At 74.1% G+C, this 55,330-nt stretch carries 51 protein-coding genes and 1 tRNA gene (2 of these 52 only partly in view); 25 read left to right on the top strand and 27 right to left on the bottom strand.

All coding sequences use genetic code 11. The annotated features are described in order from the left end of the window. A protein-coding gene (locus ACFC0B_RS05680) for a VOC family protein (protein WP_376082702.1) crosses the window boundary here: on the bottom strand, positions 1-180 show its 5' end (the start). The gene continues 180 nt to the left of window position 1, outside the view; 180 of the gene's 360 nt are visible here — the first part of the coding sequence; its start codon is at positions 178-180; its stop codon lies beyond the left edge, outside the window. A 259-nt stretch (positions 181-439) separates the two neighbouring features. On the opposite strand from ACFC0B_RS05680, the gene ACFC0B_RS05685 reads away from it, so the two are divergent. Then, positions 440-1,390, top strand: coding sequence for a hypothetical protein (locus ACFC0B_RS05685; RefSeq protein ID WP_376082705.1), 951 nt, complete (start codon positions 440-442; stop codon positions 1,388-1,390). A gap of 149 nt (positions 1,391-1,539) precedes the next feature. Here ACFC0B_RS05685 and ACFC0B_RS05690 read toward each other — a convergent pair whose 3' ends face one another. Then, complete coding sequence (locus ACFC0B_RS05690; RefSeq protein WP_376082708.1) at positions 1,540-3,033, bottom strand: glucose/sorbosone family PQQ-dependent dehydrogenase; 1,494 nt, start codon at positions 3,031-3,033, stop codon at positions 1,540-1,542. 208 nt (positions 3,034-3,241) lie between these two features. On the opposite strand from ACFC0B_RS05690, the gene ACFC0B_RS05695 reads away from it, so the two are divergent. Next, positions 3,242-3,565, top strand: coding sequence for a hypothetical protein (locus ACFC0B_RS05695; RefSeq protein WP_376082711.1), 324 nt, complete (start codon positions 3,242-3,244; stop codon positions 3,563-3,565). A gap of 740 nt (positions 3,566-4,305) precedes the next feature. On the opposite strand, the gene ACFC0B_RS05700 is transcribed toward ACFC0B_RS05695, so the two are convergent. From ACFC0B_RS05700 to ACFC0B_RS05710, 3 genes are all read right to left on the bottom strand, one after another. Continuing rightward, entirely contained in the window at positions 4,306-5,136 is an 831-nt protein-coding gene (locus tag ACFC0B_RS05700) for a hypothetical protein (protein ID WP_376082713.1), read from the bottom strand. Next, positions 5,133-5,762: an RNA polymerase sigma factor gene (locus ACFC0B_RS05705; protein WP_376082716.1), complete on the bottom strand. Its 630-nt coding sequence runs from the start codon at positions 5,760-5,762 to the stop codon at positions 5,133-5,135. The genes ACFC0B_RS05700 and ACFC0B_RS05705 overlap by 4 nt, the downstream gene beginning before the upstream one ends. Before the next feature lie 79 nt (positions 5,763-5,841). Next, positions 5,842-6,168, bottom strand: a complete 327-nt coding sequence (locus ACFC0B_RS05710; RefSeq protein WP_376082719.1) for a hypothetical protein — start codon at positions 6,166-6,168, stop codon at positions 5,842-5,844. Between the two features lie 167 nt (positions 6,169-6,335). Between ACFC0B_RS05710 and ACFC0B_RS05715 the strand changes: the two genes are divergently transcribed. The 3 genes from ACFC0B_RS05715 to ACFC0B_RS05725 all read left to right on the top strand — a co-directional run bounded on the left by ACFC0B_RS05715 (position 6,336) and on the right by ACFC0B_RS05725 (position 7,928). After that, positions 6,336-7,187 carry a helix-turn-helix domain-containing protein gene (locus ACFC0B_RS05715; protein WP_376082721.1) on the top strand — a complete coding sequence of 284 codons (852 nt, stop codon included), beginning with the start codon at positions 6,336-6,338 and terminating at the stop codon, positions 7,185-7,187. 13 nt (positions 7,188-7,200) lie between these two features. After that, positions 7,201-7,398: a DUF397 domain-containing protein gene (locus ACFC0B_RS05720; RefSeq protein ID WP_376082724.1), complete on the top strand. Its 198-nt coding sequence runs from the start codon at positions 7,201-7,203 to the stop codon at positions 7,396-7,398. Between the two features lie 71 nt (positions 7,399-7,469). After that, the gene (locus tag ACFC0B_RS05725; protein WP_376082727.1) at positions 7,470-7,928 is read left to right on the top strand and encodes a carboxymuconolactone decarboxylase family protein; all 459 of its coding nucleotides are present in this window, start codon (positions 7,470-7,472) and stop codon (positions 7,926-7,928) included. Between the two features lie 200 nt (positions 7,929-8,128). Here ACFC0B_RS05725 and ACFC0B_RS05730 read toward each other — a convergent pair whose 3' ends face one another. Continuing rightward, positions 8,129-8,977 (bottom strand): alpha/beta hydrolase, encoded by an 849-nt coding sequence (locus ACFC0B_RS05730; RefSeq protein ID WP_376082729.1) that lies wholly within the window; start codon positions 8,975-8,977, stop codon positions 8,129-8,131. Positions 8,978-9,171: 194 nt separating this feature from the next. Here ACFC0B_RS05730 and ACFC0B_RS05735 point away from each other — a divergent pair, with 194 nt between their 5' ends. Continuing rightward, positions 9,172-9,924: a phosphotransferase family protein gene (locus ACFC0B_RS05735; protein ID WP_376082732.1), complete on the top strand. Its 753-nt coding sequence runs from the start codon at positions 9,172-9,174 to the stop codon at positions 9,922-9,924. Positions 9,925-10,050: 126 nt separating this feature from the next. On the opposite strand, the gene ACFC0B_RS05740 is transcribed toward ACFC0B_RS05735, so the two are convergent. Beyond that, on the bottom strand, positions 10,051-10,968 hold the full coding sequence (locus ACFC0B_RS05740; protein ID WP_376082734.1) for a TIGR03619 family F420-dependent LLM class oxidoreductase: 918 nt from the start codon (positions 10,966-10,968) through the stop codon (positions 10,051-10,053). Between the two features lie 221 nt (positions 10,969-11,189). Here ACFC0B_RS05740 and ACFC0B_RS05745 point away from each other — a divergent pair, with 221 nt between their 5' ends. Then, positions 11,190-12,641, top strand: coding sequence for an MFS transporter (locus tag ACFC0B_RS05745; RefSeq protein ID WP_376082738.1), 1,452 nt, complete (start codon positions 11,190-11,192; stop codon positions 12,639-12,641). A 255-nt stretch (positions 12,642-12,896) separates the two neighbouring features. Here the strand turns inward: ACFC0B_RS05745 and ACFC0B_RS05750 are convergent, their stop codons facing one another. Then, complete coding sequence (locus ACFC0B_RS05750; RefSeq protein ID WP_376082740.1) at positions 12,897-13,781, bottom strand: peptidase S1; 885 nt, start codon at positions 13,779-13,781, stop codon at positions 12,897-12,899. A 385-nt stretch (positions 13,782-14,166) separates the two neighbouring features. Here ACFC0B_RS05750 and ACFC0B_RS05755 point away from each other — a divergent pair, with 385 nt between their 5' ends. Then, entirely contained in the window at positions 14,167-16,686 is a 2,520-nt protein-coding gene (locus ACFC0B_RS05755; protein ID WP_376082743.1) for a collagenase, read from the top strand. 67 nt (positions 16,687-16,753) lie between these two features. Here the strand turns inward: ACFC0B_RS05755 and ACFC0B_RS05760 are convergent, their stop codons facing one another. Continuing rightward, on the bottom strand, positions 16,754-17,089 hold the full coding sequence (locus ACFC0B_RS05760) for an ArsR/SmtB family transcription factor (protein ID WP_376082746.1): 336 nt from the start codon (positions 17,087-17,089) through the stop codon (positions 16,754-16,756). A gap of 49 nt (positions 17,090-17,138) precedes the next feature. Beyond that, a complete protein-coding gene (locus ACFC0B_RS05765; protein WP_376082748.1) occupies positions 17,139-18,659 on the bottom strand; it encodes an alpha/beta fold hydrolase in 1,521 nt (506 codons plus the stop codon). A gap of 98 nt (positions 18,660-18,757) precedes the next feature. Here ACFC0B_RS05765 and ACFC0B_RS05770 point away from each other — a divergent pair, with 98 nt between their 5' ends. Next, the gene (locus ACFC0B_RS05770) at positions 18,758-19,177 is read left to right on the top strand and encodes a GNAT family N-acetyltransferase (RefSeq protein ID WP_376082751.1); all 420 of its coding nucleotides are present in this window, start codon (positions 18,758-18,760) and stop codon (positions 19,175-19,177) included. A gap of 95 nt (positions 19,178-19,272) precedes the next feature. Here the strand turns inward: ACFC0B_RS05770 and ACFC0B_RS05775 are convergent, their stop codons facing one another. Next, a complete protein-coding gene (locus ACFC0B_RS05775; protein ID WP_376082752.1) occupies positions 19,273-20,784 on the bottom strand; it encodes an FAD-binding protein in 1,512 nt (503 codons plus the stop codon). Positions 20,785-21,102: 318 nt separating this feature from the next. On the opposite strand from ACFC0B_RS05775, the gene ACFC0B_RS05780 reads away from it, so the two are divergent. From ACFC0B_RS05780 to pgm, 3 genes are all read left to right on the top strand, one after another. Further along, positions 21,103-21,182 (top strand) — tRNA-Tyr (locus tag ACFC0B_RS05780). 81 nt (positions 21,183-21,263) lie between these two features. Next, complete coding sequence (locus ACFC0B_RS05785; protein WP_376082755.1) at positions 21,264-21,563, top strand: YciI family protein; 300 nt, start codon at positions 21,264-21,266, stop codon at positions 21,561-21,563. 145 nt (positions 21,564-21,708) lie between these two features. After that, complete coding sequence (gene pgm, locus ACFC0B_RS05790; protein ID WP_376082758.1) at positions 21,709-23,355, top strand: phosphoglucomutase (alpha-D-glucose-1,6-bisphosphate-dependent); 1,647 nt, start codon at positions 21,709-21,711, stop codon at positions 23,353-23,355. A 96-nt stretch (positions 23,356-23,451) separates the two neighbouring features. Here pgm and ACFC0B_RS05795 read toward each other — a convergent pair whose 3' ends face one another. Further along, entirely contained in the window at positions 23,452-24,984 is a 1,533-nt protein-coding gene (locus ACFC0B_RS05795; RefSeq protein ID WP_376082761.1) for an oxidoreductase, read from the bottom strand. Positions 24,985-25,098: 114 nt separating this feature from the next. Beyond that, positions 25,099-25,833 (bottom strand): alpha/beta hydrolase, encoded by a 735-nt coding sequence (locus ACFC0B_RS05800; protein ID WP_376082764.1) that lies wholly within the window; start codon positions 25,831-25,833, stop codon positions 25,099-25,101. Between the two features lie 301 nt (positions 25,834-26,134). Between ACFC0B_RS05800 and ACFC0B_RS05805 the strand changes: the two genes are divergently transcribed. After that, entirely contained in the window at positions 26,135-26,692 is a 558-nt protein-coding gene (locus tag ACFC0B_RS05805; protein WP_376082766.1) for a hypothetical protein, read from the top strand. 52 nt (positions 26,693-26,744) lie between these two features. On the opposite strand, the gene ACFC0B_RS05810 is transcribed toward ACFC0B_RS05805, so the two are convergent. The 3 genes from ACFC0B_RS05810 to ACFC0B_RS05820 all read right to left on the bottom strand — a co-directional run bounded on the left by ACFC0B_RS05810 (position 26,745) and on the right by ACFC0B_RS05820 (position 31,364). Then, positions 26,745-29,441, bottom strand: coding sequence for a hypothetical protein (locus tag ACFC0B_RS05810; RefSeq protein ID WP_376082769.1), 2,697 nt, complete (start codon positions 29,439-29,441; stop codon positions 26,745-26,747). Positions 29,442-29,636: 195 nt separating this feature from the next. Then, positions 29,637-30,386 carry a hypothetical protein gene (locus ACFC0B_RS05815; RefSeq protein WP_376082772.1) on the bottom strand — a complete coding sequence of 250 codons (750 nt, stop codon included), beginning with the start codon at positions 30,384-30,386 and terminating at the stop codon, positions 29,637-29,639. Between the two features lie 126 nt (positions 30,387-30,512). Further along, entirely contained in the window at positions 30,513-31,364 is an 852-nt protein-coding gene (locus tag ACFC0B_RS05820; RefSeq protein ID WP_376082774.1) for a hypothetical protein, read from the bottom strand. Between the two features lie 274 nt (positions 31,365-31,638). On the opposite strand from ACFC0B_RS05820, the gene ACFC0B_RS05825 reads away from it, so the two are divergent. Continuing rightward, positions 31,639-32,751: a hypothetical protein gene (locus ACFC0B_RS05825; RefSeq protein WP_376082775.1), complete on the top strand. Its 1,113-nt coding sequence runs from the start codon at positions 31,639-31,641 to the stop codon at positions 32,749-32,751. On the opposite strand, the gene ACFC0B_RS05830 is transcribed toward ACFC0B_RS05825, so the two are convergent. The 9 genes from ACFC0B_RS05830 to ACFC0B_RS05870 form a co-directional block, all read right to left on the bottom strand. Continuing rightward, positions 32,732-33,295, bottom strand: a complete 564-nt coding sequence (locus tag ACFC0B_RS05830) for a DUF6245 family protein (protein WP_376082778.1) — start codon at positions 33,293-33,295, stop codon at positions 32,732-32,734. The genes ACFC0B_RS05825 and ACFC0B_RS05830 overlap by 20 nt on opposite strands. Positions 33,296-33,559: 264 nt before the next feature. Then, the gene (locus ACFC0B_RS05835) at positions 33,560-33,829 is read right to left on the bottom strand and encodes a hypothetical protein (RefSeq protein ID WP_376082780.1); all 270 of its coding nucleotides are present in this window, start codon (positions 33,827-33,829) and stop codon (positions 33,560-33,562) included. Between the two features lie 191 nt (positions 33,830-34,020). Further along, positions 34,021-35,277, bottom strand: a complete 1,257-nt coding sequence (locus ACFC0B_RS05840; protein ID WP_376082782.1) for an MFS transporter — start codon at positions 35,275-35,277, stop codon at positions 34,021-34,023. Then, entirely contained in the window at positions 35,270-36,469 is a 1,200-nt protein-coding gene (locus tag ACFC0B_RS05845) for a cytochrome P450 (protein ID WP_376082784.1), read from the bottom strand. The genes ACFC0B_RS05840 and ACFC0B_RS05845 overlap by 8 nt, the downstream gene beginning before the upstream one ends. 57 nt (positions 36,470-36,526) lie before the next feature. Continuing rightward, positions 36,527-37,255, bottom strand: a complete 729-nt coding sequence (locus tag ACFC0B_RS05850) for a DUF5825 family protein (protein ID WP_376082787.1) — start codon at positions 37,253-37,255, stop codon at positions 36,527-36,529. Then, on the bottom strand, positions 37,236-39,230 hold the full coding sequence (locus ACFC0B_RS05855) for a RiPP maturation radical SAM C-methyltransferase (RefSeq protein WP_376082790.1): 1,995 nt from the start codon (positions 39,228-39,230) through the stop codon (positions 37,236-37,238). The genes ACFC0B_RS05850 and ACFC0B_RS05855 overlap by 20 nt, the downstream gene beginning before the upstream one ends. A gap of 80 nt (positions 39,231-39,310) precedes the next feature. Continuing rightward, the gene (locus tag ACFC0B_RS05860) at positions 39,311-39,472 is read right to left on the bottom strand and encodes a hypothetical protein (protein ID WP_376082793.1); all 162 of its coding nucleotides are present in this window, start codon (positions 39,470-39,472) and stop codon (positions 39,311-39,313) included. Continuing rightward, complete coding sequence (locus ACFC0B_RS05865) at positions 39,469-41,304, bottom strand: alpha/beta hydrolase family protein (protein WP_376082796.1); 1,836 nt, start codon at positions 41,302-41,304, stop codon at positions 39,469-39,471. Before ACFC0B_RS05865 ends, ACFC0B_RS05860 begins: the two co-directional genes overlap by 4 nt. A 238-nt stretch (positions 41,305-41,542) precedes the next feature. Further along, positions 41,543-42,040, bottom strand: coding sequence for an NADAR family protein (locus ACFC0B_RS05870; protein ID WP_376082798.1), 498 nt, complete (start codon positions 42,038-42,040; stop codon positions 41,543-41,545). A 186-nt stretch (positions 42,041-42,226) separates the two neighbouring features. Here ACFC0B_RS05870 and ACFC0B_RS05875 point away from each other — a divergent pair, with 186 nt between their 5' ends. The 3 genes from ACFC0B_RS05875 (at position 42,227) to ACFC0B_RS05885 (ending at position 44,757) form a co-directional block, all read left to right on the top strand. Then, complete coding sequence (locus ACFC0B_RS05875; protein ID WP_376082801.1) at positions 42,227-43,126, top strand: trypsin-like serine peptidase; 900 nt, start codon at positions 42,227-42,229, stop codon at positions 43,124-43,126. 115 nt (positions 43,127-43,241) lie between these two features. After that, entirely contained in the window at positions 43,242-44,309 is a 1,068-nt protein-coding gene (locus ACFC0B_RS05880) for a polyprenyl synthetase family protein (protein ID WP_376083588.1), read from the top strand. 169 nt (positions 44,310-44,478) lie between these two features. After that, positions 44,479-44,757, top strand: coding sequence for a hypothetical protein (locus ACFC0B_RS05885; protein WP_376082804.1), 279 nt, complete (start codon positions 44,479-44,481; stop codon positions 44,755-44,757). On the opposite strand, the gene ACFC0B_RS05890 is transcribed toward ACFC0B_RS05885, so the two are convergent. Then, the gene (locus ACFC0B_RS05890; protein ID WP_376082805.1) at positions 44,727-45,326 is read right to left on the bottom strand and encodes a CGNR zinc finger domain-containing protein; all 600 of its coding nucleotides are present in this window, start codon (positions 45,324-45,326) and stop codon (positions 44,727-44,729) included. The genes ACFC0B_RS05885 and ACFC0B_RS05890 overlap by 31 nt on opposite strands. 121 nt (positions 45,327-45,447) lie before the next feature. On the opposite strand from ACFC0B_RS05890, the gene ACFC0B_RS05895 reads away from it, so the two are divergent. The 3 genes from ACFC0B_RS05895 to ACFC0B_RS05905 all read left to right on the top strand — a co-directional run bounded on the left by ACFC0B_RS05895 (position 45,448) and on the right by ACFC0B_RS05905 (position 47,897). Continuing rightward, entirely contained in the window at positions 45,448-46,515 is a 1,068-nt protein-coding gene (locus ACFC0B_RS05895; protein ID WP_376082808.1) for an alcohol dehydrogenase catalytic domain-containing protein, read from the top strand. Positions 46,516-46,574: 59 nt separating this feature from the next. Continuing rightward, on the top strand, positions 46,575-47,555 hold the full coding sequence (locus ACFC0B_RS05900) for an alpha/beta hydrolase (protein ID WP_376082810.1): 981 nt from the start codon (positions 46,575-46,577) through the stop codon (positions 47,553-47,555). Between the two features lie 129 nt (positions 47,556-47,684). Beyond that, on the top strand, positions 47,685-47,897 hold the full coding sequence (locus tag ACFC0B_RS05905; RefSeq protein WP_376082813.1) for a 4-oxalocrotonate tautomerase family protein: 213 nt from the start codon (positions 47,685-47,687) through the stop codon (positions 47,895-47,897). Positions 47,898-48,070: 173 nt separating this feature from the next. On the opposite strand, the gene ACFC0B_RS05910 is transcribed toward ACFC0B_RS05905, so the two are convergent. Then, positions 48,071-48,994, bottom strand: a complete 924-nt coding sequence (locus ACFC0B_RS05910) for an aminoglycoside phosphotransferase family protein (protein ID WP_376082815.1) — start codon at positions 48,992-48,994, stop codon at positions 48,071-48,073. Positions 48,995-49,353: 359 nt separating this feature from the next. Here ACFC0B_RS05910 and ACFC0B_RS05915 point away from each other — a divergent pair, with 359 nt between their 5' ends. The 5 genes from ACFC0B_RS05915 to ACFC0B_RS05935 form a co-directional block, all read left to right on the top strand. Further along, positions 49,354-50,559 carry an Hsp70 family protein gene (locus ACFC0B_RS05915; RefSeq protein WP_376082818.1) on the top strand — a complete coding sequence of 402 codons (1,206 nt, stop codon included), beginning with the start codon at positions 49,354-49,356 and terminating at the stop codon, positions 50,557-50,559. A 184-nt stretch (positions 50,560-50,743) separates the two neighbouring features. Continuing rightward, a complete protein-coding gene (locus tag ACFC0B_RS05920; protein WP_376082820.1) occupies positions 50,744-51,640 on the top strand; it encodes a hypothetical protein in 897 nt (298 codons plus the stop codon). Positions 51,641-51,727: 87 nt separating this feature from the next. Beyond that, positions 51,728-52,783: a hypothetical protein gene (locus ACFC0B_RS05925; protein WP_376082823.1), complete on the top strand. Its 1,056-nt coding sequence runs from the start codon at positions 51,728-51,730 to the stop codon at positions 52,781-52,783. Positions 52,784-52,865: 82 nt separating this feature from the next. Further along, on the top strand, positions 52,866-54,287 hold the full coding sequence (locus tag ACFC0B_RS05930; protein WP_376082826.1) for a hypothetical protein: 1,422 nt from the start codon (positions 52,866-52,868) through the stop codon (positions 54,285-54,287). After that, a protein-coding gene (locus tag ACFC0B_RS05935) for a dynamin family protein (RefSeq protein ID WP_376082829.1) crosses the window boundary here: on the top strand, positions 54,284-55,330 show its 5' portion. It continues 987 nt past the right edge of the window; only the first 1,047 of its 2,034 coding nucleotides appear in the window; the start codon lies at positions 54,284-54,286; its stop codon lies off the right edge, out of view. Before ACFC0B_RS05930 ends, ACFC0B_RS05935 begins: the two co-directional genes overlap by 4 nt.

Genomic DNA, 55,330 nt, shown 5'->3' on the forward strand with positions numbered 1-55,330 from the left:
TCGTGCGTAGTCGGCGGGGTGGAAGCCGAGCTCGACCCCGGCGATCTCGACCCAGGCGTAGATCGCCCCGGTGTCACCGACGTCCACCTTCACGGGCGCATCCAGGAGTTCGCCCCACCACCGGGCCGAGGCTTCGGGATCCACGGCGAAGGTCATCACGGTCCGCACGCCGGTGAACATGGGGCAGCTCCAGAGGTTTTGACGACGCAACGGGGAGGGGGCCATTGGCGATGAACGCGCGTACTTCGGATCTCATCCCAGAATGATCAACCGGGCGTCCGGCTTCGACGAACCGTGATGCCGCAGCCCCGTCGAAAATCCCTTGCTCCCCGGCGAGCCCGCTTGGTGGGATGCAGGGGCTTCGACGATGGGGGACGGTCTCTTGGCGGTGTTCGGGTGTGCGGGCTGTGGCGCGGCCTTGACGGTGGCGGTGTCGGAGGTGGCGCTGCCGATCCACCTGGCCGACACGCACTGGGAGAGGCTGCATCCGCCCCTTCTGGAGTCGGGGACCTACGCCGTCGACCCCGCTCCGTACGGGCCGCCGTGGCGGCAGTGGGATCGGGTCGGGGTCGGCGAGGCGGAGGATCGGGGGCTCTTCGCGCCGTTCGGTGCCGTGTCCGACGGACCGGCGGGCACCGTCCTCCTGGCGCCCGGCGACATGCGTGGCACCAGGCTGATCCTTGAGCGGGCCGATGGCTACTGCATGGGGATCGACGGCAGGGCCGGGCCGAACCTGGCCTGCTCGGGCTGCGATCTGCCGGTCGGCACGAGGATGGACGACTGCGGATGCTGGCAGGTCGTGCGGCTCGTGCCGCAGGCGGTGGTGCGGCTGCCCGGCCCGCCCGAGCGGCCGGTCACGGGCTGGGGGGAGCTCCTGGCCACCGGCGCGCTGTGGCACCGGCTGGGGGAGTACCGGGACATCCCGGCAGGGGTGGCCCTCGCCCACCTGGTGGTGGCCTCCGGGGGAGCGCCGGTCGAGGCGGCGCCCGGGCCGGTCGCGGAGCTCCTCGGTCGGGCACTCGGCGCGCTGCTCCCCTCCGGGGAAGGTGCGAAGCGGCTGGACCTGGCGGGACCGGGGTACGGCGAGTCGGCCGGTGACCTGGTGCTGGTGCCGGTCCATCCGCAGACCGGGGCGGTGTGGCAGCCGTGTACCGGGGCAGTGCCGGTGCCGGTGGACGCCGCGCTCTGGGCCGAACTCGCCTTCCCGCCGCACCGCACCCGGTTGCCGACAGTCGGCGGGTTGCCGGCGGGCGTGGAGCGGGACGACCCGCTGCCGCCGTACCCGCGCCTACCGTTCCAGCCGTCCACGGGGGCGTTCCGGTACACGCTCGCGCGGATGCCGGCCGTCAGGGAACCGTGGCTGCGGGCGATCTACGGCCGGGCCCGCTGACGCGCAGAGAGCGCGGGACGGCGGTCACGCCGCCCCGGCGCGCCCGCCACGGGCCCGGCTGCCCGGGTGAGGGATTCGGCTACTGTCGTGCAGGCTGGCCGGGCCGTCGTTCACGGTTGCCGGGGCGGTCGGCCCTCCGCGTGGGGGCTTCACTGCTTGGTGGCCTGCTCGTAGGGGACGGCGAGGATCGCGCCCGGGTTCGCGAGGTGGGTGGTGGGGGTGCCGCCCTCGCCGCGGACCATGTGCTGGCCTTCGCTGTCGGTGGCGATGTACAGCGTCTTGCCGTCCGCGCTGAGGGTGACGTCGCGGTAGCGGTTGACGGTGGGGTAGAGCTCCTGATAGCTCTTGCCGTCCTTGGAGAGCTTGAAGACGGTGCCGTTCTTCATCGAGGTCACGAGGATGTCGTCACCGAACACCTTGAGCGAGCCGGGGGCCATGGTCGGCCAGCACATGTAGGCGGACGCCGGGTCGGGGCAGACCTGCGTCGGGCCGAAGTTGTGCCCGCTGTCGACGGTCGTCCCGTACGTGCTGAGCGGGGGGACCATCTCCTGGGTGAAGGCGTTCTCCTGCGTCGTCGGCACCTGGGCCGGCGGCGAGGCCGGGTCGGGGTTGTAGGTGACGTTCTGGCAGCCGCCGGAGGCCTGCGCCCAGTCGGAGTAGACGTACGCCTTGTCGTCCTTCCACCCCGCGACGTCGGGCCAGCCGTAGTTGCCGCCCTGCTCGATGCGGTTGTACTCGTCGTCCGTCAGGGGACCGTTCTCGGCCGTGTAGAGGGTGTCGCCGGCGAAGTCCATCCCGTCCGGGTTGCGCATGCCGTAGGCGTAGACGTGGCTGCGGACCCCGTTCAGTTCGGGATTGTCCTCGGGGACGGAGCCGTCCGGGTCGATGCGCAGGACCTTGCCCTGGTAGAGCGACCAGTCCGAGGCCGAGACCTGGGCGGCGGTCGGCAGGTCCTGCGCGTGGTTCGGCAGGCAGTAGTCGGCCAGGTAGTTGTGGCCCTGGTCGCCGATCGAGTAGTAGAGCTTGCCGTCGTTCCCGTACCGGAGCCGCGCCGACTGGTGCTGGTTGTGGCCCGGCAGCCCCGTCAGGACGGGCTGCTCGTCGGACAGCCGGCCGTCCTGCGCCGTGTAGCGGACGATCTTCGTGGCGGACTCGTCGCCGTTCTTGTAGGTGTAGGCGAGGTAGAGGTAGTCGCTGCCCTGGTTCTTGCCGAAGTCGGGGTGCAGCGCGAAGCCGAGCACGCCGTCCTGCCCGTCCTGGCTGTGGTAGGCCTTCCCGGTGAGGTCGAGGGCCGTGGTCTTGGCGCCGCTCTGCGGGTCGACCCGGGTGACCTTGAGCCCGGACTTCTCGCTGACCCAGAGCTGCCCGTCGGGGCCGTAGGTGATCTCGTACGGGTCTCCCAGCCCGTCGGCCACCACCTTCACCGGTGTCTTCGGTGTCTGCGCGGACTGGGTCGGTGTCTGCGCGTAGCTGCTCTGCGTGGAGCCGGGCTGCGGCGAGCCCGGCTGCGTGGGGTCGGCGGTGACGAGAGCGGCCTGCTGTGCGGCGGTGCTGCCGCCGGACGCCGTTCCCCCGTTGCCGGAGCACGACGCGACCAGCGCGGCGGCGGGGATCAGGGCCAGTGCGGCCGGGAGCTTTCTCATGGTGCCTCCCACTCGTCGTGACGACGAGTGTCATGGGTTCCGAAGGATCGGAGCCGGCGATGCCGCGCATGGCCGGACGCATCCGGAGCAGATGCCCGGGCGGGTGGGCGGGCAGGCGGGTCGTCGCCGTCGATGGGGGAGTGGCGCCGCCGGCCAGAGGGCCGTTCGACGCGCCGCCCTCACCGTAGGTCGGCTCCATCGGATCCGCATGCCTCACTGGGCCGGGCGCGTGGTGGCGAAGAGTATCGAGACATGTGGTATCCCCGCGGTCTCGGTGCTGCTGTACGCGGTGCTGGCCGCCGGACCGGCCGGCCCCGGCGCCCTGGCCGCGAGCGGGACGCGGGCCCCGGTACTGGTCGGGCTCTTGGCGCTGAACTCGTCGGCGATCTGCACCGGCATCGGCGCGGGCACCTTGATCGGCGGCCTGGCGGCGCGGTCGGGGGCGACCACGATGTTCGCGACGGCCGCCGGGCCGGCGCTCGCGGCCCTTGCCCACCTGGCGCTGACGGCGGGCGAACGGGCCGCCGCGTAGGTCTGCGGCCACACAGCCACCGCGCGATGCCGAGGCGTGAGTCGGGGCCGCGGATCCGGACCCCGTACGCGAACGCCTCGTCAGAGGTCAGGGAAGGTCTTTGGTCCGGCGACGGGCGAAGTCCCACGGGGCGGGTGAGTTCGAGGCCTCGTACTCCGAGGCGATGCCGAAGATGCTTCCGCAGCCGGGGCATTCGGCCGCTCCGAACAGGTGCGTGAGGCCCCGGGCAAGCTTTGTCTGCCCGTCCCGCTCTGCCAACTCGTGCAGCATCCTCCCGATTCCGCTCAGCTCGTCCGCTGCGGCCGGTCGCAGCGGGATCCGGTGGACGTCCCCGAGGTTCCAGTCCCGGTCGCGGAGTAGCAGCCGTAGTCACCGATCGCGACCGTCACGGCGGCGCGGCAGTGCGGGCAGTCGACGGTGTAGAAGGAGTCGGTGAAGTCGTCCAGACTCTCGAACCAGAGGGGGTGGCCCGCGAAGGTAGGTTCGCCTGTCCGGGCCCGGTGCCAGGCGCGTGGCAGCCGCGTGCCGCAGGCGCGCCAGGGCCGGACCCTGACGGGCCACCTCTTCGTCGGCGCGGTCGACGTCTTGGAGAGCGGACCGGTCGATCATCCGGTGATCCAAGCAGGCTGCTCCCGGCCGCACCGCGACGGTGTCGACGCGGTGCGGCCGTTCGTTATGGTGTCGGGCGCGCGGGCAGGGCGGCTGCGGTCAGGGCGGTCCCGTGGCGCGGCCGAGCGGCCTCACTTGTTGTACAGCGAGCTTCCGTTGACGGTGCGGGTGGTGCCGTTGGCGAGGGTGATGGTCGCCGTGTCGATGCGGCCGCCGTACGGCGTGTTGCCGGGCCACCAGGCGGTCCAGCGGCCGTTCGCCACGGTGACCTGGAAGGTGTGTCCGGCGCCCTGCATGGTGATCGCCTTGACGTCGGCCCCGACCGAGCCCTGCGCGTAGTTGAACATGGCGTCCCCGTCGCCGTGGGAGCCGCCCGTGTCGTACGTGACCGCATCGGGCGCCACGGTCTTCGGCGGGTCGATCAGCTCCCAGAAGCCACTGGTGTTCGAGGCGACGTAGCAGAGCATGGCGTTGCCACCGCGGTTGACGACCATGGAGGCGACCTTGCCCCGCAGGTCCGCGTTGGTGACCGTGGTGGGCGACCCGGCGCCCGGGGCGTCGGTCATCCGGTCCAGGCACCACTTCTCGGCGGAGGCGCCCGGGCCCGTCGAAGGGGTCAGCGGTGTCGGGGCCTCGGTCCAGCTGGCGAGCTCCGCGGAGCTCAGCGGTCCGCGGCCACCGCCCGGCGACAACTGCGTCGCGACCAGCGCGACGGCCGCCGCCGTGCCCACGGCGACCGCACCGGCGAGGGTGACGGCCAGTCGCCGCCGAAGGCGCGGCCCGGCGGGTGCCGGGACGGGGGTTGGGGCGGTGGAGGTGGAGGTGTCGAGGTCGATCCGGCGCATCAGGCGCTCCCGGTGCAGTGCGTGGCGTCCCGGCGGGAGGTCGCGCTCGGCCGGCACGGGCACCTGCCCGAGCAGTTCCGCGCGCTCGGCCTGATCCGGCCGCTGTCCGGCGTTCACTGTGCCTCCTTCGGGGACGGGGCCGCGTTCGCGGACCCACCCTGGATCTGGTGCCGGCTGCGGCCGGGTTCCACCTTTTTCGGCTGCGCCCGGCGCTGGGCCGTCTCGGTGAGGGTGCGGAGCCGGACCCGGGCCCGGGACAGGCGTGAGCGTACGGTGCCCACCGGTACGCCCAGGGCCTCGGCGGCCTCCTGGTAGTCCAGGCCCGCCCACACGCACAGCGCCAGCACCTCGCGGTCCCGGCGGCGTAGGCGCGCCAGCGCCTGGTTCAGGACCGCGAGCTGCGCCGCGTCGTCGAGCCGGCCGGCCAGCTCCTGGGCGAAGTCGGGAACGTCCTCGCGTGGCGGCGGGAGCTGTTCCAGGACCTGGCGGTGTCGCCGGACGGCACGGCGCTGGTTGCTGACCAGTTTCGTGGCGATGCCCAGCAGCCAGGGCCGCAGCGAACCGCCCTCGGCGTCGACCCGGTCATGCCGGCGCCACGCCTCCAGGAAGGTCAGGGACATCACGTCCTCCGCCGTCGACCAGTTTCCGGTGAGGCGGAACACATGGTTGTACACCGCGCGCGCGTGCGTGTCGAAGAGCCGGCCGAACTCGTCCCGGTCCCCGGCCCGCACCCGCGTGCGCACTTCTTGATCTGAAGATTCCACGACCCCTATCTGGTGCACGGGCCGTGCAGGTTCCTATGACCTGCGTCACAGGAGGGTTTCAGGCGGCTTCGAGCTGGTTCAGGGTGGCGGCGCCGGGCTGCGCGAGCCACACGAGTCTGGTGGTGAGGCCCGGTCGCGCGGTGAAGTAGCGCAGCGCCCGCTCGGGTGCGGTGACGGTCATGCGCGTGTGCCCGTCGGTGCTGACGAGGTGGGTCGGCCCGGTGTTGCCGGCGAGCCCCCAGGCGACGACACACCCGTCGACGTCCTCGCCGCCGACGTGGTGGACCTGGACGACGGCGAACAGCCTGGGCGCCGTGTCGAGCACGAGCCCGCACAGCTCCTGGTCGAACAGCGAGTGAGGGTTTGGCGAGGGCGTAGCGGACATGGAAGTCTCCTGCCTGAGGGGGAGTCGGGGCGAATGGAAAGTCTTGACGCATCGTCAAAAGTAGCCATTCGGTAGTATGTAGTCCACCGTCATTGAGGTATTCATGGCGCCATCACTCCAACGGGTGAACGGCGCTCGTCATGGCGAGCGAAGGAAAGGAGCAGCGGATGCCGCCCAGCAAGGTCCCGCCGAGCATCCGGCAGCGGCGGCTCGGCACGGAGCTGCGCCGCCTGCGCGAGCAGGCGGGTCTGTCGGTGACCCGGGCCGGGGAACTGCACGGCACCCAGCAGTCCCGCATCAGCAACATCGAATCCGGGGGATACCCGGTGAGCGCGGACCGGGTTCGGACGCTGGCCCGGCTCTACGGTTGTGCGGACGACGCCCTGATCGAGGCGCTGACCGGCATGACCGGCGGTCGCACGCGGGGGTGGTGGGAGGAGTATCGCGAGATCCTCCCGGCCGGAGCGCTGGATCTGGCGGAACTCGAACACCATGCACAGTCGATCCGAATCGCATCGGTGGTTCACATTCCGGGCCTGCTGCAGACGGCCGAACACGGCCGCGCGCTGTTCCGGGATGTGGTGCCACCCCTGTCCCCGCCCGAAGTGGAGCACCTGGTCTCCCATCGCATCAAGCGACAGGCGGTCCTTTTCGGTGCGCGGCCGACTCCGCTGTCGGCCGTCGTGCACGAAACCGCTCTGCGTATGGGCTTCGGTGGTCCGGAGGTTACTCGTGACCAACTGGAGTACTTGCTGACCGCGAGCGAGCATCCCCACATCGACCTGCGGGTGATTCCGTTCGGTACCGGAAGCTACCCGAGTTCCGGTGCGGGGATCGTGTACCTCGCCGCAGAAGTGACGCGATTGGACAGCGTCCAGGTCGACGGGGACCGATTCGACTTCATTGACACCGAGCCGCAGCTGATCAAGTATCGAGCTGTGCTGGATCGGTTGGAGGCGACCGCGCTCAAGCCCGGTGCGTCCCGCGACCTCATCCGCCGTATCGCCCAGAGCATTTGAGACGGGAAGAGTCATGGCCGTGCACAGCTGGCAGAAGTCCTCCTTCAGTGGCGATACCGCCAACTGCATCTACCTCGCGGCCGCACCCGATGGTGCCATCAAGATCCGCGAGAGCGACGAGCCCGACACCGTCCTCACCACCACCCCGAACCGGCTCCGGGCGCTCCTGCTCGGCGTCAAGGCGGGGGAGTTCGACCACCTCGCGCGGTAGCTGTCACATCTTCCCGCCGGGTTCCGTCAGTGCAGTGACCGAACAGGAACCCGAACGGAAGAGGTCACCTCATGACGAACGACGCGCGTATGGCCAACCCGGCCGTGGTGATCCCGGAGGCGATGCCGGCGATCCTCGGCATGATCAAGGCGGCCAGGAAGGGCGGCGTGCCGGAGAGCGTGCTGGAGCTGGTGCACCTGCGGGCCAGTCAGATCAACGGGTGCAGTTTCTGCGTGGTCGCCGGGGTCGCGAGTGCCCGGAAGAACGGCGAGACCGACGACCGGCTGCACGCGGTGGCGGCGTGGCGGGAGGCGCCGTTCTTCACCGACGCCGAGCGGGCCGCGCTGGAGCTGGCCGAGCACGTGACCCGGCTCGCCGACCGGGGTGTCGTGCCGGACGACGTCTGGGACGCGGCGGCCGCGCACTTCGACGAGAAGCAGTTGGCCTCGCTGGTCCTGTGGATCGGCCTGACCAACTTCTTCAACCGCGTCAACGCCACCACCCGCCAGCCCGCCGGCGCCACCTGGTAGCCCTTCAGCCGGAGGTCTCGACCCGCTGCGGAGCGATGCCCGGGATGAGTAGCTCAAGGTCGCCGTAGGCGAACGGACCCGGCTATGACCGACGCTTCCCGACGGGCACTTCAAAGGGCTCGTCGAGCGCTTCGGTGACAGCGGCTCGGCGCAAGAAGAGCGACCGTAGCCGACGCCGGGTTGCATGACGCCGGTATCGATCAATCCTCGTTGGGTCGCCACAGCCAGCGCAGAGCGTCCGGAAGCAGGACGCCGCCGTGGTTGGGGCTGTGCCCACCGTCTCCCAGGACAAGGCGGAAGTCGTAGCCCGCTTCAGCGAGAGCGGCTGCCACCTGCAGGTTTTCGGCGAGCCAGTTCCACTGTGGCTCATTCCAGTGCAGGTCGCGGTGGCCGCCCTGCATGAAGATGCGCAGCGGCTTGCGGGGGACGCGGGAGATGAGGTCCGGGTAGGGATTGCCGTCCGGCATCTGCGCGAAGCTGGACAGGTAGCCGATGACGCGGCGGAACTTGTCCGGACGCAGCCACGCGGCGGTAAAGGCACAGTTGCCACCGCTGCTCCCGCCGCAGATGCCCCACCTTTCGGGCGACTGGGCGATGGCATAGCGCTCCGTGACCTGCGGGATGATCTCGGTGAGGAGGAAGGTGACGTACCGGTCGTCGAAGGCGTCGTACTCGTTGTTGCGGTTCTTCGGGTTCTCCGCATCGGGGAAGACGCCGGGATCGACGAACACGCCAATGGTGACGGGGATGTCGCCGCGGTGAACGAGATTGTCCAGGACGATCGCGCCGCGTACCTCCCCTGCGGGGTCCAAGTACCACCATCCGTCCTGGAACACCATCAAGGATGCCGGTTCCGCCGGGTCGTACGCTGCAGGAACGTGCACCCAGAACTTCCGGAAGGTTCCCGGGTAGACCTCACTCCCACTCCACTGGAACTCGACCGTCTCACCAGCGGGCACGCCCGGCTGTGGAGCGGAGTCGGGTCCGTGGACGTAGCGTACGTCCGACTGGTCGATCGGAAGTGGCCGGTAGGGCATCTCGATGGTCACGGGGAGCAATCGTAGGACTGTCAACACCCTTGACCGCAAGGGATTTTCGTCCGGACGCTCCACCTCGCTGCTTCAGCCCGCTCTCCGCCGACGTGATGCCGGTCCCCGGGACGGGGTTGCGGTCCCGGGGGCCGGCCACGTCGCCCCGGAAAACCGGGCGACGTCGCCGGTCGCCCCCGGGATACTGGTCGCCCATGGATGAGGTCGAAGTCGTCGTCGCCCATGCCGAGCGCGCGACGCTGCGCGTCGGCGACGTGTTCCTGAAGGTGGACGCCGACCAGGCGCGCATCGACGCCGAGGTCGAGGCGATGTCCCTCGTGCCGGTCGCCACCCCGCGGATCCTGTGGCGCAAGCCGTCCGTGCTCGCGCTCGCCGCCCTCCCGGGGGCGACGCTCGGGCGCCTCGGCGGGCCGTCGACCGGGTCGCCGGCGGCGTGGGCCGCGGCGGGCGCGGCCATCCGCACGCTGCACGACGCGCCGCTGCCGCCCCGTCCGGGACGGGCCGGGCGGAGCGTCGCCGCGCTGGCGGCGGAACTCGACGAGGAGTGCGAACTGCTCGTGGTGAACGGCGTCCTGCCCGCCGACCTGGTCGCCCGCAACCGCCGGGTCGCCGAGGCCGCGCTCCGGCCCTGGACCCCGGCGTTCACCCACGGCGACCTGCAGATCGCGCACCTCTTCCTCGACGGTGACGAGGTCACCGGCATCATCGACTGGTCCGAGGCGGGCCGGGGCGACGCCCTGTACGACCTCGCCACGTTCACGCTCGGGCACGAGGAGCACCTCGACGACCTCCTCGCCGGCTACGGCACCGACATCGACCTCGACCTCGACGTGATCCACGCGTGGTGGTCGCTGCGAAGCCTGCTGGCGGTGCGCTGGCTGGCCGAGCACGGCTTCGACCCCTTCGCACCCGGCTGCGAGGTCGACGTGCTGAGGTCCCGGATGTGAGCGGTCATCGGCAGGACGGCCCGGGCGGGACGGTGCTTCCTCCGTCCGGCCCGGGCCGTTCACCCGGCGTAGCGGGCGCCGCCCTTCACGCAGGCCTCGCCGTCGACAGAGGGCGGGCGGGGAGGGTCACGCGCCCAAGGCGTCGTGGAACTCCCGGGCGAGGGCCAGGTACTCGTCCGCCGAGCGCGCGGCGTGGTGCAGGTCGAGCAGTGGTTCGGCGCCCAACTGCCTTATGGTGGTGGTGAAGTACTCGGCGATCTGCCCGACCGTGCCGCGCTGGGGGACCTGCTCGGCGGGTGCGGGCGTGGCGGTGATCACCGGGTTGGCCCGCAGGATCAGGCGCAGCGCCAGCGGGTCCCGGCCGGCGGCGTGCGCGGCGCGGTGGAGCTGGTCCCGGATCCCGTGCAGGGCGGGCATCGGCAGGCCGATGCCGAGCCAGCCGTCGGAGCGGCGTCCGGCCCGCTCCAGCGCGGCCGGGCTGACCCCGCCGAGCAGGACGGGCGGGCGCGGACGCTGGACCGGGAGGGACAGCACCGTCGACGGCGGGACGGTCCACAGCGCGCCGGTGTGCCGGACGTCCTCGCCGCCCGCCCAGAACGCCTCCAGCACGTCCAGGGTCTCCTCCAGCCGGGCCGCCTTGCCCTCCCAGGGGACGCCGACCGCCTGGTACTCGTCCTTGGACCAGCCGAGCCCGATGCCGACGTCCAGCCGGCCGCCGCTCAGCCGGTCGATGGTGGTCAGGGTGCGGGCGAGCAGCGCGGGCGGCTGCCAGAGGGCGTTGAGCGTGCTGGTGCCCAGCCGCGCCCGGGTGGTGGCGCCGGCGGCCACCGTCAGCAGGGTCAGCGGGTCGAGGAAGGTGCGGAACTCGGCCGGGATCGTGCCGTCCCCGCCGGGGTAGCGGCTCCGCGGTTCGTTGGGGACCAGGATGCGGTCGGCCGTCCAGAGCCGGTCGTAGCCGATGGCCTCGGCCTCGGCGGCGACCCGGGCGGTCAGTGTCGGGTCGGCGAGGACGCCGTACTGGGGGAGGGCGAGTCCGATGGGCATGCGCGTTCGCACCTTTCGTTCCGTTGGCCGGGGGAACGCGGGCCGGGCGTACGGTGCGCTCCCCGGGTGACGATGACCATTGTGGCGGGGTGCGCTTAACCGCCGCTCAACGGGCGATCCGCGGTGGGGTGCGAACGGCGGTGTGTTGCTTCATAGTTCGATTGTACGTGAATATACGTACAGTCAGTCCCGGCCTCACCGAGATCGAGGAGCACCTCCGCATGCCCGTGACACCGCTCAGCCCTGCCCGCCCGGGGTGGACGCTGGTCCTGCTGGCCCTGGGCCAGGCCGTGTTCGCCCTGGACCTCAACATCGTCTTCGTCGCCTTACCCGAGATCGGCACCGACCTCGGCTTCCCGGGCCAGACCCAGCAACTCGTGGTCAGCGCCTACGTCGTCTTCGCCGGGGGCTTCCTGCTGCTCGGGGGCCGCGCCTGTGACCTGCTCGGGCGGCGGCGGGTGTTCCTCGGCGCGCTCGTGCTGTACGCGCTGTCCTCGCTGGCCGGCGGGCTGGCCCGGTCGCCCGAGGTCATCGTGGGCGCCCGGATCGTCCAGGGGATCGGCGGGGCGCTGCTGCTCCCGTCGATCCTCTCCCTCGTCAACACGCTGTTCGAGGAGGGGCCGAGGCGCAACCGCGCGCTCGCCGTGTGGGGCGGCGCGGGTGCCAGCGGGCTGACCCTGGGCGCGCTGCTCGGCGGGGTGCTCACGGAGGGCTTCGGGTGGCCGGCCGTGTTCTTCGTCAACGTGCCGCTGGCCGGGGCCATCGCGCTCGCGGCCGTGTTCGTCATCCCGCCGGACCCGGCCCGCACCGAGCGCCGCCGGTTCGACCTTCCCGGGGCGCTCACCGTGACGGCGGGCGCCACCCTGCTGGTCTTCGCGCTGGTCGAGGGCCCCGAGCTCGGCTGGGCCGACCCGTGGATCCTCGGCGCCCTCGCGGCCTCGCTCGTCCTGCTCGCCGCCTTCGCCGTGGTCGAGACCCGAAGCGCCGACCCGCTGATGCCGTTCCGGCTGTTCCGCAACCGCAGCCTGAGCGCCGGTGCGGCCATCACCTTCCTCTACATGGCCACCTTCGGCGTGCTGCCGTACTTCCTCACCGTGCTGATGCAAAGCGTGCACGGCTACAGTGCCCTGCAGACCGGGCTCGCCTTCCTCGCCCCCTCGCTGGCGATCGCCGCCGGCACCCAGCTCGGCGAGCGGCTCACCACCCGGGCCGGGCTGCGGCCCACCCTGCTCGGCGGGTTCGCGGTCGGCGCCGTCGGAACCGCCGTGCTGGCCGCGGGATTCGACGCGGACGCCGGCTATCTCGCGCTGCTGCCCGGGCTGGTGGTCTCCGGGCTCGGCCAGGGCGTGGTCTGGACGGCGATGTGGATCGCGGCCGCAACCGGCACCCCCGCCCATGAGCAGGGCATCGCGAGCGGAGCCGCCTCGACCACCATGAACCTCGGCAACGCGATCGGCCTCGCGCTGTTCACCGTCGTGGCCGACGCGGGCACCGACGGGCTGAGCGGCGAGGGGCTGGCCCGCGCCACGGCGGACGGCGGGTTCCTGGTGGTCCTGCTGACGGCGGCGGGGATGCTGCTGGGCCTGCTGCTCGCCCTGACGCTGCGCCGCCCGGCGCGCACGGCCGCGGCCGCGGCCGTTGCCCCCGACTGCCCGGCGGCCGTGTCGGGTTGACCGCCCCTCGGTGAACCGGCCGGGGGGGGGGGGGGGCCCCCCCCGCCCGCCCCCCCCCCCGCCGCCGGCCCCGCCCCCCCCCCCCCCCCCGCCCCCGCGGGCGGGGGCCGGGGCGGGTCCCCCCGCGGCCGGGGCGCCGGTGTGGGGTTCCCCCCCCCGGGGGGGCGGGGCGGGGGCGGCCCGGCCCCCCCCCCCCCCGCCCCCGGCCCGTCCGTCGTCCCCGGCCCCGGCCGGCCGCCGAGCCCGGGGGCCGGGTCAGGAGAGGGCGAGCTCCGTGACGTTGTAGCCCTCCACGGTCCACGCGGAGGTGAGGGTGCCTTCCTTGACGTAGGCGGCGCCGTCGTCCTTGACGACGCCGATGCGCTTGCCGGACAGGGAGAGCTGGGTGGCGTCGGCGGCCTCCAGGGTCCACGGGGCGTCCAGCGCGCCCTCCTTGACCAGGGCGTTGCCGTCGTCCTTCAGCACACCGATGCGGTCGCCGGAGAGCTCCAACTGGGAGGTGAAGTCGGCCTCCAGGGTCCACTGCGCGGTCAGCGAGCCCTCCTTGACCAGGGCGGTGCCGTTGCCCCTGAGGATGCCGATGCGGTTGCCGGACAGCGAGAGGTGGACGGTGTGGTCGGCCTGCGAATTCCACGCGGCGTAGAGGGACCCCTCCTTGACCAGGGCGTTGCCGTTGCCCTTGACGATGCCGACGCGGCTGCCGGAGAGCTGGAGTTCCTTGACGCCGTCGCCCTCCAGGACCCATGCGGAGGAGAGGGGGCCTTCCTTGACGTAGGCGGTCCCGTTGTCCTTGACGATGCCGACGCGGTCGCCGGACAGGGCGAGCTGCTTGACGTTGGCGGCCTCCAGGGTCCACGGGGCGGAGAGGTCGCCCTCCTTCACGAGGGCCGAACCGTTGTCCTTGAGGATGCCGATGCGGTTGCCCGCGACCACGATCTGCTTCACGCCGTCGCCCTCGACGGTCCACGGGGCGGAGAGCTCGCCCTCCTTCACGAGGGCGGTGCCGTCGCCCTTGAGGAGGGCGATGCGGTTGCCGCCGTTGCCGGAGACGGTGCCGGGAACGGCCGCGGCGGCCGTGGTGGCCGCGAGGGCGGTTGCGGTGAGCGCCGCGAGCGCGGCCGCAGTGAACGACTTCTTCATGGGTGCCTCCATACGGAAAGTGGGATGACCTGGGCATGTCATGCCATGGGCTGCCCGGTGCCGAGGAACAGGAGATCACCGGAACCCGGGGCGCGGTGAGGCGCACCGCAAGCGCACGGGAGCACTTCTTCACGCGGGGAACACAATCGTCGCCGTGCGCCGAACCGGCCGGGGGTGCTTGTGATCACCTGGTGCGATCAGGCGCATTCACCGGATGGTTCGACTGAATAACGATCCACATGTGACATGTCACAGGCTATTGATGCACGGACGGTCCTGTGAGACGGTTCGTCACGCGCTTCGACGGCCTCCCTCCCCCCCACGCCCGAGGCGCATTCACATGCCCTTCCCCCACGAAGGAATGACGATGCGTCCGCTCTCACGCATGCCCCGACTGCTGGCCGCAGTCGCCGCGGCAGCCACTCTGCTCGGCATAGCCGCCGGCCCGAGCCTGGCCGCTGCTCCCGCCCCCGCGCCCGCCACCGCCGGCCCGCACCAGGCGGCCGACGGCCCGCCGGGGGTGACCGGTAGTCCGTTCACCGATCCCGACAGCCCCGCCGCCCCGCAGGCCCGCCGGCTGACGGCCGGGCAGCTGCCGCTGCCCACCGCGCCGAGCCCGGCCGGGACCGGTTCGCCCCCGGCCTCGGCGCGCTCGCTCGCGGCGGCTCCGGCCGCCGCCACGTCGTGCAGCCCGGCCGACTTCGCGAGCCGGACCGGGGCCGCCCTCGTCTCGTACGTCAAGGCCGCGACCCCCGAGTGCATCGGCTCGCTGTTCCTGCTCGCCGGAAGCCCGTACGCCGCGTCCCTGTTCCGCCAGAGCCAGATGGCGACGATGGCCGACGCCTTCCAGAGCGCCGCCGCCTCCTACCCCGGTGACAACTCCGGCGGCACCTGGCAGATCGTCCTGTACCTGCGCGCGGGTTACTACGTGCACGAGAAGGACGCCGCGCACGTAGGCCCCTACGACGCCTCGCTCACCGCAGCCGTGGCACGCGGCCTCGACACGTTCGTCGCCGGCCCGCACTTCGCGGACGCCACCGACGCGCACGGCCAGGTCGCGAACGACGTCGTCATCCTCACCGACAGCGCCGAGCTGCAGGGCCGCTACCTGAACACCTACCGGCAGGTGCTGAACGGCTACAACCGCTCGTACGACAGCTCCAGGAACCTGCTCACGTTCGTCAACAGCGTCCTCAACGCGCTGGACCGGGGCCACCAGAACAAGGCCTACGCCGACGCCGTCGCGGCGGACCCGGGGATCATCGACACCCTCGACGCGTTCACCCGCGACCACCGCGACCTGCTCGGCACCGACTCCTACTTCCTCGAGTCCAACGCCGGCATCGAGCTCGCCCGCTTCCTCACGTACCCGGCCGTCCGGGACAAGGTCCGGCCGCTGGTCAAGGCCCTGCTCGACAGCTCCTCGATGACCGGCCCCACCGCCCCGCTGTGGGTCGGCACCGCCAACACGGCCGCCTACTTCGACCAGGGCCGGTGCGCCTCCTACGGCGTCTGCGACCTGGCGGAGCGGCTGACCGCGGCCGTGCTGCCGATCAGGCAGACCTGCAACGCCACCCTCACCGTCCTGGCCCAGGACCTCACCGCGGCCGAACTCGCCGCCGTCTGCGCCGACCTCAAGGGCGAGGACGCGTTCTTCCACACCCTGGTCCGCGACAACGGTCCCGTCCCCGGCCAGTACGAGTCGTCCGTGCAGGTCGTGGCCTTCGCGAGCCAGGCCGACTACCGGACGTACGCCGGCGCGATCTACGGCGCCAACACGAGCAACGGCGGCATCACCCTGACCGGAACCCCGAGCGACCCGGCCAACCAGCCCGTCTCGATCATGTACCGGCACCCCAACGAGAACGGCTTCACCGCCCGGATCTGGAACCTCAACCACGAGTACGCCCACGCCCTGGACGCCCGCTACGACTTCAAGGGCGACTTCTACGACCAGACCAGCGTGCCCAACCTGTGGTGGATCGAGGGCGTCGCCGAGTACGTCTCCTACACCTACCGCGGCGTGACCGACGCCAACGCGGTGGCCCAGGCCCCCAAGCACGCCTACCCGCTCAGCACCCTGCTCCAGAGCACCTACCTGAACAGCGACGTCGTCCGCACGTACCACTGGGGCTACCTGGCAGCCCGTTTCATGATCGAGCGGTACCCGAGCGTCGTCCAGACGATGCTCCACTACTTCCGCACCGGCAACTACGCGCAGGGCTACGGCTACTACAACTCCATCGGCACCCGCTACGACGCCGGCTTCAACACCTGGCTCGACTCCTGCGCCGCCGACCTCTGCCTGACCGCGGGGACCCCGAAGGCCGCCTTCGACACCACGGTCCGCGACCTCAACGTCCGGCTGACCGACCGGTCCGCCGAGACCGGCGGCAAGGGCAGCATCACCACCTGGTCCTGGACCTTCGGCGACGGGACCACCTCCACGGCGGCCTCCCCGTCCAAGTCGTACCGCGCGCCCGGAACCTACACGGTCACGCTCACCGTCACCGACAGCAACGGCAAGACGGCCACCGCGAGCAAGTCCGTCACCGTGACCGCGCCCGCCGCCCCCGGCCCGTGCGCCGGCACCGACACCCGGCGGATGGACTACAACTGCTACCGCGCCGACCGCTCCGCCGCCGCCGGCAGCCTCGACCAGCTCTACATCTACCTCCCGGCGGGCACCACCACCCTCACCGTCTCCACCAGCGGCGGCACCGGCACGGCTCACCTCTACTACAACGCCGACCGCTGGGCCTCCGAGACGGCCTACACCGCCGCCTCCACCAGCGGCGGCACCACCCAGACCCTGACCGTCACCAACGCCACCGAGGGCTACCGCTACATCACCCTCTACGGAAAGACCGCCTTCAGCGGCGTCACCGTCACCACCCAGTACTGACACAGGGGCAACGGGTCCGGGGCGGGCGGTGGGGACACCGTCCGCCCCGGGCCGTCTCCGTGCGCGGTCACTCGGCGGGGGCCTGTCGCTCGTCGTCGAGTGCGCCGGAGAGGACGGCGTCGAGGAGGCCGGGGTAGCGGGCGTCGAGGTCCTCGCGGCGCAGGCGGAGGAGGTTCTCCCGGCCGGAGGGGTGCTGGTGGATGACGCCGCTGTCGCGCAGCACCCGCCAGTGGTGGGTCATCGTCGACTTGGCGGTGATGCCGATCGCGGCGAGCACGCTCCCGCAGTTGTGCGCCCCTCCGCCGTCCAGGACGCGGACGGCGGAGAGGCGGACGGGGTTGCCGAGGGCGGTCAGGACGTGCTCGATCCGGATCTGCTCGCGGGCGGGGTGGCGGTAGTTCATGGCCCCACCGTAACGCGCGGGTTGACGGCGGCCGCCGGTCCGCCGCGGCTCAGCGCCGGGGCGCGAGCAGGTGGGCGTCGATCGCCGCCCGCGCCGCGGGGTCGTAGTAGACCCAGTGGGGCGTGTCCACGGTCAGCACGCGGGCGCCCGGGAAGGCGCGCGCCATCCGGCGGGCGCCGGGCAGCGGCGTCGCCGGGTCGTGGACGGCGTTGGCCACCAGCACGGGCGGCAGGTCGCCCCGCGCCTGAGCGGGCCGGGCCCTGGGCGGGAGGGTCCAGCCCTGGCAGCCGAGCACCGGGGCCAGGGCGTAGGTGCTGACGCGGACGTGCGGGGCGGCCCGCGCCACCCGCGCCCGGATGGCCCGGTACTCGGCGTAGTCGCGGATCCGGAAGTCGAAGTCCCGGCACATCACCAGCTGCATCGCGGTGTTGCGGCCGCCCGGGCCGGGCCAGGACACCTCGCCCCGCCCGCTGTCCACGGCCGCCAGCTGCTCCGCCGCCCAGTCCGGCCGCCGGGACAGCAGCAGGAAGGTGAGCAGGCCGGACAGCCGGTCGGCGTCGACCGCGACCGGGCCCGGCCCCTGCGGGCCCGGTTCGCGCAGCGTGCCCGCGTCGGCGCGGGCGAACAGCTCCGCCGTGACGGCCGCGAGGCCGCGGGGGCGGAGCGCGCAGTCCGGGGCCGTCGCGCACCAGGCCGCCAGCTGCTCGAACATGGCGTCGACGGTGGCGCTGCTGTCGGTGAGGTAGCGCTCCGCGTCCGGCCGGTCCGGGTCCACCGCGCTGTCCAGGGCCATCGCCCGCAGCCGCTCCGGGAACAGGCGGGCGTAGCGCTCGCCGAGGAGCGTGCCGTAGGAGTGGCCGAGGTAGCTGATCCGGCGCTCGCCGAGGGCGGCGCGGATCGCGTCCATGTCCCGGGCCACGCTCTCGGTGTCCAGGTGGGCGGCGAGCGGGCCCATCGCGCGCAGGCAGCCGGCGGCGGTCCGCCCGTTCGCGGCGCGCAGCCGCTCGAAGGCGGCGGCGTCCTGGGGGAACTCGGCGGCCTCCTCGGCGGTGCTCTCGTCGTCGGCGCTGCTCTCGTCGTCGGCGGTCTCCTCGCACGGGGCGGGCCGGCTGCGCCCGATGCCGCGCGGGTCGAAGCCGACCAGGTCGAACCGCTCCAGCATCTCCGGGCCGTAGACGCCGAGGTCGGGGATGCCCGCGTACAGGGCGTCCTCCGCGCCGGGGGCGCCGGGCCCGCCGGGGTTGGACAGCAGGACGCCGATCCGGCGCGACGGGTCGGTGGCCCGGTGGCGGGCGACGAAGATGCCGGTCTTCGGACCGTTCGGCCGCGCCCAGTCCACCGGCACCTGGACGGTGGCGCACTGCGCGGCCGGGGTCGGGTCCGGCATCGGCGGTTCGCTCTTCGGGCAGGGACCCCAGGCGATCGACGGGGCGGGCGCGGCGGCCCCGGAGGCCTCGCCCGCGGCCGCCGCGCCGGGGAGGGCGAGGGCCGTGGCGCAGGCGGACAGGGCGAGGGCGACGGCGAGGGCGCGCCGTCGCCGGAGCGGGTGGCTTCTTCTGCGGAGGTTCATGCCCGTGAACGACCGGACGGCGCCGGGGCCGGGTTGCGCCGCTCCCGAGGCCGTGCCCGATGGGGCACCCGGGGCGTCCGGCCGGTAGGCTGTAATGTATGCAGAGCGATAATGACCCTTACGAGATATGTGCGGCCGTGCCCGACGTCGCGACCTTCCGGCACCTGCGGACCGCCGCCGGGATGAGCGACCGCCCGGCCGCGGCGGTGGCCGCCGGGCTGCCGAACACCTGGTTCGGGGTGACCGTCCACCACGACGGCGAGCCCGTGGGGATGGGCCGGATCGTCGGGGACGGCGGTGCGGTGTTCCAGATCGCCGACGTGTGCGTGCTCCCCGCCCACCAGGGCCGCGGGCTGGGCGGGCGGATCATGGCGCGGCTGACCGCCGAGCTCGAGGAGCGCGCCCCCGCGGGCGCCTACATCTCGCTGATCGCCGACGGCGAGGCCCACCGGCTCTACGCCAAGTACGGCTTCGTCGGGACGGCCCCGGAGTCGGTCGGCATGCACCGGCTGGTGTGACGTCCGGTGTGACGTCCGGTGTGACGTCCGGTGTGACGTCCGCCTGTCGCACCCCCGGGACGCGGGGGTGCGACAGCGGTGTCAGGACCGGGTGATCAGGCGTGGATGCCCTGGCCCGGCGTCAGGATCCCGGCCGGGTCGAAGCGGTGCTTGGCGGCCACCGCGCGCCCCCACTGGGCGCCGTAGTGGCGGCGCCACTCGGCCGGCGTCACGTCCGGGATCGCGCCGATCAGGTAGCGCTTGCCGCCCAGCCGCACCGCCAGGTCGTACAGCCGGCGGTTGCGCCGCAGCGCGGCGGCGTGGTCGGCGCCCGGGAACGGGAAGGACAGCAGGTCGAAGTGGAAGCCGACCGCCTCCTTCGGCATCACGGTCATCGGGCGGGTGAACACGTCGGTGCGGAACGGGTAGAAGAGCAGCAGGCCGGCGCCCAGGTCCTCCGGCGTCAGCAGCGCGGTGGCCTCGCGCATGAACGCCTCGGTGGTCGAGGCGGGCAGGAACAGGCTCATCCACGGCTTGGGCTGCGACCAGAGGCCGGCCCCCTTCAGGAACCCGGCGAAGCCGTCCACCCGGAACGCGTACTCGCGCGCGGTCTGGTCCGTGAACGTCGTCTCGGCCGCCAGGCAGCGCAGGCCGCGCACCAGCCTCGCCCGGTCCGGCGCGGCGGCACCGTCGTAGTGGACGACGCCCTCCACCTTGTACTTCCAGCCGGTGTTGGCGGCGTTGCGCGAGACGTCGCCGACGTGCAGGTCGAAGCGCCGCTCCAGCATCAGCTTTTTCTGGTCCGCGAGGTAGTCGGCCAGGTCGTCGTAGAACAGGTTGAGCACCAGCGCCCGCTCACGGGCCCGCACCAGGCGCAGGGTGGCCCGGACGATGAGGCCGGCCTGCCCGCCGCCGCCCAGCACGGCCTCGAACAGCTCGCGGTTGGCGCTCGCCGAGGCGGTCACCAGCTCGCCGGTGCCGGTGACCACGTCCACCGACTCGACGGTGTCCACCTGGAAGCCGTGGCGCTGCACGCCGCCGCCGATGCCGCCGACGCTCAGCGTGCCGCCGATCGACAGGTGCAGGTAGTCCGTCAGGCTGGGCGGCATCCACCCCTGGGCGAGCGCGGCGTCGGTCAGCTGCGCCCAGGTGACGCCCGCCTCGACCACGGCGCGGCCGGGGGTGATCCGGATGATCCGGTCCAGTCCGCGGGAGTCGATCGCGACGCCGCCGCGCACGGCGGCCTGGCCGTAGCTGGAGTGCGACTCCAGCTCGGCCGGGCCGCCGGTGCCGCTCTGGCCGTTCATCGCGACCGGGATGCGGTGCCGGCGGGCGAAGCCGACCAGGGTGGCGACGTCGCGCACCGAACCCGGACGCAGGACGGCGCGCGGCGCGGCCGTCACCAGGTGGCCGAAGTCCCCGCCGAACCGGGCCAGCGTGTCGGCGTCGGCGACCAGGGTGCCGTCCAGCCGGGGAAGCGCGGCGAGCGCGGTGTCGGCCGGGGCCGCGTCGGCGGCGCCCCCGGTGGGGGCCTCCACGGCCCAGGAACGGCCGACGGTGTTCCACCCGATGACGGTGGCCGCGGCGCCGACGATCACGCTGCGGCGGGGCAGGGCTGACTTGCTCATTACAGATATCTCCGATCAATCGTCATATGAGCAGTGTTGTATCTCAGTCGGCACGTACACGCGCAATAGGCCGGACCTGAACACTTCGGTGACGGTCCGTCCGGGCTCCGGTGCGCCCGGGATGGGGAGCGGTCTATACCACTGGGTGGGTCGGGGGCGGGATCCGGACAGTCGTCGGCCTCCGGCGCAACGGTACTGACCAGGTGGAACGGGGGCCGGCCCGGGCGTCGGCGGGCGGGCGCGGTGGCCGGAAATCCGGTTGTCCGGCCGTGGTGATCGGGAGAGAGTGGAGCTGTCGGGATCAAGGAACGACACCGAGGGCGAGCTGGGCCTGGGAGAGCCCAAGGGCCTGTAAAGCCCCCGCTTCGGCTGTGGTGGTTCGAATCCATCCTCGCCCACCTCGGACCGCCCCGGACCGCACCGCGGCCCGGGGCGGTGTGCGTCGGACCCCCGGTTCGGCACCCGATAGGCTCGGTCGCATGTTCGTTCTGGAACTGGCCTACACCGCGCCGATCGACCGCATCGAAGCCGTGCTGCCCGCCCACATCGCGTGGCTCGGCCGCCACTACGCGGAGGGCACCTTCCTGGCCTCCGGCCGCAAGGTGCCCCGCGACGGCGGCGTCATCCTCGCCGTGGGGGAGGACCGGGCGGCGGTCGAGGCGATCGTGCGCACCGACCCGTTCGCCGTCGAGGGCCTGGTCGAGTACCGGGTGACGGAGTTCCTCGCCACCACCGTCGCGCCGGTCCTGGAAGCCCACCGGCAGCGGCTTCCGGCCTGATAAGCCGACTGGTCCCGCTCCTGCGCCCGGCCGGGGCGCCCCGGTTCGGCGACCGGTCGCGCACTGGCTACGATCGGTGAGCACGGGGCAAGGAAGCGCCGGTCCGCGGGCCGGCGCACGGCGAGAATTCCAGTGGGAGAAGACGATGGCACACGCACGGGCCGGACAGCCGGCGCAGCCGGGCGACCTGGTGGACGTGGCGCGGCTGGTGACGGCGTACTACACGCTGCACCCGGACCCGGAGGAGCCGGCCCAGCGGGTCGCGTTCGGCACCTCGGGCCACCGCGGCTCCTCGCTGGACGCCGCGTTCAACGAGGACCACATCGCCGCCACCACCCAGGCGATCTGCGAGTACCGGGCGGCCCAGGGCATCACCGGCCCGCTGTTCCTCGGTGCCGACACCCACGCGCTGTCCGAGCCCGCGCAGGCCACCGCCGTCGAGGTGCTGGCGGCGAACGGCGTGACCGTCCTGCTGGACAGCGCCGACGGCTACACCCCGACGCCCGCCGTCTCGCACGCGATCCTGACCCACAACCGGCGCAACCCGCAGTCGCTCGCGGACGGCATCGTCGTCACCCCGTCGCACAACCCGCCCCGCGACGGCGGCTTCAAGTACAACCCGCCGAGCGGCGGCCCGGCCGGCTCGGAGGCCACCGGCTGGATCCAGGACCGCGCCAACGCCCTGATCCGCGAGGGCCTGCGCGGCGTCAAGCGGGTCCCGTACGCGCGCGCCCTGGCCGCGGCCACCACCGGCCGCCACGACTACCTCACCGGCTACACCGAGGACCTGGTCTCCGTCCTGGACCTGGACGCCGTCCGCGCGGCCGGCCTGCGGATCGGCGCCGACCCGCTGGGCGGTGCGTCCGTCGCCTACTGGGGCCGGATCGCCGAGACCCACCGCCTGGACCTGACCGTGGTCAACCCGGTCACCGACCCGACCTGGCGCTTCATGACGCTGGACTGGGACGGCAAGATCCGGATGGACTGCTCCTCGCCCGCCGCGATGGCCTCGCTGATCGCCCGCCGCGACGAGTACGCCATCGCCACCGGCAACGACGCCGACGCCGACCGGCACGGCATCGTCACCCCGGACGGCGGCCTGATGAACCCCAACCACTACCTCGCGGTGGCCGTCGACTACCTCTACCGCCACCGCTCCGAGTGGCCGGTCGACGCGGCGGTCGGCAAGACGCTGGTCTCCTCCTCGATGCTGGACCGGGTCGCCGCCGACCTCAAGCGCCGACTGGTCGAGGTGCCGGTCGGCTTCAAGTGGTTCGTCGACGGGCTGCTGGAGGGCTCGATCGCGTTCGGCGGCGAGGAGTCGGCGGGCGCGTCGTTCCTGCGCCGCGACGGCGGGGTGTGGACCACGGACAAGGACGGCATCCTGCTCGCCCTGCTGGCCGCCGAGATCACCGCCGTGACCGGCCGCACCCCCAGCGAGTACTACGGCGACCTCACCGCCCGGTTCGGCGCCCCCGCCTACGCCCGGGTGGACGCCCCGGCGGACCGCGAGCAGAAGGCGCTGCTGTCCCGCCTGTCGGCCGAGCAGGTCACGGCCGGCGACCTGGCCGGCGAGCCGGTCACGGCCGTGCTCACCGAGGCCCCCGGCAACGGCGCGGCCATCGGCGGCATCAAGGTGTGCACCGAGAACGCCTGGTTCGCGGCCCGCCCGTCCGGCACCGAGGACGTCTACAAGATCTACGCCGAGTCCTTCCACGGCCCCGAGCACCTCGCCCGGGTCCAGGAGGAGGCCCGCAGCCTGGTCAACGGGGTGCTCGCCGGCCAGGGCTGACGCCTGAACCCCGCACGGCGGCCGCGGCCCCGGTGGACCACCCACCGGGGCCGCGGCCCGTCGCTCGGGCGGGAACGGCCCGAGTCCGCCGGCGGGTCAGTTGCGGTTCAGCGTCCGGCTGATGCCCGCCAGGACCGCCGTCGTGAGCAACCAGCCGATGGCGATGAGGGAGTAGCCGAACCACTGCTGGGCCCCGGTCCAGTACCAGGCGGTGCGCTGGCCGAGCCCGCCGATCGGGATGAGCAGGTCGAGGGTGTAGACGAGCGGGTTGAACGGCACGCTCTCGCCGGCCTTGACCTCGTGGGGCGCGCCGTGGCGGAAGACCAGGGTGCCGAGCAGCGCGAGGCCGCCCAGCCACAGCACGGCCTGCCAGGGGCGGTAGCCGTAGCCGACGGTGGCGTCCAGCAGCCGGCCCCAGAGCCGGCCGGGCGCGCCCAGGGTGCGCCGGCGCCGGCGCTGCTTCGCCAGGAGCACCCGCCGGGCGTCGTCGTCGTGGCCGATCCTCCGGTACCACGCGGCGAGTTGCTCGTAGGGCTGGGGGGAGTAGCCGGGGAGCGCGGCCAGCCAGGCCAGCCGGCGGGCGACGGGCTCGGGGGCCGCGGAGGAGGCCTGGAGGGAGGTGTAGGTGAAGCCGTCCAGGCGGGTGTCGGCCGGCCAGCTGTGCGCGTTGTCGTGCAGGACGACGGTCTGCGCGTCCTGGAGGTCGACGGTGCCGTTCGGGACGGCGGCCGGGGTGAGCCGGAGGTCGCCGGCGGTCATCCGGTTGCCGTCCAGGGCCACCGCGCCGCAGCCGTCCAGCACGGCGGCGTCGAGCGAGAGCCTGCTGCGGATCGCCGCGCCGGGGAGGCGGATCGAGCCGTTGGCGGTGAAGCCGCGGGCGAGGACGAGGGTGGAGGCGGTGAGGTCGTCGCCGGTGAGCGCGTCGCCGCCGGGGTTGTCTATCCGGGCCCGCTCCATGAACAGCCCGCCGTTGAACCGGGCGCCGACCAGCCGCAGGCCGCCGCGGGCGTGGAACCCCTTGCGGGCGAAGCAGCCGCCGTCCATCACCAGGCCGCCGGCCCACAGCGCCCAGACGTCCGGGGCGCGCGCCGGGTCCGGGACCGGGTCCGCACCGTCGGCGCCGAGCAGCTCGGTGGCGGTGAGCCGGGCTCCGCTGAGCCGCAGTTCGCCGGTGATCTGCGCGCGGGTGAGGGTGAGGCGCCCGTCGAAGACCGAGCCCTCGAAGAAGAGGTTGCCGTCGACCTTCAGCAGCCACCCGTCGAGCCCGGGGATGCGGCAGTTGCTCAGGCTGGTGGACCGCAGGGTGGCGTCCCGCAGTACCACCTGCTCCTCGAAGTGGCAGCCTTCGAGGCGCAGTTCACCGGCGGCGGTCAGCCCGCGCAGGTCGAGGCGGCCGGTGACGCGGGCGCCGATCAGGTACAGCACCCGGACCGGGCCGCCCGGCCCGTCGGCGCCGAGCAGCGCGGTGGCGAGCGCCTCGGCGCGCACCGTGCGCCCGTCGCCCCAGGCCGCCCCGCCGACCGGATCGTCCGCGGCCGGGTCGCCGCTGCGCAGGTCCACCGCCGCGCCCGTGGCGCAGGCGTCCCACACCCGCTGTTCCGGCCCGGTCAGGTCCTGGTACGTCAGCATCCCGCCCCCTCGGTGGTGATCGCCTGCGGACCGCAGCCTAGTGGGGCGGCCGACGGTACCCGTAGGCCGGGAGAGCCGGGGTCCCGTCCTCGGTGGACAGGACCCCGGTCGGGATCAGCCGGCGTCCGCCGGCCTCAGGTGCCGGTCGTAGAACCGGGCGCCGTCCTCCACCTCGAACCACGGGGTGCCGACGTGCCCGCCGAGGTTGGCGTGCAGCGTCTTCTCCTTGCTGCCGAAGGCGTCGAAGAGGTCGAGGGCCCGCTGCCGGGGGTTCCCACCGTCGTCCCACTGGAGCAGGAACAGCAGCGGAACGGTGAGCCGCCGGGCCTCCTCGCGCTGGGCACGGGGTACGTAGCCCCCGGCGAAGAAGCCGGCGGCCGCGATGCGCGGGTCGGCCGCGGCCAGCCGGATGCCGAGGGCGGTCCACCCCGAGTAGCCGACCGGGCCGCCGATACCGGGCAGCGCGAGGAGGGCGTCCAGGGTGGTCCGCCAGTCCGGGACCGCCGCTTCGACCATCGGTCCGACGAGGGACTCGAAGATCTCGTCGACCGGCTCGCCGGCCCGCATCGCCCGGCGGAGGTCGGCGCGGGCCTGCTCGGCGGCGGCGGAACGGGGCCGGTCACCGCACCCGGCGGCGTCGACGGTGGCCACCGCGTAGCCGCACGCCGCGTGGTACCGGGCCCGGGCCACCAGCCGGGGATCGCTCTTGGGCAGGCCGTTGTTGTGGGCCATCAGGATCAGCGGAGCCGGTGCGGAGCCGGGCGTCCACAGGGTGCCGGGGATCTCGCCGAGGGTGAACTCGCGCTCGATGACGCCGTCGGCGAGGCGCTGTTCGGAGGTGACGTGCATGGTCGTGCCTTTCGGGAGGGCTCTGGAACGGCGCTCCCGGACGACCTACCGTCCGACCGTGACCCCGGAGGAGAGCACCCATGTCGTGATGTTCACGGGTACCACCTCCTCGTTCGCTCGCACGGCCTCGGGAAACGTAGCAGTGGTCACCGCGGTCCGCCAAACGGATTTCCGTCCCGGGGACCGGCCGGGAACGGGGCGGGGAACCGCGGGTGGGAACCGGGGAGCTGACCCGCTGTCAACGCCGTTGATAGGTTGGCGCGCAGACCCGGTCCGTACCGTCCTCACCAGGGGGAACCCGTTGAGCCAGCAGCACCCCGACCAGCCGCCGCCGCTGGCCTACGGCGCTCCGCAGCCCTTCCCGGGACAGCCGTGTCCGGTGCGGCCGGCGCCGCGGCCGAGCCCCGGGAGTCCGGTGGGCGCGCTCGTCCTCGGGTTCATCGCCTCGGTGGTCGTCGCGGCGGTCTACACGGCGATCATCGTGTTCACGTACGAGGACTACTACCGGTCCACGAACACCGTGCACACGCTCTACCTGGGGCACGCCCTCGTCAACGGGACGGTCGTCGGCCTGCTGGTGGGCCTGGTCGGCCGCCGCAGCCAGGGGGCGTGGACCGCGGGTGCGGTGGTGGCCGCGCTGGGCGCGTTCTTCGGCTACGCCGACGCCGTCCCGTTCGTCGTGCTCCGGGCGGACGGGATCGACGCGCTGCGGCGGATGCTGGAGACCGAGCCCTACGCCCCGGTCGAGGTGTGGTGGGGCAGCTGGTCCGGAACCGAGGTGATCTCCGTGCTGGGCCTGGTGGTCGCCGCGGCGGCGGCCTGGACCGTCGCCTGCCTGACGGGCCGCGGCCGCCGCTGACCCGGGTACGGGCCGACGGGCGGCCGCACCCGGGACGGGCGGGCGGTGGCCGCTACGGCGCCCCTGCCGGCCCGGGGTCGGCGAGGGCCCGCAGCCTGCCGGCGTCGCACGGCAGGCCGTTGAGGTCCAGCACCTCGTGCAGGTTGACCCTGAAGTGCCAGGCCCTGGTGCTGCCGGCGATCGCGCGGATCACGGTGCGCTGCGGGTCGGTGAGCGGCTGCTCGCCGTCGTACGCCTCGGTGGGGAAGACGATGTCGAGCAGGGCCCCGGCGACGGTGACGGCGTCGATGGCGTTGACCTCGTCCAGGGCGGCGCACAGCTCCGCCAGCAGGGGTTCGGCCTGCTCGGGCGGCAGGAGCGCCAGGGTGGTGGCCGCGTCGGTGGTCGGGTCGCCCGCGCCGAGGTACAGGTCCTCGAAGCCGGGGACGTCCAGGTCGCCGCGGAGGACCTCGATCAGGGTCCGGGCGCCCGGGTGGGCGGGGGAGCGCCGGGTGCGCACCCAGGTGAGGGCGGCGCAGGAGCGGAGCAGCGGATCGTCGTCGGCGAGGTGCCGCTCCAGCGCGCCCAGGGTGTCGGCGCCGGCCTCGTGCAGGCCCAGGCCGAGCAGGATCTCCGCGCGGATCCGGGGTTCGGGTTCGAGGGCGAGGCGGTCGTGCAGGGCCCCGGCGGCCGCCTCTCCGGGCGCCGCGGCGAGCAGGGCGACGGCCCGGCGGCGGATCCCCGGGTGCTCGTGGGCGGCCTGCCCGGTCCAGGTCGGCACCGCGTCGGCGAGCACGGTGTAGACCTCGTGGTAGGCGGACTCGGCGCCGCTGTCGGCGAAGTCCTCGGCCGGGTCGGTGGAGTCGGCGGGGAGGTCGGCCAGGACGGCCTTGAGCTCCTGGCAGGCTTCGAGGCTGCCGTCGCGGGTCGCGATGTCGGCCAGGAACTCCAGCAGCGCGGCCCGGGCGTCGAGGTCCTCGACGCGGTCGACCAGCGCGGCCATGCACCGGAACGCCGGGCCGGTGGCCTCCGCGATGGTGTGCTGGTGCAGCAGCAGGTCCGACAGCTGTCCCAGGGCCAGGTGGAACGCCTCCGGGTCGCCGACGGCCAGTCCCTTGAGCAGGAACGGCACGTCCTCCGAGTCGCCGAAGAAGGTTTCCAGCTCGTCCCACGGCACCGCCCCGGCACCGTGCAGCTCGCTCGGCACGGGCGCGGCACGCCAGGCGTGCAGGGTGCGGGCCGCCGTGCCGAGCTCCTCGTCGCGGGCGAGGCCGAGGCCCTCGAAGGTCACGGTTCCCGGCTCCGCGCCGTCGGTGTCGTCGCCGGTGTCGCCGGCGCCGTACACGTGCCAGTCCCCGACCGGGCCGCCGCGGATGCCCGGCTCGACGTACCCCTCGGCGACGAGCGCCCCGGCGGCGTCCACGGCGCGCCACCGTTCGACCGCCAACCCGTCGACCGTGGCGTCGGTGGGCGTGACGTCCGCGGTGCGGGTGCCGTCGGCGTCGTACCAGTGCTCGGTGACGAGGACGCCGTCCCGCTCGGTGCGCTCGGCGCGGAGGGCGCCGTCGTCGTGGAACCGCCGCTGGACGGTGCTGCCGTCGCCGGGCCACTCGCGCTCCTGCCGGGGCACGCCGCCCTCGTACCTGCGCTCCAGCAGCGGTTCGCCGTCCGGCCGGAACCGCTTCAGCCGGTAGGGGGTGCGGGAGTTCAGGTACGTCCTGCGCTCCACCTGCCGGCCGTCGGTGAAGTCGGCCTCCTCGTAACCGTGGTAGACGCTGTCGGGGTTGTGGTAGCTCGGCCCCTCCGCGGCCGAGGTGCTCTCCCAGGCCTGCTTCCACAGCCGCCACGTCCCGACCGCCGCCCCGGTGGTCGCGTCGACGGCGCCGTCGACGAACGCGAGCAGGCCCGCCACCCACACCGCGTCGGCGGGTACGCCGGTGGAGGGCGTCGCGGGCGGGGTCCGCACCTCGGCCAACCCTCCGGCCCCGGCCGGTTCCCCGGCCCCGGCCGGCTCCGAGCGGAGCAGTCGCAGGGCCAGCTCGGGCAGGCCCTCGAAGGCGGCGTGCCGGGCCGCGCCCGGGGAGGCGCCGAGGCCGGCCGCCAGGCACAGCCGGACGGAGGCGGCGTCGCCGTCGCGGGCCGCCTCGATCAGCGGGGAGGCCTTGGCCTCGCCCTGGGGGAAGCGGGCGATCTCCCGGCCGTCGCGGTTGTAGACGAGCCGGTCCGGCGTGCCGTCCCCCGTCCAGTGCCGGGCCACGCCTTCGAGGACGCCGTCCTGCCGCCAGCGGGGAGCCGACCACTCGCCGTCCGGCCAGAAGGTGGCGGGCTCCGGCACACCGGCCGGACGCTCCGGCACGGGCCCGCCCTCGGCGGTCATCTCGGTGCCGTCGGCGGCGTAGCAGGCCTGACGGATCCGGGCGCCCTGCTCGTCGTACTCCAGGACCACGGTGCGCAGGACCGGCGGCAGCCCGTCGAAGGAGAACGGGTCGCGGCTCGGGTGGTCGCAGCGGTGGCCGGTGACGGTGACCGGTGTGCCGTCGCGGTGCTCGGCACGGACCGCCAGGGTGCCGTCGTCGTGGTAGCGCAGCAGCGTCCCGTGGCGGGCGCCGTCACGCCACTCGCTCTCCTCCAGCGGCGTCCCGTCGGGGCGCCACAGCACCCACCGGCCGGTGGGCGCACCGCCGTTGCGCGCTCCGACCGCCCAGACCGGCCACGCCGGGCCGCCCGCGGAGAGCTCCCACTCCGCGAGGTACTCCGCTTCCGCGGGCACGCCCGCGGGCCGGTCGGCAGGGGCGGTCCCGGTCCCCGGGCCCGGTATCCCCCCGGGGCGGGTCCCGGCGTCATCGACATGCAGATCGTCAGACATGACCCGTATGCAAGCACCTGCCGCCGACATGCCGCGTCCGGGGTGCCCGCTGTCGCTGACGATCCGTCAAGGTGGGGGCGGGCGGACAGCCTCGGCTTCCTAGCCCCCGACGAGGAGCAGGGCGAGCGCGAAGAGCACCGCGACCAGCGCCACCAGCACGGTGACCGCCAGGGGCCCGCAGCCGCCGGGCCGCCGGTCGGCGGGCCCCGGCACAGCCGCGGCCCGCCGGTCGGCGGGCCGCGGCTGTGCCGGGGACGCGGACCGCTCCTCCGTACCCGCGCCGGCCGTTCCCCCGCCGGCCGTTCCCCTGCCGCCCGCGGCGGCGCCGGGCCGCCCGGGCCGCTCCGGGACGTCCACCGCGAACGCCGCGCAGGCCGCGCCCCGGCGGGCCGGGACCGCGGCCACCCGCAGGGCCACCCCGACCCGCGCGTGCGGCGCGCCCTGCACCTGCCCCGCCGCCCCGGCGCCGGGGACGCCGAACCGGGAGGCGATGTCCGGGCCCAGCCCGACGAGGTCGGGCGGCACCGTGTACCGCAGCTCGATCCGGCGGGTCGCGCCGGAGGGCAGCGGTGCCTCGACGGCCCGCCGGTCGAAGTCCAGCCGCCCCTGGACGGGTTCGACGGGGTCGATCCGGAAGCCGGTCGGGTCCGGCCCGGCGTTGTGCACGAGCAGGTCCAGCAGGACCGTGCCGCCGGCCGTCCCGAACCGGCGCGGCGGCTCGCACCAGGCCCGCACGCCCGCCTCCGGACCGGCCCGCAGATCGGCGCCGCAGTACTCGCCCGGGCAGTAGCGGCCGAGCCGCTCGGCGCCGTCCGTGCGGCTGCCGCACAGTTCGCAGTGCAGCGCCATCGTCGTCCCCTCCGTCCCGGTGGGCCCCGCCCCGCCCCGGGGTTACCCGGCCGCCCGCCGGAGCAACCGCCGCCGCCGGGACCGGAACCGCTCCGTGACCGGCGCGGCCCCTCCGCCAGGGAGCCGTCAGGGCGCGGCTCCGGCGGTGGCGGGCTGCTCGGCGTCCCCGAAGCGGGCCAGCGTGAGGGCCCCGAACACCGCCGCCGCGAAACCGAGGACGGCGAGCGGTTCGAGGTCGTGGCGGGTGTGGTCGCCGAGCAGCAGCACGCCGACGACGGCCGGGCCGAGCGTCTCGCCGAGCACCATGGCCGCCGTCGCCGCCGTGACCGACCCGTTCTGCATCGCCCAGGTCAGCGCGGCGAACCCGCCCAGCCCGGCGAACGCGACGGCGTAGGCGGCCGGTTCGGTCAGCAGGTCAGGGAACCGGGCGTCCGGCAGCACCCGCACGGCGACGCCGACCACACCGAACTGCAGGCCGGCGACCAGCCCCAGCAGCGGCGCCCGCCGGCTCCCGCCGAACCGCACCGCCGCCCAGCCCGCGCCGATCAGCAGCACCGAGCAGACCAGCGTGCCGAGCCGCAGGACCGGGGTGCCGTGGCCGGGGCCGTCGCGCCCGGCGCTGACCGCGAGCACGCAGAGCCCCGCGCACACCGCCGCCACCCCGGCCCACTCGCTGCGCCGCAGCCGCACGTGCAGGACCCGGGCCGCGCCGACGGCCGTCACGGCGAGCGCCGAGGCGAGCACCGCCTCCACCTCGTACAACGGCAGCCGGTCCAGCGCGAGGAGTTCCGCGCCGAACCCGAGCATGTCCATCCCGACCCCCGCGAGGAACGGCCACTGCCGGAACGCCCCCGCCAGGGCCGCCGCCCCGCCGGGCCGCTGCCCGGCGGCGGCACGACGGGCCCCGACCGCCTGGAGCACGGTGGCGGACCCGGTGAGCAGAGCGGCGGCCAGCGCCGCCAGCAGGCCGAAGGACATGCGCCGACCGTACGGGCCCGGCCCGCTCCCGCCCCGCTCCGGCACGCCGGACGCGGTCGCGCCGACCGCCGCTCAGGGGCGCCGGCGCGGCGCCTCGTCGCCGGGGGAGTCCGGGGAGGCGAGGTAGAAGGGCAGCGCGAGGTGGGCGGCGAGGGCGCGGCCGGCCCGCTCGGCGGTCAGCCGGCTGTCGGTGGCGGCGTCTAGGGTGCGGGCGACGCACGGCGCGTCCGACCCTCCCCGGTGTCGAGAGCGGGAACTGGAGCACGGTGTGCGGTTGTTCGATGTGACGGACGTTCCGGAGACCGAGGACGCGGCCGCCTGGCTCGCGTACGCGGAGCGGTTGACGGCGGCGGGGGACCCCCGGGGCAAGGCGATCCGGCTGGAGTGCGGCGGCGGCGACCGCGACCGGTGGGCCGAGGCGTACGGGGAGGTGGAGCGGCACCTGGGGCTGGACGGGCTGCGGGCGGAAGGTTCGTGGCGGTTCAGCTGGTCGCGCGGCTTCCTCGACGAGGCGTCCTTCCGGTTGGCGCCGGACGGCCGGCCGGGGCGTCGGGAGCTGGTGGAAGGGATCCTGACGGCGCATCCGATGGACGTGGCGGCGGACGCGGCGGTGGACGACCCCGAGCAGTGGGAGGGCGTGCTGATCGCGGCCCTGCTCGCCCACGCCGTGAGTGCTCGGCTGCGCACCCTCGACCTGCGGCTGACCGACTACCACCACTCCGCCGAACGGGCCGCGGCCGCGCTCGCCGGGCAGCCGCGGCCCCGGCTGGAGCGGTTCTCCTTCGGCCACGGCTTCGAGTACCTCTTCGAGGACGGCCGGGGGTCGGCGGGCAGCCGGATCGAGCCGATGGAGTACCACGGCGAGGGGCTGGTGCGGACGGACCTCTGGGACGCGCTGCCCGCGCTGCGCACCCTGGAGCTGGAAGGCGCCTTCCTGTTCCCCTCGGTGGACCACGAGGGCCTGACCCGGCTGCGGACCCGGGGAGCCGTGGTGGCCGACGGCTCGGTCTTCCTCCCGGGGCGGCTCCCCGCCCTGGTGTCCCTGGAGCTGGAGCTGGAGAGCGACGTCTTCGGGGTCGCGTGCTCGGCGGACCAGCTGGACGACCTGGCGGACGCGGCGCAGTGGTACCCGGAGCTCAGGAACCTCGACCTCGGGAAGGTGGAGTTCGACGCCGCGCTGTCCGAGGTGCTCGCGGCCCTCGCCGACTCCCCGCTGCTGCCGCAGCTCGAAACCCTGACGCTCCGGGAGCCGGAGACGCCCGAGGAGGGCGGGACCGAGCCGCCGGCCGCCCTCGCACCGAAGTTCGCGCACCTCGCGCTGCGGGTGGCCACCGCGGCGTCCGGCGGGGGCGACCGGGGGCGGACGGCTACGGGAGGACCGGCTTGAACGTCTCCAGCGCGGTGTCGGTGTGCTCCAGGGCGGACACCAGGAGCTTCCGGCTCTCCAGCAGCATCGCACCCTGGTTGAGGATGGGGATGATGTCGACGGCCGGGTCCGCCTCTTCGAGGGTGCCGGCCACGCCCAGCAGGATGTGCAGCGCCTCGGCGGCGTTCGCGGACGCGTCCACGATGGGCCCGGTGTCCGGATCCTGGGCGAGGACGAAGAGGGGGACACCCACCCGCCGGACCTGCCAGCCCAGGAGGGACACCTGCTTGGCCGGATCCTCCCAGGTTCCGGCGCCCTTCAGCTGTTCCAGCCAGACGGTGAACAACTCCTCGCCGTCCACCCTGACGTCGTCGTCGAGCTTCGCTTGTGCCTGCACCGTGCCGAGCAGGGTGTTGAGCAGATGCAGCCGGTATATCTCGGGGCTGTCGAACCGCGCGGCCCTTTCGGCGTGCTCGGCCGGCGTGTTGGTTCCTTCGTAGGCACCCAACGCGGCCAGGGCGGCGCCGATCTGTTCCACCGTCACAGCAGTGTCATCGCTCGTCATGCCGGCACGCTACCCGTCCCGGGCCCGGATTCGGGAGGGCGGGCGGGACGGCCACCGGCAACGGTTCCCAATCCCGTGCCGGATCGGTACACGCGGATGACAGTGTGACCGGGAAGGTGACACGGGAATCGAGAACCCGCAACGGTGGGGCCGAATTCCGCACCGCGCCGGGATTCGCGCCTTCCGGGTGCCCTGTCACGGGCGCGGGAGAGATCCGTCCACGCACGGTCGGGCCGAACCCGACCGGAACGCCCACGAATGTCCTCACAGCCGGTCGTCGAGCGGTGAGGTGCCGGTGGTCGTCGACTGATCCCGGCCGCGCTCCCGGGCGGCCCGGCAGGGGAGGTGGCGGGTGAGGGCGTCGCTGCAGTTGGCGGCCGCCATCCGTTGCAGCAGGACGGCCAGGCGGGTGACCAGCGGGCGAAGCCGGGACCGCAGGGCGGCGTCGGCGCGGGCGTCGAGGCGCTCGACGGCGGAACAGATGCGGGTGACGAGGAGTGCGGTACCGCGAACGGCGCGGCGGAGGTGGCTCACGCTCGTGCAACCGGTCGGTCACCCGCCCGGTTCCGGCCCACGGCCGGGTGGCCGATGGCAGAGCTCCGGCCGCGCGCCCGGCGCGCTCGGCCCGCGCCCGCGCCCGCGCGGGCCGTTTCGGCGCGCGCGGCCGCCGGGTCGACCCGGAGCCCCTGGACCGGCGGGGACGTCCCCGAGTGACGCCACCGACCTCACAGTTCGCGGATCTCGCGTCTGGTGAGTGCGTAGCCGAACGCGGCGAGCAGGCAGAGGCCCGTGGTGGCGAACACGCCCCGGCTGCCGAAGGCGTCCACGGCCGCGCCGGCGGCGATCACCGAGAGCGGGAAGACGCCCAGTCCGCAGAAGGTGACGGCGGCCATGACGCGGGCCAGCAGGGCGGGTGGGGTGTTCTTCTGGATGCCGGTGACGACCAGGACGTTCGTGACCGTGCTGGCGCCGCCGGCCACGCAGAGCAGCAGCACGGCGCCGATGATGCCGGTGAACGGGACCAGGCCGATCGCCGCGCCCATCACCAGGCCGGAGAGCATCGCCGTGCGGCCCCGCGAGCGCAGGTCGGTGAGGCCGGCCGCGAAGAGGCCGCCGACCAGGGCGCCGCCGGTGAACGCGGCGAGCAGCAGGCCCAGGCCGACGGCGCCGGCGGCGAAGCCGTCGGTGGCCAGGGACGGCAGGGCGACGCGGGTGGCGCCGCCCACCGTGAGGTTGGCGATCACCGTCACCGTCAGGACGGCGCGCAGCAGTGGCGATTCCCGCAGCAGGCCGCGGAAGTTCCGCGGCACCGAGGCCCGTTCGGAGATCGGCCGCGGCGGTGCGACGGTGCTGCCGCGGCCGATCAGCAGCAGCGTCGCCGCCGATGCCGCGAAGGTCGCCGCGTCGACGCCCAGGGCGGCGGCCGGGTCCAGCCACGCGACCAGCGGGCCCGCCACCGCCGGTCCGAGCAGGCCGGCGCCGAAGGTGACGGTGCTGTTCAGCGCGTTGCCCGCGTGCAGGTCCTCGGCGGGCAGCAGGGTCGGGGTGATCGCCCAGGCGGCCGGCAGGAAGACCCCCGCCCCGAGGCCGACCAGGAGCGCGAGCAGGCCGATCAGCCAGAAGTGCGCCGCCCCGCCGGCGGCGACCGCGCACAGTCCGGCGGTGGCGAGCAGCCGGCCGAGGTCGGCGGTCAGCATCACCCGCCGGGCGCCGAACCGGTCGGCCAGGATCCCGCCGAGCGGGGTGGCGGCCAGCCGTCCCGCGCCGTAGGCGGCCACCACCAGGCTCAGCTGGCGGGCGCCTCCGCCGAGGGAGTAGACCAGCAGCGGCAGGGCGACCACCTGGAACGCGTTGCCGAACTCCGAGGTGGCCTGTCCGATCACCAGCAGCCGGTAGCCGCGCGAGCGCAGCGGCGCGACGCCGATCCGGGGGCGGAACCGCAGCAGCCCCGTCGCGCCGCCGGTCCCCGTGCCGCTAGCCATCGAGCGAGACCGGCAGCGACTCCAGCCCGCGCAGCATGATGGTGTTGCGCCAGGGCAGGTCCTCCTCCGCGGCGGCCAGCTCGATCCGGGTGAAGCGCTCCAGCAGGCCGGTCAGCGCGACCTCGCTCTCCAGCTTGCCGAGGAAGGAGCCGAGGCAGCGGTGCAGGCCCTGCCCGAAGGCCAGGTGGCCCGGATCGCCCCGGTCCAGGATCAGCCGGTCGGGGTCGGTGAAGCGGGCCGGGTCCCGGTTGGCCGCGCCGAGCGAGAGCAGCACCAGCTCGTCCGCCGGGATCTCCACGTCGTCGACCGTCACCTCGGCGTTCGTGAACCGCAGCGTGGCCATGCTCACCGGGGACTCGTAGCGCAGGAACTCGTCGATCGCGACCGGCATCGCCGCCGGGTTCTCGCGCAGCCAGGTGAGCTGGTCGGGGTGGTGGAGCAGGGCGAGGGTGGCGGTGCCGAGGAGGTTGACGGTGGTCTCGTGGCCGCCGATCAGCAGCAGGAAGACCATCGAGAACACCTCCTGCTCGGTGAGTTCACCGGCGTCGCTGGCCCGCACCAGGTCGGTCAGGATGTCCTCGCGCGGGGCTGCCCGCCGGGCCTTCATCAACTCCCGCAGGTAGTCGTTCAGTTCGGTGGTGGCCTGCTGGAAGGTCATGTCGCTGCCCTGCGTGAGGATCGCGGTCGACCAGGTGCGGAAGGCCTGCATGTCCTCCGGGGGGAAGCCCAGCAGCTCGCAGATGATCATGATCGGCAGCGGGAAGGCGAAGTCCGTGACCAGGTCCGCGCTGTCCCGCCCGCGCAGCCCGTCCAGCAGGCCGCCGGCGATCCGCTCGACCAGCGGCCGCATCCCGTCGACCCGCCGGCGGGTGAAGACGCCCTGGATCTGGCGGCGCAGCCGGGTGTGGTCCGGCGGGTCGCTGTTGAGCATGTGGACGACCTCCGAGCCGAGCGTCAGGCCGGAGCCCCGCCCGCTCGCGATGGCCTGGCTGCGGCGGACGTCCTGCCCGAACCGCGGGTCCATCAGCGCGGCCCGGACGTCCTGGTAGCGCGTCACCAGGTAGACCGGCAGGCCCTCGCCGAACTCCACGACCGAGACCGCGCCGGCCTCGCGGATCCGGGCGAGCGTGGGGTAGGGGTCGCGGATGAAGGCGGACATCCGCGAGGCGGCGTCGTCGACCGCGGTGGTCATGGATCTCTCCTGGGACTCGGGCTCGGACTCGGTGGTGGACTCGGCGCCGGACGCGCGCTACACGGTCAGCGACGGGAAGGGCCAGCGGCGCACCCGCATGGGCAGGAACCAGGCGCGCCCGGCCTGTTCGACGATCAGCCCGGCCTCGGTGAGGTCCCGGTGGACGGCGTCCGGCAGCTGGCCGACCTCGACGCCCTCGGCCAGCGCGTCCAGCTGGGCCAGGTGGCCGGGCTCGTCGATGGTGAACAGCTCCAGCGTCCCGAACCGGCGGTCGCGCACCTCGACGAAGCCGGGGCCGCGCCGGAAGACGCACTTGCTCGGGAAGTAGGTGGCGCGCCAGTCGGCGGCCACGTCCTCGGGGAGGCCGCGCGACTCCTCGGGCGGGAACAGGTGGTGGAAGCGGCGCCGCGCCGCGCAGCCGTCCGTGCAGACCGCCTGCCAGAGGACGGCGAGCCCCTGCCCGGTCGCCTCGCGCAGCAGCATCAGTGCCCGCGCGGAGGCCGCCGGAGCGTCCGCGCAGAGCCGCACCGGCGCGGTGAGCCGCAGGCAGCGGACCCCGGCGCGGTGCAGCTCGGTGATCTCCTCCTGCGCCGGGCCGGACAGGGTTCGGCGGCCGAGTGCGCAGCCCGGCAGCTCCCGTGCGGCGGGGTCGTAGTCGAGCCAGAGCTCGGCCTCCGGTGCGGCCGTGCGCCAGGCGTCGGCGTCGGAAGCGGCGTCGGAAGCGGCGTGGGAGGCGGCACCGGCGTGGGCGTCGGCCTCGGTCCGCTCAGCCGATCGTGACGGCATCGAGCACCTCCTCGGTACGGGGGCGGACGGCGGTCTCCTCGGCGCGGGGCCGGGCGGCGGCGGGGCCGTGCCGGTGCTGCATCCGCATCAGCACCTGGTTGTCGGACTCGACGGCGACCTGGAGGTAGCTGTCCCCGTCGTGGAACAGCAGGCCCAGCGCGGTGAACCGCTCCAGCACCGGTTCGACCGCCGCCGCGCCGCCGGGGACCTTGGCGGCCAGCGCCGCCGCCGAGCGCGGCTGGGCCAGCAGCCGGAAGGCCGCGACCTCCACCGGGTCGGTCAGCTCGACCACCCGCCAGTCGTACCCGGGCCGGGTGTTGACGAGCACGATCCGCGCGCCCGCGTCCCGGTAGCTCAGCCGGCTGTCGGGGAAGCGCGCGAGCCAGGTGTCCACCGCCGCGCCCAGCCGCTCCGCGAGAGGGCCGCCGATGCCGCGCGGCGGCGCGGTGAACACATAGGCCATCTCGGCCAGTTCGCTCTCCGGAAGGCGGTAGGTCGCGCGGTACTGGAAGGCCGGCCGGGTGATCGCGAAGCCCAGCTCGGGACGGTCGAAGTACGGGCTGAACCGCTCGATCGCGATCCGCCCCGCCCCGGTCGGCGGGTCCAGGTGGTGCAGCACGGGCAACTGGCGGATCACCGACTCGTAGTCCTCCGGCTGCTCGCCCGGGAAGCCGTAGAGGTAGTTCCAGGTCACCGAGACCCCGGCGCTCTGCGCGTCCCGCAGTGCGCGGACGTTCTGGCAGCCGGTGACCCCCTTGTCCATGATCCGCAGGACCCGGGTGCTCAGGCTCTCGATGCCGGGCTGCACCTGGGCCGCGCCCGAGTCGCCGAGCAGCTGGAACTGGTGGCGGCGCAGGTTGGCCTTGATCTCGAAGTGCAGCCGCAGGTCGACCGGGAGCTCGGCCAGCGACTTCAGGACGGTGTCGAAGTAGCCCATGTCCAGGATGTTGTCGACGACGTAGACGTCCAGCAGCTGGTGGCGCTCGGCGAGGGTGAGCACCTCGGCGAGGAAGTCCGCCGGCGGCTTGGAGCGGAACTCCATCGAGGAGCCGTTGAGCCCGCAGAAGGTGCAGTGGTGCTTCTCGCCCCACCAGCAGCCCCGGGAGCCTTCGAGGACCAGCTTGGGGTCGACCCAGGCGGCCGCGACGGAGGCGTCGAGCCGTTCGAAGAAGCCGTCGTAGCGGGGTGTCAGGATCGCCGAGGGCGGCAGCGGGCGGTTGGTCATCGGGTTGGCCGTCGACGTCCCGGAGGCGTCGCGCCAGCAGAGCCCGGGGACGGCGGAGAGGTCGCCGCTTTCCGGGGAGCCGTCCGGGGGGCCTTCCCGGAGGCCTTCCAGGAGTGCCGGGAAGGCGGCCTCGCCCTCGCCGCGCACCACGTAGTCCAGGAAGGGGAAGTTGCGGTGCAGCGCGGCGCCCTGCGGACCGTCGCAGTTCGCGCCGCCGAACACCGTGCGCACCTGCGGGCAGCGCTGCTTGAGCAGCTTCGCGGCGGCCAGGCTCGCCGTGTTCTGCTGGAAGGTGGTGGTGAAGCCGACCAGGTCCGGCGGGTCGGCGGCGAGCTCCTCGACCAGGCGGGCGATGAAGGCGGGGGCGAGCGCGCGGGTGGCCCGGGTCAGGGCGATCTCCTGCTCGCTCGCGCCGTTGGCGGCCAGGTACTCGAAGTAGCGCGCGACATCGGCGTCGTCGCCAGGACCGTCGCCGTCGCCAGGACCGTCGCGGTCGTCGCGGTCGTCGCCGTACAGCGCGCCGGCGAAGGCCCAGTCGCCCGCGCCCTGGAAGTAGGACTTCTCGGAGAAGTACTGGTAGTCGTCCACGCCGAAGCCCGCGGTCCCGGCCGCCCAGTCCACGAAGTCCAGGTTGGCGTACCGCACGTCGACCTGGTGGCCGGCGCGCGCGGCGGCGGTGTGCAGGATCCCGAGCGCCAGCGACGGCACGTCGATCGCGCCCCAGGGCATGTGCAGCAGGACGATACGCATGGTGGCCACTTCTGTCGGTCGCAGGCGGGTCGGGGGTGTCGCTCCGGGGCACACCGCAGGCGCCCCGGAGCGACGGAGCATCACTTGCCCTTGGGCTCCGGCTTCGGCTTGCGCTGCCCCTTGAGGGCGGGCGCGACCGGCGCGGCCTTGGTGATGTCGAGCGCGAAGTTCTGGACCACGACGGCGCCCCGGTCACGCTCCGGGGTGCTGATCGGGTCGTTCTGAATGCTGCGACGCTTCATGGCTGTTCACCTCCTTCAGCTGGATCGACGGGTCCCTCGGGGCGGCCGCCCCGAGGTGCTCGGGGGAGCGGTGGCGACCAGGCGTGCCCGGCGAACCGGACCATCGCGGCCAGCACCGATCGGTGGTCGGCGGTCCGGCGGCTGTAGTGGCCGCCGTCCACCCAGAGCAGCTCGTGCGGCACCGCCAGCCGGCGCAGGTCCGCGGCGTACCGGGCCACCTGCTCGGGCGGGCAGCGCTCGTCGGTCCGCGAGGCGACCAGCAGGACGGGCGAGCGGACCCGGTGCACGTACGAGCGCGGGTCGGCCGCGCGGTAGCGCTCGGGGACCTCGTCCGGGGTCCCGCCGAACAGCTGCCGGTCGAGCTCGCGCAGGGCGGGGGTGGTGGTGCGGTAGGCGGCCGGGTAGTCCGCGATCGGCTGGGCGGCCATGCCGAGCGACCACAGCTCCGGCTGCGCGCCCATCGCCAGCAGGGCGAGGTAGCCGCCCCACGAGAAGCCGCACAGGCCGGTGCGCTCCGCGAGCGCCGTGCCGTCGGCGACCAGCTCCGCGCGGACGGCGGCCAGGTCCTCGATCTGCGCCAGCCCGACCCGGTGGCCGTAGTCGTGCTGCCAGCGGGCGCCGTAGCCGGTGGAGCCGCGGTAGTTGGTGCGCACCACCGCGTAGCCCTGCTCCACCAGGACGTTCACGCGCGGGTCGTAGGAGTCCCGGTCGTGGGTGGCGGGGCCGCCGTGCACCAGGAAGAGGGTCGGCCACGGCCCGTCGCCGGCCGGGGTGCTGACGAAGCTGTGGATCCGCCCGTACGGCCGGGGCGTCCAGCGCCGGGTGCGGGAGGCGTCGCCGTCGTCGGGACCGGGGTCGTCGGCCGCGTCCGGCGTGCCGGGCCGCAGGACCAGGGGGCGGGGCGGCGTCGACTCGCGGCTCCAGACGCAGTGCAGGGTGCCGTCCGGGGCGCAGGACAGGTCGTGGATCGTGCCGCCGGGTGTGCTGATCTCCCGGGCGGGCGGGGCCTGGTCCGCCGGGCCCCGCGCGGTGGACGGCGGGTCGAGCTCGGCGCGGAGCAGCCGGCTCCGACCGGCCCGTTCGTGCTGGATCAGCACGCCGCGCGGCCCCTGGTACCAGCCGGCCGTGATCTGCGAGTCGAACGACAGCAGCGGGTGCCGGCGCAGCCCCGTGCCCGCCCGCCAGGTCGCGACGGTGTAGCGGTCGTCCTCCTCGACGACCAGCAGCAGTTCCGGTTCGAGCGGTGCCAGCGGGTTGAACTCGATCGGCCAGAGCCGGACCCGGTGGTTCCCGGGGAGCCGCAGCGGGCCGCCCGCCCGGGCGTCCGTCGACCGGAGGACCACGGCGTCGTCGCCGTCGGGCTGCCCGCTGAGGGCGAGCAGCCGACCGTCCGGCGACAGGTCGGCCAGGCTCAGGTACCCCGGCGCCGACCCGATCAGCCGGGCCTCGCCCGCGGGCGGTCCGACGTAGCAGTGCGAGGCGTCGTCGACGCCGACGGCCACCGCCGCGAGCGCGCCCGTCCGGTCGAAGGCGACGCCGTACGCCCGCCCGGCCGGCACGCCGTGCAGCGCCTCGCCGCCCGCCCCGCCGGCGAACGGCTCGCGCCGCCACCGGCCCTCCCCGGTGCTGTCGGCGTCGAACCACCAGATTGCGCCGCCGTCCGGCTCGATCTCGCTCAGGTGGACGCCCCCCGGGCGGTCGGTGACCACCCGGCGCCGACCCGTCCCGAGGTCCCAGGCCACCGCCTGCCAGCGCTCCTCGACGAGCCGCGTCTCGACCGCGCGGTCGGCCGCGAGCGCGGCGAAGCCGGGGGACTGGAACGCCTGCGACACGGACCCGGCCCTTCCGGCTCGATGGTGGGAACAGGCTGCGCTGAACGTCCGTTGAACCAGTGAACCGGTGTGAAGGAAATGCCACTTGTGGAGGGGCGCGGTCCACCCTAGGGGGGTGCCGTGGCCGCGTACAGACGTCTCGCACGGATGGCCGAAAGGTGGCCGAAGTGCATCCGGGTCGGCAGGAATGCGTCCGTGTCGGGACCGCGGGGCGGGGGAATCGCGCGTGCTTCGCGGCTCAGCGCACCGGGCCCCGGCCGTCGGCGTCGAGGGCGTCGGCGTCGAGGGTGTCGGCGGTTTCGGCGCGCAGCTGGTGGCGGGTGCGCACCAGGATCCGCCCGAGCATGTTCCTGCCGTTCCCGGTCCTGCCCCGGCCCCAGTAGTGGTCGGTGGTGGTGTCCTCGACGATCTCCTCGTCACCGGTGGACAGCAGGATGGCGCGGATGTCGGCGTGCGCGCGGAACTTGGCCGTCACCGCACGGCGCATCACGTCGTCCTTGACCCGTTCCCAGTCCCTCCGCAGGGGCCTGGACGCGTCACGGCCCAGCTCCGCCGCCCGCAGCGGCGTGCGGGCGCGCCGGACGAGCTCCGCGTGGCGGGTGCCCCTGAACTTCTGCGCCTGGAAGTAGTGCTCCGAGGTCGGCCACCGGACCCCGTCGAGGTCGAAGCCGTGGTCGGAGAAGTTCGAGAAGCATCCGTAGGGGACTTCATCGGCGCCGTAGAAGTGGATCGTCAATGGGAACCTCGCGGGTGTGGTGGAGATCCGCACCGTGTCAGGCGCGCTCCGGCCCCCGCAAGCGGTTTTCCCCGCCGTGCCGGATCCCCGGTGCGGGCCGTTGGCACGTTGTCGACGCGTTGTCGACGCGCCCCTTCCAGGCTGACGGGAGACAGCACACCCCCGCAGCGAAAGGAAGGGACACCCATGCGCATGCGTGGTCTCCTCGCAGTAGTCGTGGCCTCGGTGGCGGCCCTCGGCCTGGCCGCACCGGCCTCGTCCGCCGCACCGGCCAAGGGCGCCGAGCCGATCGAGAAGGTCAGCGGCAGGACCCACGTCCTGATCAACCCGGCGGACGCCGGCCGCACGAACTGGAACCCCGGGAAGCAGAGCACCCTCGACGGCGAGCCGCTGACGATCCCCGCGACCGTACCGACCGTCGCCCCGAAGGCCGGTGCGAAGGCCGCCGCCGGTCCGACGGCCGCCGCCAGCGTCTGGGGCACCACGGGCCGGCTGCGCACCGGGGGCGGCGTCTGCACCGCCAACGTCGTCTCCAGCGCCAACCGCGATGTCATCGCCACCGCCCGGCACTGCGTGGAGGGCGGGCACGACTTCGAGTTCGCCCCCAACTACGACGCGGGGAACGCCCCCTACGGCTGGTGGACCTGGCGGTCGGCCGGCTGGGTCGACGCTCCCGCTCCGCAGGGCGACATCGCGTTCATCGTGCTGAACACCCAGAACGGCCGACACATCGCCGATGTCGTCGGGGCCACCGGGATCGGCTTCAACCAGCCCGTCAACAACTACGCGCACATCATCGGCATCCCCGGGAGGAAGGACGCCAAGGACGAGCACATGCTCTGGTGCGGCGGGCAGCCGGTGGCCGGCCCCGAGCAGCCGTCCACCGCGCTGATCGACAACTGCATCGGGCTCGACGGAGGTTCCAGCGGCGGACCGTTCTTCGTGAACTACAACCAGAACGACGGGTCGGCCGTGCAGACCGGCGACTTCGTCACGGGCTACAGCTGGCAGGGCAAGTGGTGGGCGGTGAGCGCCTACTACCGTGACGACGCCTACAACGTCTTCAACGGGGCGCAGCACGCCTGAGCGCGCGCACGGCACCGAGCCCCCGCCGGCCTCGCCCGGCGGGGGCTCTCCCGTGGCCCCGGGGACGCGGATCCGCCGTGCGGATGCGAGGGTGGGCCCCGTGAACGAGACGATCATGGCAGCCGCCCGCGAACGGGCCGCCGGACACCGGCGACGCTTCGACCTCCGCTTCGAGGCCTACTTCGCCGCCCTGCCGGAACGCCTGGACACACCGCCGCTCAGCCGCTTCACCCCGCGCTGCCTGGAACTGCTGCGGGACCTCTCGCTGCGCGGCGGCAAGCGGCTGCGGGTCGCCCTGCTGTACGAGGCCGCCCGACTGGTGACCACCGACCCGGTGCCCGGCCTGGCGGAGGCCGCGCTGAGCATCGAACTGCTCCAGACGCACGGACTCGTCCACGACGACCTCATCGACGACGCGCCGGTGCGCCGCGGCGGCCCCTCCACCTACTACGCCTACCGCCGCGAGTTCCCTGAGGCGGACCGCACCGCCCTCGGCCTGGCCGTCCTGGCGGGGGACCTCGCCGCCTTCCTCTCGATGCGGGTCCTGCTGGACGCGGACGTCCCGGCCGAGCTGCGCCAGGCGATGCTGGAGGTGCAGCTGAACGCCGGGGCCGAGACGGTCGCCGGTCAGATCGTCGACCTCGAACGGGACTTCGTGCCGCTCCCGGACGAGGAGTTCCTGCACACCGTCTGCGAGTACAAGTCCACCCGGTACTCCGTGCTCGCCCCGCTGCGGCTGGGGCTGCTGGCGGCCGGCGAGGACGTGGCCCGGCACGACGCACGGCTGCGCCGGTACGCCACCCTGGTCGGCATCGGCGGCCAGCTGCGCGACGACTACCTCGACCTGTTCGGGGAGCAGGACGCCACCGGAAAGTCCACCGGCGCCGACCTCCGGGCGGGCCGCCGCAGCTACGCGCTGAGCGCGCTGCTGGCGAGCGCGGACGAGGCGGGGCGGGCGGTGGTGGAGTCCGCACTCGGCGATCCGCACGGCACCGCCGACACGGTCGACCGCATCCGCGAGCTGGCCCGACAGCTGGGCGTGGACGCGAAGCTCCGCGCCGACATGCGCCGCTGCGCCGACGCGGCCCGCGCCGAGGCGTCGGCCTGGCGCCCGCACTGGCGGGAGGAGGCGGTGGCCTTCTTCGAGGGCCTGCCGCTGCTGAACGTGGTCCCGGGCGACTGAGCGACCGGCCGGGGCCGAGCGCCTTTCGGCGGGCTCCGGCCTCGGGACCACCGCGGCGACGGCGTCACCGTCCCCTGCTCCGCGCGGCCGGCGCGGTCCTCGGCGTCGCCGAGGTCGTCGCGCTCACCGTCGGCCGGGCCAACCGGCTCCTCGGGCGGCACCGGCCCTGATGTTCGCCGATCTGCTCGGGACCCTCGCCATGATGGCGGCGCCCGCGCTGACCACCGATCTCCGGGCGGTCGCCGCCGCGGCCTTCGCGGGCGGCAGGGGCGGGGCGCTGCGGGCGGTCAGTGCGCGCACCGTCGGGCAGCGCCTCGTCCCCGACGCCGTGCTCGGCCCATGGGCCTGCCATGTGACCGGCGCGGACACGTGGCAGGCCGGGCCGCTGCGCGGTACGCCCTCATCCGCGTGCCGGGGTCAGGACCCGCTGTGCGACCTCGCCCGGTAGGTGCGCTTCTTGGCGAGGGCGCCGCAGGTCTTCATCGAGCACCAGCGGCGGGCGCCCGCGCGGGAGGTGTCGACGAAGGGCGTGCCGCACGCGGGGTTCCCGCAGATGCGGACGCGGTCGCGGTGGTCCGAGCGGCAGAGCTCGATCAGGTCCCGCGCGACCAGGGAGAGCGCCGCCGCGACCTGGTCCCCGTGCCGGCGCACCGAGGCCGCGTCGGCCGAGAGCTCGGGCACGGACGTGGGCTCGGCTGCCGCGCCGTTGATCAGCGCGATGTCCTCGCGGGCGGGCGCGGCTTCGTCCGCCAGGGCCTGGCCGGTCCGCTGGATCGCCTCGCGCAGTCGTCTGGCCCCGTCCAGGTCGGCTTCGGTGCAGGCCGGCGCCACGGTGGTGCAGCCGCTCTCCACGCTCCACCGGCCCAGATCCTCCGGTCGGGCCAGCCGTTCGAAGGGCGTGTCCGTGCCGCGATCGGCCAGGGTGCCGGCGAAGGCGAAGCAGAGCCGCGCGTCGTCGAAGCGGAAGTCGGCCTTGGCGCGCTGGCGCCCTTCGCGTCGACCGTCCTTGTCATCCATGTCCACCACTTTATGCGGTTGACATCGCGACGGGCAAGCGCCTAGCTTTCAGGTCCACCGCTTCAACAGGTGGACTTCGAAAGCCTTTCGCCGCATCACGAGCCACGAGGAGGCCGCGTCCATGCGCGCCGCAGTCATCGAGGAACTCAACAAGCCGCTCGTCGTCCGCGACGTGCCCGACCCCGTCTGCCCGCCGGACGGCGCGATCCTGCGCGTCGGCGCCAACGGGATCTGCCGCACCGACTGGGCCCTGTGGGCCGGGAACTTCTGGACCGGCGGGCCGAGCGTCAAGCCCCCGTTCGTCCTCGGCCACGAGTTCGCCGGCACCGTCGTGGAGGTCGGCCGCGAGGTCCGGGGGTGGAAGGAGGGCGACCGGGTCATCTTCCCGATGAACCCCGGCGAGGGCTCCTGCGAGATGTGCCGCAGCGGCAACCAGCAGGTGTGCGAGCACGTGGACTCGCTCGTGCCCGGGGTGTCGTACTGGGGCGCCTTCGCCGAGTACGTCATGGTCCGCTTCGCCGACGTCAACCTGGTCCGGATGCCGGAGTCCGTCGGCTTCACGGACGTCGCCGCGCTCGCCTGCCGCTACATGACCGCCTTCCACGGCGTCGTCGACCAGGCGAAGGTCCGCGGCGGCGAGTGGGTCGCGGTGTACGGGGCCGGCGGCGGCATGGGCCTGTCGACGGTGGAGATCGCCGCGGCGACGGGCGCCAACGTCATCGCGATCGACATCACGGACGAGAAGCTGGAGGCCGCGCGGGCCCTGGGCGCGGTCCACACCGTCAACGCCGCCACGGACGACCCGGCGGAGGCGGTCAAGACCCTCACCGGCGGGGGCGCGCACGTGTCGGTCGACTCCGTGGGCATTGCCGAGGCCTGCCGCAACTCCGTGCTGTCCCTGCGCACCCGCGGCCGCCACCTCCAGCTCGGGCACACCACCGCCGCGGAGAAGGGGGATGTCGCGCTGCCGATCGACGTCATGATGGTCAAGGAACTGGAGTTCCTGAGCGCCTTCGGCATGCAGGGCCAGCGCTTCGGCACCATGCTGAACATGATCGCCGCCGGCCGCCTCGACCCCGGCCGCATCGTGACCCGCACCGTCGGCCTCCACGAGGCGAGCGGGGTGCTGGAGTCCCTGGAGACGTACGGACCCACCGGCGTCGTCGTCATCGACGAGTTCCGGGCCTGAGCCGTCCCACCCGGCGCCGCCCCGAACGGCGCCGCCATGGAAAGAAAGTAGGCACGATCATGCCCGCTTCCCGTCTGCTGATGGACCGGGAACTGAGCCAGGCACTCGACGGCGTCCCCATGACGCCCAACGGCGCGTTCGACCTGACGAACCTCGCAGCGACCCGCGCGGCGTTCCGCGCCCAGGCCGAGGCGGCCGCCGAGCACGAGCCCGACGACCCGGCGGTCACCGTGGAGGAGCACCGCATCGGACGGGAGGACGGCCCCGACGTGCCGGTCCGCCTGCTGCGGCCCGCGACCGCCCGGGGACCGCTGCCGGTGATGCTCTGGTTCCACGGCGGTGGCCAGGTGCTCGGCTTCGCCGCCCAGGACGATCCCTGGCTCAAGCGGTTGTGCTCGCGGCTCGGCTGCGCCGTCGCCGTGGTCGACTACCGGCTCGCCCCGGAAACACCCGCCCCCGGTGCCGCCGAGGACGGCTTCACCGCCTACCGGTGGCTCGTCCGCGAAGCGGAGGCCCTGGGCCTGGACGGCGCCCGGATCGGCATCGCGGGGCAGAGCGGGGGCGGGGGCATCGCGGCGGCCACCGTCCTGCTGGTCCGGGACCGCGGCGGCGCGGCGCCGCTGTTCCAGTCGCTGACGTACCCCATGCTGGACGACCGCAACCGGTCCGCGTCGAGCCACGAGATCACCGACATCGGCATCTGGGACCGCTCGACCAACCTCCTGGCCTGGCAGGCGATCCTGGGGGACCGCACCGGAACCGACGACGTCTCCCCGTACGCGGCCCCCTCCCGCGCGGAGGACCTCAGCGCCCTGCCGCCGACCTTCATCGCGGTCGGCGACCTCGACTGCTTCCGCGACGAGGACCTCGACTACGCCACCCGCCTGCGCGCCCACGGGGTCCCGGTCGAACTGCACCTCTACCCGGGCGCCTACCACGCCTTCGACCTGTTCGCCCCGGAGTCGCGGCTCGCGACCACCTTCCAGCAGACCTGGCTCAACTACCTCGCCCGCCGGTTCCAGGACACGTCCGCCCCGTGACGTACGTCGACCGGCCGCTGTGCCGGCGGCACGGCCATCGGCGAGTGGCTGTGAACCAGGACCGGGGATGCCGCCGCGCGTCCGGCGCTGCGGCATGCCCCTGATGAAGAAGCTCAGGAGAGAAGCACGATGCCCATCATCACCATCGACGCCTGGGAGGGCGCCGGCGACGAGCAGACGCAGGAACTGTTGACCGAGGTGACCGAGACCGTGCACCGCGTCACGGGCGTCCCGCGCGACAAGATCCTCGCCCTGTTCCGCGCCAACCCGGTCCAGCACTGGGCGCAGGGCGGCGTCCTCGCCTCCGACCCCGACTTCCTCGAAAAGTCGCGACAGTACTGACGTCCATGACGCGTGCGAGGCGGCGCGCGGCGATCCCGATCGCCGTGGTCCGCTGATCGTGGCCCTCTCCCGGCGCCGGGAGAGGGCCACGTCGCTGGCGGGAGGCCAGTGCGCAGAACCGTCACCCGCCCACTGATCGCCCACGACCACCGACCGGCGCGGGAGCAACCCGGCTACCCGCTGCGATGACGGAGCAGGGTCGTGGCGATGGCGGCCTGGGTGGGCTCCAGGGCGGTGCGGCCGTCCTCGATGTCCCAGAGGGCGTTCTGGAGGACGCGGGCGAGGGTCCAGGTGGTGGCGCGGGGGCGGTCCAGGGCGAGGGCCGCGGTGAGGAGGTCGAAACGGCGCAGGACCGTGCGGGTGGGGTCGGCGCCGGTGGTGTCCCAGCGTTGGTCGAGGGCGGGGAGGAGGTCGAAGCCCGGGTCGCCGGCGAGGGGTTCGGGGTCGATGGCGAGCCAGGGTTCGCGGGCGGCGGCGAGGACGTTGCCGTCGTGGAGGTCCCAGTGCAGCAGCCGGTCGCCGGGGTCGTCGAGCAGTTCGGCGACCGCCGCCGCGCAGGTCCGCAGCAGGCGCCTCTCGCCGGGATCGCGCAGGGCGGGGGCGGCGCGGGGCGTCTCGTCCAGCATCGCCGCCGCGACCTCGGCGAGGCGGCGCAGGCCGGGTGGGGCGGGGACGGCGGTGAGGCGGGCCATCAGCCCGGCGAGGATCAGCAGCGCGGCGTCGTCGTCGGCCACCGTGGCCAACGGGCGGGCCGCGTCGAGCCGTTCGAGCAGCTGGGCGCCGCCCGCTTCGTCGTGGTCCAGGAGCAGGACTGCTCCGTCGCCGCCCCAGGCGCGCAGGCCCGCCACCACGCCCGCCGTGTCCGGGCGGACGTGGTGCAGGCGCAGCACGGCGGGCGAGCTGTCCGCGCGCCGGACCGGCAGGACGAGGGCGGCCATGCCGTGGGCGGGCGGGCCGTCCGGCAGCAGTGTCCAACGTTCGAGGAACTCCGAAACGAGGGAGGGGAGTTCGCCGATCCAGCGGCGCTCGGCGGGGCCGTTCGCGCCGTACCGGGCGGCGAAGGCCCCGGGGATCTCGACCGGGCCGGGCGTGCTCAAAGGAACCTCCCTCGGCGGGGCGGTGGCGGGCCCCCGCGTTGTCCGGTTCCGACTCTTGCACGCGCCGTCCGGCAGGGCGAACGGATAAGGAAGCAGGCGGATTCGGTCACCTGACGGTGTCTCGATCGAACACCGCGCCGAGACTGGTCGCGGCACCCCGGTCCGGGGGAGCGGGGTGCCACCCGGGACGGTCCCCGGACCGGGGCCCCGTCCGGCAATGGCCATGCCATTGTTACAAGATGTGCCGATGTTCTCCACAGTTGCCCCTGGGGCCCTACCATCCTGCGCGGGGGCGCCGGAGGCCCTTCCCCCGGCCCGCCCGTGTGCCCCGCGTCACCGCAACTCACCTGTGAGGACCCGTGTCTGACTGGTCGTTGGCGATCGACTTCGGTACCTGCTTCACCACCGCGGCCGTGCGCGCCGAACCGGCCGGAACGGTGGCGGCGGTCGAGATCGAGAACAGCCGGTACCTGCCGTCCCTGGTCTGCCTGGACGACGACGGCCGGCTGCTCACCGGCCGGGCCGCCGTCCAGCTCGCGGCCCAGCGGCCGGAGCGCGCCGAGTTGCACCCCAAGCGGGCGCTGCTCCGGCAGGCGGCCGTGCTGCTGGACGGCCACGAGCAGGCCACCGTCGACCTGGCCGGCGCCGTGCTCGCCCGCGCGGCGCAGGAGGCGCGGGCGCAGTGCGGCGGGACGGAGCCGGCGCGGACGGTGCTCACCCACCCGGCCGACTGGTCGCCGGGCGACCTGGACCGGCTGCTCGAAGCCGCCGGCCGGGCCGGGCTGGACGCGCCGGAGCTGCTGCCCGAGCCGGTGGCCGCCGCCCGCTTCCATGCGGCGAACGCCTCCGCGAACGCCCCGGCGGACGGCGACGGCCCGATCGCCGTCTACGACCTCGGCGGCGGGACCGTGGACACCGCCGTGCTCCGCCGGGAGGGCGGCGGCTTCCGGGCCGTCGCGGTCGCCGGGGATCCGGACTTCGGCGGTCGCGACCTCGACCAGGCCCTGTTCGAACTGCTCCGCGACCGGGCGCTGGACCTCGACCCCGGGCCCTGGCAGCAGCTCTGGGCCGACCCCACTCCCACGGTTTCCCACCAACGGGCCCAGCTCGCGCGAGAGTTGACCCTGGCCAAGGAATCCCTGTCGAGCACCGGCACGGTGTACCTCGCCGTGCCGGGCTACCCGGAGCCGTTCGTCGTCCAGGGCGGCGAGTACCGGGCGGCCGTCACCCCCGCGCTCACCGCCTCGGTCGGGCTGCTGGAGCGGACCGTCACCCGGGCCGGGCTGACCCCGGCCGAGCTGGGGGCCGTCGTGCTCTGCGGGGCGGCCAGCCGGACGCCGCCGGTGGCCGACCTGGTCGCCGCCCGGCTGGGCCGGATCCCCGACCTGGCCGCCGACCCGAAGGCCGCCGTGGCCCTCGGGGCGCTCACCGAACCGCCCGCCCCGGTTGACACCGGGGCCGGGACCGCTGCCGGCCTCGACGGGGACGGCGCACCGGAGACCGGCTCCGGCCCCTGGAGCGTCGCCCACTATCCCGACGAGGTCGACCCCGAACTCTGGTTCTGACTCCGACGGCGGCCCGGCCGCCCGGCTCCCCACTCCGCGGGACCGCAGGACCCGCCGCACCGCGCCCCACCCTGCCCGGAAACGGACCAGCCCGCCCCGATACGGCCGCCCCGCCCAGATGCGGACCGCCCCGCCCCGAAACGGACCGCCCGCCCGAGGACCCGCGAGAACCGCGAGGAACCGCATGGACATCGTGATGCTCGGCCACAGCGCGGCCGGGAAGACCAGCTACCTCTCCCTCATGTACGCCGCCATGTGCGACGGCGTCGAAGGCATGACCCTGAGCACCGCCGACCGCGCCGCCCACCACGCGCTGCTCGCCGACGCCCGTGCCATTCGGCGCGGCCGCTACCCCCGGGCCAGCGACCGGCCCCGCTGCTACGAGTTCGCGCTCTGCCACGACGGCGACGCGGTCTTCCCGTTCCGCTGGACCGACCACCGCGGCGGCGCGCTCACCGAGCACCGCAGGTCCAGCCCGCAGGCCGCCGGCCTGCACGACGACCTGGTCGCGGCGGACGGCATCGTGCTGTTCGTCGACGCCCTCCGCCTGGACACCGACCCCGACGCCGCCGAGGACGTCCGCCGGCTCGTCGTCCGCGTCCACCAGGCGGTCGCCGACCGGGAGGAGAGCGTGACCCCGCTGGTGATCGCCCTCACCAAGACCGACCTGGTCGACCTCGGCGCCCCCGACGCGGAGGAGCGCTTCGTCGGCCCGTTCCTGCCGCTGATCGAGGCCGTCCAGGAGACCCGGCACATCCAGGGGGCGTTCATCCCGCTGGTCTGCGGACCGGAGCCGGAGGGCGTGGCCCTGCCGGTGCTGTGGACGCTCCGGTTCGGCATCATCGGCCGGGCCATGGAGCTGTCCGCCTCGATCGACCGGCTGATGGCCTCCGCCCGCCTTGCCGACCAGCGCGACACCCTGTGGGACCGGCTCAGCAGCTGGTGGGAGGACGAACCGTCCTGGGCCTCCATCCGCGACCGGGACCGCGCCCGGGCGGGCGCCGAACTGGCGCGGCTGCAACCGCTGGTGGCGCCCGCCGACCGGCTCGGCGAACTACTGGAGGACGTCCTCGCGTTCTGAACCGCCGCGCCGGTCCGCGCCGCCCCGCTCGGACACCGCCACCGCGCACCGACATCCACGACCCCGCGAGACGAAGGACACCGCACCATGACGGTCCCCACCCTCACCCTCACCCTGCTCGGAGCCAGCGGCTCCGGCAAGACCGCCTACCTGCACGGCATGTACAACCGGCTCTCCTCGGGGGTCCAGGGCTACTACCTCTACACCACCGACCCCGACCTCGATCTCGACCTCGCCGAGGACTGGGCCCGGCTGCGCCGCACCGGCACGATGCCCAAGGCCACCTCGGAGGAGCCGATCTCCTACGAGTTCGTGTTCCGCCGGGGCATGCGCGACCTCATGACGATCGACTGCGTCGACTTCCGCGGCAACGCCGCCCTGGACCGGCGCGGCGCCGCCGCGGACGTCGCGCAACTGGAGGAGCGGCTGATGCGCTCCGACAGCATCATCCTGGCGCTGGACTCCGAGCACGTGGCCGAGTGGATCAAGCACGGCGCTCCCGGCAACCTCGACCGGGACGACGACCCGATGGAGATCTCCCGGTTCAGCCGCGCGATCTCCCGGGTCTTCAGCAGCCGGCTGGCGAAGGGCGAGCCGGTCCCCGGTGTGACCGTCCTGCTCACCAAGGCGGACCTGCTGGCCGAGCGCACCGGCCTGCGGGCGGCCGAGGCGCTCCAGACGGCCGGACGGAACTTCCCCAACCTCGTGCCGGTGCTGGCCGGCGACGACGCCGAGGGCGTCACCGTGGCGCTCTGCGCCGTCCAGCTCGGCAACTTCGGCGCGGCGGCCCAGGCCACCGTGGACGCCGGCCGGATCGCTCCGAAGAACCTCCACCTGCCGATCATCTTCAGCCTCCGCCACTACCTCAGCGAGGGCATCGTGCGGAACCGGCAGGAGATGGACCGGCTCGCCGGCAGCCTGGACGCCTCGCGCGGCGAACTGGCCGCGCTCAGCCGGGGCTTGTTCGGCGGGCTCTTCAAGGGGGCGCAGAAGAACAGCGCCCGGCAGGAGATCGACCGGTTGGTCGCCGGCAGCTCGGCGACCTCGGCCGACCTGGCGCGGGCCCAGGAGCGCTGTCAGGAGCTGGACGCGGAGCTGCGGGGAGTCGCCATCTACCGCGACGGCCGGCTGCTGACGGACTGACGGACTGGCGGACTGACGAACTGACGGGCCGAGGCCGAGGGACCGACGGGGACTGACGGGGACTGACGGACGGACGAATGCCATGACGAGTACGACGAACGACGGGCCGGAGCCCGCGAGCACGGCCGGCGGGGCGGACGGGACCGCCCCCGGCGGCTGGTCGGCGGTCGTCTACGGCCGGACCCTGCGGGTCGACCAGTGGTGGCGGGCCCTGCCCGCCGGGGTCGACCGGCAGGGCCCGGTGGGGGACGCCGTGCGCGCCGCCGTCGCCGGCGGGAGCCGGCTGGAGTACGGCCCGCGCTTCCTGCTGCACCGCGACGGCCGGGGCGTGCTGGTCGGAGCCGCCTGCGAGCTGGGCCTGATCAGCCGGGAGATGGTGCAGGACCGGTTCGGCCGCCCGCTGTACGGGTTCGTGGGCTGGTACCGGCCGGCGTCGGCCGGCACCGGTGGGCGGCTCCCCGGACTCCCCGAGCTGGCCCACCACCTGGCCGGCTGGGCGGGACCGGTCTACACCGAGTGGATCGCGCCGACCTGGGAGGCGGTCGGCCGGGAGGACGCCGAGCCGCGCACCACCCGGCCGGTCGCCGCGCCGTGGCCGGACCGGCCGGCGGGGGCGGCGGATCCGGCGCCGACACCGCCGGCCTGGCGCCCCGCTCATCCGGCGGGCAGCCACCTCCTGCCCGAGGCGGACGCACCCGGCCTCTGGGCGGCGGCCGCGGCCGGGCCCGGCCGGTGCGTGCTGGTCACCGGCTGGCGTCGGCGCTCGGACGCCGAAGCGGGCCGGCTCACCCATCTGACCAGCGCGGACTGCCACGGGTACGAGCTGCTGTCGCCGCCCCCGCCACCTCCGCCGCCCCCGCAGCAGCAACCCGGGGCCGGGCCCGCGCAGGGGCCCGGCGCGAACACCGGCGCGAAGGCCGGCGCTGACACCGGAACGAAGGCCGGCGCGAAGGACAGCCCGGGGGCGGGACCGGTACCCGGACCGAGCCGCGGCCCGTCCGGGTGGGGGAGGACCGTACGCGGCCTGGGCAAGCTGGGGAAGGTGGTGGTCGGCGCCATCTGGCCGGACGACCCCGAGGAGCAGGCGAAGGCGCCCGGGCAGCACCCCGGCGGCGAGCCCCGGCACGGCCGGTACCCGGTCACCGGACGCGACCCCCATGGCGCCCGTGACCGTGACCCGTACGACGGCCTGGGCGATCCGCCGCCCGCCCCGGAGGCGCCCCGCCCCGCCGTCGCGCCCAACGGCCCCGCGCCCGGCGTCCCGCGCCCCGGTGCGGACGAGCCGCCGCGCTGGCGGACCCGGGCGGTCGACCCGCAGGAGGCCGACCTGGCGGGCATGTTCGGCGAGTTCGACGAGGACCCCGTACCCCCGTCGCCGCCCACCGCTCCGCCTGCCGCACCGCCGGCGCCGCCCACCGCGCCGCCCGCCCCGACGCACCCGCCGAAGGGCCCCTCCACCGACCCCGCTGACCGGCCCGACCCCGCCACGGGAGAACCCTCATGACCCGGATCCGCCCCGAAGCCCCCTCCCGCACCCGCGTCCTGGACTTCGCGACCCGCACCGCCGACCTCCTCGAACGCGCCGCCCGCACGGCCGCCGCCGAAGCCCCGACGACCCCCGGCGACAACCGGGACACCGACGCCGCCGACGGCGCCCGGCGGGTGCGCGCCGAGGCCGCCCGGGCCGCCGGCGGCGCCGCCTCGCTGGTCGTCGTCGGTGAGAAGAAGCGCGGCAAGAGCTCCACCATCAACAGCCTGGTCGGCGTCTGGGACCTCCTCCCGGTCGACGCCGACGTCGCCACCGGCGTGCACGTCGTCGTCCGGTACGGCGACCGCCCGCGCGCCGAGGCCTTCCTGCTGCCCGCCGCCACAGCGAGCACCACGGCGAGCGCCACGGCGGCGAACACCTCCGACGCCGCGCCGCGCCCCGAGCCGATCCCGCTGGAGCGGATCGCCGAGTACGCCGCCGTCGACCCGGCCACCGGCCGTCCGCACCGCCTCGACGTGCACCACGTCGAGGTCGAACTGCCCGTCCCGCTGCTGGCGGCCGGCCTGGAGCTCATCGACACCCCCGGCGTCGGCGGCCTGGTCAGCGGCCACGCCCAACTCGCCCTGGCCGCCCTGGAGAACGCCGACGCGCTGGTCTTCGTCGTCGACGGCTCCAGCGAACTCACCCGGTCCGAGCTGGACTTCCTCTCCCGCGCGACCGAGCGCACCGCCGAGACGGTGTTCGTGCTCACCAAGACCGACAGCCACGACGCCTGGCCCACCGTCCTCGAACGCAACCGCGAACTGCTCGCCCGGCACGCCCCCCGGCACGCCGACGCCGCCTGGTTCCCGGTCAGCAACCGGGCCTGCCGGGACGCCGCCGACGCCGCCGGCACGGGCGAACTCGGCGACGCGGCGGAACTCCTGGAGGAGAGCGGCTTCGAACCGCTGGACGCGCTGCTGCGCCACCGGATCGCCGCCCGGGCCGCCGAGCTGCGGCTCGCCAACGCGGTGCACGTCGCCCTCGCCGCGCTCGCCGCCCCGCTCGCCGAGCAGGAG

Origin of the sequence: Kitasatospora sp. NPDC056184, from assembly GCF_042268405.1 — a bacterium.
GTDB lineage: Bacteria > Actinomycetota > Actinomycetes > Streptomycetales > Streptomycetaceae > Kitasatospora.

What these genes read in the sequence shown, in the direction of transcription:
- ACFC0B_RS05890 (WP_376082805.1), bottom strand. Translation starts at nt 45,326, where the DNA reads ATGGATGACAAGGACGGTCGACGCGAAGGGCGCCAGCGCGCCAAGGCC.
- ACFC0B_RS05715 (WP_376082721.1), top strand. Translation starts at nt 6,336, where the DNA reads ATGCCGCCCAGCAAGGTCCCGCCGAGCATCCGGCAGCGGCGGCTCGGC.
- ACFC0B_RS05900 (WP_376082810.1), top strand. Translation starts at nt 46,575, where the DNA reads ATGCCCGCTTCCCGTCTGCTGATGGACCGGGAACTGAGCCAGGCACTC.
- ACFC0B_RS05820 (WP_376082774.1), bottom strand. Translation starts at nt 31,364, where the DNA reads ATGTCCTTCGGCCTGCTGGCGGCGCTGGCCGCCGCTCTGCTCACCGGG.
- ACFC0B_RS05815 (WP_376082772.1), bottom strand. Translation starts at nt 30,386, where the DNA reads ATGGCGCTGCACTGCGAACTGTGCGGCAGCCGCACGGACGGCGCCGAG.
- ACFC0B_RS05930 (WP_376082826.1), top strand. Translation starts at nt 52,866, where the DNA reads ATGACGAGTACGACGAACGACGGGCCGGAGCCCGCGAGCACGGCCGGC.
- ACFC0B_RS05695 (WP_376082711.1), top strand. Translation starts at nt 3,242, where the DNA reads ATGCCTCACTGGGCCGGGCGCGTGGTGGCGAAGAGTATCGAGACATGT.
- ACFC0B_RS05795 (WP_376082761.1), bottom strand. Translation starts at nt 24,984, where the DNA reads ATGCTGACGTACCAGGACCTGACCGGGCCGGAACAGCGGGTGTGGGAC.
- ACFC0B_RS05800 (WP_376082764.1), bottom strand. Translation starts at nt 25,833, where the DNA reads ATGCACGTCACCTCCGAACAGCGCCTCGCCGACGGCGTCATCGAGCGC.
- ACFC0B_RS05755 (WP_376082743.1), top strand. Translation starts at nt 14,167, where the DNA reads ATGCCCCGACTGCTGGCCGCAGTCGCCGCGGCAGCCACTCTGCTCGGC.
- ACFC0B_RS05720 (WP_376082724.1), top strand. Translation starts at nt 7,201, where the DNA reads ATGGCCGTGCACAGCTGGCAGAAGTCCTCCTTCAGTGGCGATACCGCC.
- ACFC0B_RS05725 (WP_376082727.1), top strand. Translation starts at nt 7,470, where the DNA reads ATGACGAACGACGCGCGTATGGCCAACCCGGCCGTGGTGATCCCGGAG.
- ACFC0B_RS05855 (WP_376082790.1), bottom strand. Translation starts at nt 39,230, where the DNA reads ATGCGTATCGTCCTGCTGCACATGCCCTGGGGCGCGATCGACGTGCCG.
- ACFC0B_RS05845 (WP_376082784.1), bottom strand. Translation starts at nt 36,469, where the DNA reads ATGACCACCGCGGTCGACGACGCCGCCTCGCGGATGTCCGCCTTCATC.
- ACFC0B_RS05885 (WP_376082804.1), top strand. Translation starts at nt 44,479, where the DNA reads ATGTTCGCCGATCTGCTCGGGACCCTCGCCATGATGGCGGCGCCCGCG.
- ACFC0B_RS05775 (WP_376082752.1), bottom strand. Translation starts at nt 20,784, where the DNA reads ATGAGCAAGTCAGCCCTGCCCCGCCGCAGCGTGATCGTCGGCGCCGCG.
- ACFC0B_RS05770 (WP_376082751.1), top strand. Translation starts at nt 18,758, where the DNA reads ATGCAGAGCGATAATGACCCTTACGAGATATGTGCGGCCGTGCCCGAC.
- ACFC0B_RS05830 (WP_376082778.1), bottom strand. Translation starts at nt 33,295, where the DNA reads ATGACGAGCGATGACACTGCTGTGACGGTGGAACAGATCGGCGCCGCC.
- ACFC0B_RS05895 (WP_376082808.1), top strand. Translation starts at nt 45,448, where the DNA reads ATGCGCGCCGCAGTCATCGAGGAACTCAACAAGCCGCTCGTCGTCCGC.
- ACFC0B_RS05850 (WP_376082787.1), bottom strand. Translation starts at nt 37,255, where the DNA reads ATGCCGTCACGATCGGCTGAGCGGACCGAGGCCGACGCCCACGCCGGT.
- ACFC0B_RS05760 (WP_376082746.1), bottom strand. Translation starts at nt 17,089, where the DNA reads ATGAACTACCGCCACCCCGCCCGCGAGCAGATCCGGATCGAGCACGTC.
- pgm (WP_376082758.1), top strand. Translation starts at nt 21,709, where the DNA reads ATGGCACACGCACGGGCCGGACAGCCGGCGCAGCCGGGCGACCTGGTG.
- ACFC0B_RS05745 (WP_376082738.1), top strand. Translation starts at nt 11,190, where the DNA reads ATGCCCGTGACACCGCTCAGCCCTGCCCGCCCGGGGTGGACGCTGGTC.
- ACFC0B_RS05925 (WP_376082823.1), top strand. Translation starts at nt 51,728, where the DNA reads ATGACGGTCCCCACCCTCACCCTCACCCTGCTCGGAGCCAGCGGCTCC.
- ACFC0B_RS05880 (WP_376083588.1), top strand. Translation starts at nt 43,242, where the DNA reads ATGGCAGCCGCCCGCGAACGGGCCGCCGGACACCGGCGACGCTTCGAC.
- ACFC0B_RS05740 (WP_376082734.1), bottom strand. Translation starts at nt 10,968, where the DNA reads ATGCCCATCGGACTCGCCCTCCCCCAGTACGGCGTCCTCGCCGACCCG.
- ACFC0B_RS05765 (WP_376082748.1), bottom strand. Translation starts at nt 18,659, where the DNA reads ATGAACCTCCGCAGAAGAAGCCACCCGCTCCGGCGACGGCGCGCCCTC.
- ACFC0B_RS05750 (WP_376082740.1), bottom strand. Translation starts at nt 13,781, where the DNA reads ATGAAGAAGTCGTTCACTGCGGCCGCGCTCGCGGCGCTCACCGCAACC.
- ACFC0B_RS05690 (WP_376082708.1), bottom strand. Translation starts at nt 3,033, where the DNA reads ATGAGAAAGCTCCCGGCCGCACTGGCCCTGATCCCCGCCGCCGCGCTG.
- ACFC0B_RS05840 (WP_376082782.1), bottom strand. Translation starts at nt 35,277, where the DNA reads ATGGCTAGCGGCACGGGGACCGGCGGCGCGACGGGGCTGCTGCGGTTC.
- ACFC0B_RS05785 (WP_376082755.1), top strand. Translation starts at nt 21,264, where the DNA reads ATGTTCGTTCTGGAACTGGCCTACACCGCGCCGATCGACCGCATCGAA.
- ACFC0B_RS05920 (WP_376082820.1), top strand. Translation starts at nt 50,744, where the DNA reads ATGGACATCGTGATGCTCGGCCACAGCGCGGCCGGGAAGACCAGCTAC.
- ACFC0B_RS05710 (WP_376082719.1), bottom strand. Translation starts at nt 6,168, where the DNA reads ATGTCCGCTACGCCCTCGCCAAACCCTCACTCGCTGTTCGACCAGGAG.
- ACFC0B_RS05905 (WP_376082813.1), top strand. Translation starts at nt 47,685, where the DNA reads ATGCCCATCATCACCATCGACGCCTGGGAGGGCGCCGGCGACGAGCAG.
- ACFC0B_RS05735 (WP_376082732.1), top strand. Translation starts at nt 9,172, where the DNA reads ATGGATGAGGTCGAAGTCGTCGTCGCCCATGCCGAGCGCGCGACGCTG.
- ACFC0B_RS05875 (WP_376082801.1), top strand. Translation starts at nt 42,227, where the DNA reads ATGCGCATGCGTGGTCTCCTCGCAGTAGTCGTGGCCTCGGTGGCGGCC.
- ACFC0B_RS05860 (WP_376082793.1), bottom strand. Translation starts at nt 39,472, where the DNA reads ATGAAGCGTCGCAGCATTCAGAACGACCCGATCAGCACCCCGGAGCGT.